At 49.9% G+C, this 57,671-nt stretch carries 50 protein-coding genes and 1 pseudogene (1 of these 51 running past the window's edge); 33 read left to right on the top strand and 18 right to left on the bottom strand.

Annotation, left to right across the window (positions count from 1 at the left end; translation table 11 throughout):
- The 8 genes from HRH59_RS19475 to HRH59_RS12175 form a co-directional block, all read left to right on the top strand.
- On the top strand, window positions 1-613 hold the 3' end of the coding sequence (locus HRH59_RS19475; RefSeq protein ID WP_173501549.1) for a S8 family serine peptidase. The gene continues 2,489 nt to the left of window position 1, outside the view; only the last 613 of its 3,102 coding nucleotides appear in the window; its start codon lies beyond the left edge, outside the window; it ends in the stop codon at window positions 611-613.
- 133 nt (window positions 614-746) lie between these two features.
- The gene (locus HRH59_RS12205) at window positions 747-1,415 is read left to right on the top strand and encodes a GGDEF domain-containing protein (protein WP_173501548.1); all 669 of its coding nucleotides are present in this window, start codon (window positions 747-749) and stop codon (window positions 1,413-1,415) included.
- A gap of 117 nt (window positions 1,416-1,532) precedes the next feature.
- Window positions 1,533-2,564, top strand: a complete 1,032-nt coding sequence (locus tag HRH59_RS12200; protein WP_173501547.1) for a substrate-binding domain-containing protein — start codon at window positions 1,533-1,535, stop codon at window positions 2,562-2,564.
- Window positions 2,565-2,698: 134 nt separating this feature from the next.
- Entirely contained in the window at window positions 2,699-4,078 is a 1,380-nt protein-coding gene (gene pstC / locus HRH59_RS12195; RefSeq protein WP_173501546.1) for a phosphate ABC transporter permease subunit PstC, read from the top strand.
- Window positions 4,079-4,081: 3 nt separating this feature from the next.
- On the top strand, window positions 4,082-5,452 hold the full coding sequence (pstA, locus tag HRH59_RS12190; RefSeq protein WP_173501545.1) for a phosphate ABC transporter permease PstA: 1,371 nt from the start codon (window positions 4,082-4,084) through the stop codon (window positions 5,450-5,452).
- A 59-nt stretch (window positions 5,453-5,511) separates the two neighbouring features.
- Complete coding sequence (gene pstB / locus HRH59_RS12185) at window positions 5,512-6,282, top strand: phosphate ABC transporter ATP-binding protein PstB (protein WP_173501544.1); 771 nt, start codon at window positions 5,512-5,514, stop codon at window positions 6,280-6,282.
- Window positions 6,283-6,337: 55 nt separating this feature from the next.
- Window positions 6,338-7,063, top strand: a complete 726-nt coding sequence (gene phoU, locus HRH59_RS12180) for a phosphate signaling complex protein PhoU (protein WP_173501543.1) — start codon at window positions 6,338-6,340, stop codon at window positions 7,061-7,063.
- 261 nt (window positions 7,064-7,324) lie between these two features.
- A complete protein-coding gene (locus HRH59_RS12175; protein ID WP_173501542.1) occupies window positions 7,325-8,227 on the top strand; it encodes a porin in 903 nt (300 codons plus the stop codon).
- Between the two features lie 92 nt (window positions 8,228-8,319).
- Here the strand turns inward: HRH59_RS12175 and HRH59_RS12170 are convergent, their stop codons facing one another.
- The 6 genes from HRH59_RS12170 to HRH59_RS12145 are packed head-to-tail and all read right to left on the bottom strand — an operon-like array spanning window position 8,320 to window position 13,494.
- Window positions 8,320-9,630 (bottom strand): tetratricopeptide repeat protein, encoded by a 1,311-nt coding sequence (locus tag HRH59_RS12170; RefSeq protein WP_173501541.1) that lies wholly within the window; start codon window positions 9,628-9,630, stop codon window positions 8,320-8,322.
- Between the two features lie 11 nt (window positions 9,631-9,641).
- Window positions 9,642-10,295, bottom strand: coding sequence for an energy transducer TonB (locus HRH59_RS12165; RefSeq protein WP_218573509.1), 654 nt, complete (start codon window positions 10,293-10,295; stop codon window positions 9,642-9,644).
- A gap of 53 nt (window positions 10,296-10,348) precedes the next feature.
- Window positions 10,349-10,753 carry an ExbD/TolR family protein gene (locus tag HRH59_RS12160; protein WP_173501540.1) on the bottom strand — a complete coding sequence of 135 codons (405 nt, stop codon included), beginning with the start codon at window positions 10,751-10,753 and terminating at the stop codon, window positions 10,349-10,351.
- Between the two features lie 59 nt (window positions 10,754-10,812).
- Complete coding sequence (locus tag HRH59_RS12155) at window positions 10,813-11,331, bottom strand: MotA/TolQ/ExbB proton channel family protein (RefSeq protein ID WP_173501539.1); 519 nt, start codon at window positions 11,329-11,331, stop codon at window positions 10,813-10,815.
- A 5-nt stretch (window positions 11,332-11,336) separates the two neighbouring features.
- Window positions 11,337-12,710, bottom strand: coding sequence for a MotA/TolQ/ExbB proton channel family protein (locus HRH59_RS12150; protein WP_173501538.1), 1,374 nt, complete (start codon window positions 12,708-12,710; stop codon window positions 11,337-11,339).
- A gap of 13 nt (window positions 12,711-12,723) precedes the next feature.
- A complete protein-coding gene (locus HRH59_RS12145; RefSeq protein WP_173501537.1) occupies window positions 12,724-13,494 on the bottom strand; it encodes a DUF3450 domain-containing protein in 771 nt (256 codons plus the stop codon).
- 243 nt (window positions 13,495-13,737) lie between these two features.
- On the opposite strand from HRH59_RS12145, the gene HRH59_RS12140 reads away from it, so the two are divergent.
- From HRH59_RS12140 to HRH59_RS12115, 6 genes are all read left to right on the top strand, one after another.
- Complete coding sequence (locus HRH59_RS12140; RefSeq protein WP_173501536.1) at window positions 13,738-15,318, top strand: hypothetical protein; 1,581 nt, start codon at window positions 13,738-13,740, stop codon at window positions 15,316-15,318.
- A gap of 84 nt (window positions 15,319-15,402) precedes the next feature.
- Window positions 15,403-18,060: a TonB-dependent receptor plug domain-containing protein gene (locus HRH59_RS12135; RefSeq protein ID WP_218573508.1), complete on the top strand. Its 2,658-nt coding sequence runs from the start codon at window positions 15,403-15,405 to the stop codon at window positions 18,058-18,060.
- A gap of 240 nt (window positions 18,061-18,300) precedes the next feature.
- A complete protein-coding gene (gene phoB, locus HRH59_RS12130) occupies window positions 18,301-18,987 on the top strand; it encodes a phosphate regulon transcriptional regulator PhoB (RefSeq protein WP_173501534.1) in 687 nt (228 codons plus the stop codon).
- 17 nt (window positions 18,988-19,004) lie between these two features.
- Window positions 19,005-20,345: a phosphate regulon sensor histidine kinase PhoR gene (gene phoR / locus HRH59_RS12125; RefSeq protein ID WP_173501533.1), complete on the top strand. Its 1,341-nt coding sequence runs from the start codon at window positions 19,005-19,007 to the stop codon at window positions 20,343-20,345.
- 111 nt (window positions 20,346-20,456) lie between these two features.
- Window positions 20,457-21,221 (top strand): substrate-binding periplasmic protein, encoded by a 765-nt coding sequence (locus HRH59_RS12120; protein WP_173501532.1) that lies wholly within the window; start codon window positions 20,457-20,459, stop codon window positions 21,219-21,221.
- 101 nt (window positions 21,222-21,322) lie between these two features.
- Window positions 21,323-21,838, top strand: coding sequence for a M23 family metallopeptidase (locus tag HRH59_RS12115; protein WP_173501531.1), 516 nt, complete (start codon window positions 21,323-21,325; stop codon window positions 21,836-21,838).
- Between the two features lie 67 nt (window positions 21,839-21,905).
- On the opposite strand, the gene HRH59_RS12110 is transcribed toward HRH59_RS12115, so the two are convergent.
- Window positions 21,906-22,484 carry a DNA-3-methyladenine glycosylase I gene (locus HRH59_RS12110; protein ID WP_173501530.1) on the bottom strand — a complete coding sequence of 193 codons (579 nt, stop codon included), beginning with the start codon at window positions 22,482-22,484 and terminating at the stop codon, window positions 21,906-21,908.
- A 4-nt stretch (window positions 22,485-22,488) separates the two neighbouring features.
- Entirely contained in the window at window positions 22,489-23,802 is a 1,314-nt protein-coding gene (locus tag HRH59_RS12105) for an amidohydrolase (RefSeq protein ID WP_173501529.1), read from the bottom strand.
- Window positions 23,803-23,968: 166 nt separating this feature from the next.
- On the opposite strand from HRH59_RS12105, the gene HRH59_RS12100 reads away from it, so the two are divergent.
- Complete coding sequence (locus tag HRH59_RS12100) at window positions 23,969-24,730, top strand: MBL fold metallo-hydrolase (RefSeq protein WP_173501528.1); 762 nt, start codon at window positions 23,969-23,971, stop codon at window positions 24,728-24,730.
- Window positions 24,731-24,763: 33 nt separating this feature from the next.
- Here the strand turns inward: HRH59_RS12100 and HRH59_RS12095 are convergent, their stop codons facing one another.
- From HRH59_RS12095 to HRH59_RS12075, 5 genes are all read right to left on the bottom strand, one after another.
- The gene (locus HRH59_RS12095) at window positions 24,764-25,579 is read right to left on the bottom strand and encodes a class I SAM-dependent methyltransferase (RefSeq protein ID WP_173501527.1); all 816 of its coding nucleotides are present in this window, start codon (window positions 25,577-25,579) and stop codon (window positions 24,764-24,766) included.
- A 224-nt stretch (window positions 25,580-25,803) separates the two neighbouring features.
- Entirely contained in the window at window positions 25,804-27,288 is a 1,485-nt protein-coding gene (locus tag HRH59_RS12090; protein ID WP_173501526.1) for a SulP family inorganic anion transporter, read from the bottom strand.
- 74 nt (window positions 27,289-27,362) lie between these two features.
- Complete coding sequence (locus HRH59_RS12085) at window positions 27,363-28,901, bottom strand: Ppx/GppA phosphatase family protein (RefSeq protein ID WP_218573507.1); 1,539 nt, start codon at window positions 28,899-28,901, stop codon at window positions 27,363-27,365.
- Complete coding sequence (gene ppk1, locus HRH59_RS12080) at window positions 28,901-31,015, bottom strand: polyphosphate kinase 1 (protein ID WP_173501525.1); 2,115 nt, start codon at window positions 31,013-31,015, stop codon at window positions 28,901-28,903. The genes HRH59_RS12085 and ppk1 overlap by 1 nt, the downstream gene beginning before the upstream one ends.
- Before the next feature lie 108 nt (window positions 31,016-31,123).
- Window positions 31,124-31,630 (bottom strand): glycine cleavage system protein R, encoded by a 507-nt coding sequence (locus HRH59_RS12075; protein WP_173501524.1) that lies wholly within the window; start codon window positions 31,628-31,630, stop codon window positions 31,124-31,126.
- A 326-nt stretch (window positions 31,631-31,956) separates the two neighbouring features.
- Between HRH59_RS12075 and phoU (HRH59_RS12070) the strand changes: the two genes are divergently transcribed.
- The 3 genes from phoU (HRH59_RS12070) to HRH59_RS12060 all read left to right on the top strand — a co-directional run bounded on the left by phoU (HRH59_RS12070) (window position 31,957) and on the right by HRH59_RS12060 (window position 34,783).
- Window positions 31,957-32,667, top strand: a complete 711-nt coding sequence (phoU, locus tag HRH59_RS12070; RefSeq protein WP_331460176.1) for a phosphate signaling complex protein PhoU — start codon at window positions 31,957-31,959, stop codon at window positions 32,665-32,667.
- A 151-nt stretch (window positions 32,668-32,818) separates the two neighbouring features.
- Window positions 32,819-33,496: a TIGR00153 family protein gene (locus HRH59_RS12065; RefSeq protein WP_173501522.1), complete on the top strand. Its 678-nt coding sequence runs from the start codon at window positions 32,819-32,821 to the stop codon at window positions 33,494-33,496.
- An 18-nt stretch (window positions 33,497-33,514) separates the two neighbouring features.
- Window positions 33,515-34,783: an inorganic phosphate transporter gene (locus HRH59_RS12060; protein ID WP_173501521.1), complete on the top strand. Its 1,269-nt coding sequence runs from the start codon at window positions 33,515-33,517 to the stop codon at window positions 34,781-34,783.
- An 82-nt stretch (window positions 34,784-34,865) separates the two neighbouring features.
- Here HRH59_RS12060 and HRH59_RS12055 read toward each other — a convergent pair whose 3' ends face one another.
- Entirely contained in the window at window positions 34,866-37,124 is a 2,259-nt protein-coding gene (locus tag HRH59_RS12055) for a S8 family serine peptidase (protein ID WP_173501520.1), read from the bottom strand.
- A 383-nt stretch (window positions 37,125-37,507) separates the two neighbouring features.
- On the opposite strand from HRH59_RS12055, the gene HRH59_RS12050 reads away from it, so the two are divergent.
- The 8 genes from HRH59_RS12050 to HRH59_RS12015 all read left to right on the top strand — a co-directional run bounded on the left by HRH59_RS12050 (window position 37,508) and on the right by HRH59_RS12015 (window position 45,494).
- Window positions 37,508-38,416 (top strand): hydrogen peroxide-inducible genes activator, encoded by a 909-nt coding sequence (locus tag HRH59_RS12050; protein ID WP_173501519.1) that lies wholly within the window; start codon window positions 37,508-37,510, stop codon window positions 38,414-38,416.
- 75 nt (window positions 38,417-38,491) lie between these two features.
- Window positions 38,492-39,517, top strand: a complete 1,026-nt coding sequence (gene queA, locus HRH59_RS12045) for a tRNA preQ1(34) S-adenosylmethionine ribosyltransferase-isomerase QueA (protein ID WP_173501518.1) — start codon at window positions 38,492-38,494, stop codon at window positions 39,515-39,517.
- A gap of 308 nt (window positions 39,518-39,825) precedes the next feature.
- Entirely contained in the window at window positions 39,826-40,968 is a 1,143-nt protein-coding gene (tgt, locus tag HRH59_RS12040; RefSeq protein ID WP_173501517.1) for a tRNA guanosine(34) transglycosylase Tgt, read from the top strand.
- A 20-nt stretch (window positions 40,969-40,988) separates the two neighbouring features.
- Window positions 40,989-41,327, top strand: a complete 339-nt coding sequence (gene yajC / locus HRH59_RS12035; RefSeq protein WP_173501516.1) for a preprotein translocase subunit YajC — start codon at window positions 40,989-40,991, stop codon at window positions 41,325-41,327.
- 21 nt (window positions 41,328-41,348) lie between these two features.
- Window positions 41,349-43,202, top strand: a complete 1,854-nt coding sequence (gene secD / locus HRH59_RS12030) for a protein translocase subunit SecD (RefSeq protein ID WP_173501515.1) — start codon at window positions 41,349-41,351, stop codon at window positions 43,200-43,202.
- A 10-nt stretch (window positions 43,203-43,212) separates the two neighbouring features.
- On the top strand, window positions 43,213-44,160 hold the full coding sequence (secF, locus tag HRH59_RS12025; RefSeq protein ID WP_173501514.1) for a protein translocase subunit SecF: 948 nt from the start codon (window positions 43,213-43,215) through the stop codon (window positions 44,158-44,160).
- Window positions 44,161-44,241: 81 nt separating this feature from the next.
- On the top strand, window positions 44,242-44,619 hold the full coding sequence (locus tag HRH59_RS12020) for a rhodanese-like domain-containing protein (RefSeq protein WP_173501513.1): 378 nt from the start codon (window positions 44,242-44,244) through the stop codon (window positions 44,617-44,619).
- A gap of 11 nt (window positions 44,620-44,630) precedes the next feature.
- Window positions 44,631-45,494, top strand: a complete 864-nt coding sequence (locus HRH59_RS12015; protein ID WP_173501512.1) for a TraB/GumN family protein — start codon at window positions 44,631-44,633, stop codon at window positions 45,492-45,494.
- Window positions 45,495-45,662: 168 nt separating this feature from the next.
- Here the strand turns inward: HRH59_RS12015 and suhB are convergent, their stop codons facing one another.
- The gene (gene suhB / locus HRH59_RS12010) at window positions 45,663-46,466 is read right to left on the bottom strand and encodes an inositol-1-monophosphatase (RefSeq protein WP_173501511.1); all 804 of its coding nucleotides are present in this window, start codon (window positions 46,464-46,466) and stop codon (window positions 45,663-45,665) included.
- Window positions 46,467-46,727: 261 nt separating this feature from the next.
- On the opposite strand from suhB, the gene HRH59_RS12005 reads away from it, so the two are divergent.
- Together HRH59_RS12005 and traT are read left to right on the top strand one after the other, a co-directional pair.
- Window positions 46,728-47,462: a complement resistance protein TraT gene (locus HRH59_RS12005; protein WP_173501510.1), complete on the top strand. Its 735-nt coding sequence runs from the start codon at window positions 46,728-46,730 to the stop codon at window positions 47,460-47,462.
- A complete protein-coding gene (traT, locus tag HRH59_RS12000; protein WP_173501509.1) occupies window positions 47,463-48,281 on the top strand; it encodes a complement resistance protein TraT in 819 nt (272 codons plus the stop codon).
- 16 nt (window positions 48,282-48,297) lie between these two features.
- Here the strand turns inward: traT and HRH59_RS11995 are convergent, their stop codons facing one another.
- On the bottom strand, window positions 48,298-49,038 hold the full coding sequence (locus HRH59_RS11995; protein WP_173501508.1) for a ferredoxin--NADP reductase: 741 nt from the start codon (window positions 49,036-49,038) through the stop codon (window positions 48,298-48,300).
- 100 nt (window positions 49,039-49,138) lie between these two features.
- Between HRH59_RS11995 and HRH59_RS11990 the strand changes: the two genes are divergently transcribed.
- The 3 genes from HRH59_RS11990 (at window position 49,139) to HRH59_RS11980 (ending at window position 53,971) form a co-directional block, all read left to right on the top strand.
- Complete coding sequence (locus tag HRH59_RS11990; RefSeq protein WP_231702485.1) at window positions 49,139-52,438, top strand: nSTAND1 domain-containing NTPase; 3,300 nt, start codon at window positions 49,139-49,141, stop codon at window positions 52,436-52,438.
- Between the two features lie 24 nt (window positions 52,439-52,462).
- Window positions 52,463-52,837, top strand: a complete 375-nt coding sequence (locus tag HRH59_RS11985) for a DP-EP family protein (RefSeq protein ID WP_173501507.1) — start codon at window positions 52,463-52,465, stop codon at window positions 52,835-52,837.
- Window positions 52,838-53,002: 165 nt separating this feature from the next.
- Entirely contained in the window at window positions 53,003-53,971 is a 969-nt protein-coding gene (locus HRH59_RS11980) for a sensor domain-containing diguanylate cyclase (protein ID WP_173501506.1), read from the top strand.
- A gap of 73 nt (window positions 53,972-54,044) precedes the next feature.
- On the opposite strand, the gene HRH59_RS11975 is transcribed toward HRH59_RS11980, so the two are convergent.
- Window positions 54,045-54,848, bottom strand: coding sequence for a sulfite exporter TauE/SafE family protein (locus HRH59_RS11975; RefSeq protein WP_173501505.1), 804 nt, complete (start codon window positions 54,846-54,848; stop codon window positions 54,045-54,047).
- A 261-nt stretch (window positions 54,849-55,109) separates the two neighbouring features.
- Window positions 55,110-56,450 (bottom strand): annotated as a pseudogene (locus HRH59_RS11970) (amidohydrolase family protein).
- Between the two features lie 194 nt (window positions 56,451-56,644).
- Here HRH59_RS11970 and HRH59_RS11965 point away from each other — a divergent pair.
- Complete coding sequence (locus HRH59_RS11965; protein WP_173501504.1) at window positions 56,645-57,127, top strand: SixA phosphatase family protein; 483 nt, start codon at window positions 56,645-56,647, stop codon at window positions 57,125-57,127.
- Window positions 57,128-57,213: 86 nt separating this feature from the next.
- Window positions 57,214-57,609: a gamma-glutamylcyclotransferase family protein gene (locus tag HRH59_RS11960; protein WP_173501503.1), complete on the top strand. Its 396-nt coding sequence runs from the start codon at window positions 57,214-57,216 to the stop codon at window positions 57,607-57,609.
- The last annotated feature ends 62 nt before the right edge of the window (window positions 57,610-57,671 follow it).

Below are 57,671 nucleotides of genomic sequence, written 5' to 3'. Positions count from 1 at the left end.
CAGCTTCCCGGTAACCATGAACTACAGCGGTTTAACCAGCACCACTATGTTGGGCTTGACTGCACCCTTTGGTTCTTCCGGCGTGGTAGCACAAGATGCCGACAGTACTTTTGTGTTTAATGAGCCGGGTTTGGGCTTCCATACGTTCCTGGTACCGGAAGGCACCCGCATGGTGCGTTTCAGCCTGTATGAAGAACTGGCTGATGTGCCGGGTGCCGATCTGGATATGTTTGTTTATCGTTGTATTGCTCTGTCTTGCTCTGCGGTAGGTTCTTCTGCTAATGAGGGTGGTTATGAGGAGGTAAGCTTACGCGACCCTGCGCCGGCAGCCAATGGTGCAGCCGGTGACTTCTATCTGGTGTTTGTACATGGCTATTCGCTGTTTGGTGCGGAGCAAGCCAACTACACTATGCCGGTTTGGGTGGTGAACGCCAATGAAGGTAACAGTCGTGTCGCTGCAAGTATGCGGGCCATAACAGGCCGCGCAAACAACGTGACGGTGATTACTACCGGTCTTACTGCCAGTCCGTTTCCTTACCTGGGTGTGATGTCGTTTAAAGATGCCGATGGTAACGAACAAGCCAGCAGTTTGCTGGAGATTACTGCCAACTAACAGCTGGAGTGCACTGAATAGCCCGGTATTTATGCCGGGCTTTTTTTCAGGAAAAGTGAAAGCTTTACGCTGGAACAAGCTGACCTATACTGAATAGGTTAGCGGATAATAGCTGAAACACAGGGATTCAGTTGTGGGCAACGTAATAGTCGTATCACTGATATTTTTGTTTTGTGTCGTTATGGCACTATTGGCTTTTGTGGTATTAAGATTTCGCCGTATGGCTGCTGCTTTGCGTGCTGAAATTGTCCGCCATGCTGATACGGAACAACAATTGGTATTACGTAACCAGGAGTTGTTGCAGTTAGCCAGTACTGACTTGCTTACCGGCCTCGCAAACCGTCGCGCCATTATGCAGCAGGCTATGGTAGAGATCCGCCGTGCCAACCGGTATCAAAAAGATTTAGCCGTACTGATGTTGGACATCGACCATTTTAAACAAATCAACGATCAGTATGGCCATGCTGCCGGTGACAAAGTACTGACTGAATTTGCTGAGGTATGCCGGCAAAGCATCCGTGACACCGATTTAGCCGGGCGCTATGGCGGTGAAGAGTTCTTTATCTTACTGCCGGAGATTGATTTAAAAACCGCTATTTTATCTGCCGAGCGTATCCGCATGACAGTGGCTGCGCATCCTTTCGCTTTACGCGACAGTACGGTGCTTAGCATTACCTGTAGTTTGGGTATTGCGATGTATCTGCCGGACCGTGATGATTTAGACAAGTTATTGTTGCGTGCCGACCAGGCGTTGTATCAGGCCAAGCATCAGGGGCGCAACCGCTGTTGCGTGCAGCATTAGGCTTGGCTAACCGATAGTTTTATAAGAAAATCTGAAAATAGTTTCCTCTGTCATATTACTGCAATAAAAATGCAGCAAACTAATACCATACACACTTCGGACAACCGGGAACATGATATGAAACTGAATAAATTCTCCAGCTTGTTACTGGCGGCAACCGTCGCTTTAACCGCATCAGCAACAGCGCAGGCACAAAGCCGTGACACTATCCAAATCGCCGGGTCTTCTACCGTGCTGCCGTTTTCTGCAGTAGTTGCAGAAGAGTTTGGCAATAACTTTGCTCAGTTCCGCACTCCGGTAGTGGGCTCAGGTGGCTCGTCAGGCGGTTTACGCCAATTTTGTCAGGGCGTAGGTGCTAATACTATTGATGTGGCCAATTCATCGCGCAAAATGCGCCCGAATGAAGTAGAAGCCTGTAAAGCCAATGGTGTAAAAGAGATTATTGAAGTAAAAATCGGCTATGACGGCATTGTTTTCGCGTCACGTGTTGATGCTGCAGTATTCAAGTTAGAGCCGAAGCATGTGTTCCTGGCGCAGGCAGCACAAGTGGCACAGAACGGTAAAATGGTTGCTAACCCTTATACCCGTTGGAATCAAATAGATAAAACCTTACCGGACCAGGAAATTTTGCTGGCGATTCCGGGCTCTAATCACGGTACCCGCGAAGTGTATGAAGAGAAAGTGGTGGTGCCCGGATGCCAGACATTGGCCGAAGTAAAAGCCATGGACAAAGATGCTGCGCATAAATTTTGTACCGCTATGCGTACCGACGGCCGGGTAGTAGAAATTGCCGGCGATTACACTGAAACCCTGGCACGTTTGCAAGCGCAAAAAGACGCGGTAGGTGTATTTGGTTTAAGTTTCTTTGAAGCTAACCGTGACCGTATCAAAGTAGCTACCGTATCTGGTGTAGAGCCTAACCTGGATACTATTATCTCCGGCGAGTATCCGGTATCACGTCCGCTGTATATCTATGTTAAAGGCGCGCATATCGGTGTCATTCCCGGGTTACAGGAATATGCTCAGTTCCATGTCAGCGAAGGTATGTCAGGCTTTGGCAGCGTGCTGGAAAGCGCTGGTTTAATTCCGCTGTCTGACGATGAACGCGCAGAAATTATGCAAAACATCCGGCAGAAAAAGTCGCTATAATCTCTCTGCTGCATTTAAGAGAACCTGTAACGGGTTCTCTTTTTTGCTTTTCGGATGTCATAAAACTGAAATAAAAGCCGCTTACACTGCGCACCTTAGTTAAGCATTACGTGTAAGCTGTTTACGGAGCGACCATGAGTAACCTTTCGTTAATTGTCGTGCTGCTGATCTTGCTGGCATTGGGCTACCAACTCGGAATGACCCGCAGCCGCAAAGTAGCAACAGTTAACCCCGATTTGCGCATGCATTCCAGGCCACATCACTATGGCATGATGGTGGGATTGTGGGCTGTGTTGCCGGCATTTTTTATTCTGCTGTTGTGGTTGTGGCTGGCACCGGCGGTCATTAATTCTATGATGCTGGCACAATTGCCGGTGGATGTCGCGACCTTGACGGCTGATGAGGTCCGTGTCATGTCGCAGCGTATCGGTAATTTAGCCGGTAACTTCGGCGTGGTGGCAGATGCAGAGGCCTGGGAGTTGGCCGCTGCTGAGCATTTGCGGCAGCTTAAAACCAACAGTGCGTTAGTACTTACAGCATTAATGGCAGTAATAGCCGCAGCAGGTATGTTGTACAGCCTGCTGCGCATTACGCCACGGTTAAAAGCCCGGCATCAGGTTGAGCGTGTTGTTAAAGCCCTGCTGGTGCTATGTTCTACCGTGGCTATTTTGACTACCATCGGCATAGTGCTGTCGATGGTCGGCGAAACGATGAAGTTCTTCAGTTATATTCCGCCGACAGAGTTTTTCTTTGGTACTACCTGGAATCCGCGCTTTTCTACTGTTGGCGTGGGAGAGCAGGGAAGCTTCGGTTTGGTGCCGTTGTTAGCCGGTACCGCAATGATCGCCGGTATCGCTATGCTGGTGGCTATTCCGCTGGGGCTGATGGTGGCAATTTATCTGGCGGAGTATGCGCCTATGAAGCTGCGCAATACCGCCAAGCCTGTGATTGAAGTGTTGGCCGGTATTCCTACCATAGTGTACGGTTTCTTTGCGTTGGTAACGGTAGGCCCGTTTTTGCGCGATTTAGGTGCGGCTATCGGGTTGGATATCAATGCCACTTCGGCATTAACAGCCGGCGTGGTCATGGGCATTATGATTATCCCGTTTATCTCGTCGTTATCAGATGACATTATCACTCAGGTGCCAAAATCTATGCGGGACGGCTCGCTGGGGTTAGGTGCAACCAAGTCTGAAACTATCTTAAAAGTGGTGCTGCCGGCAGCATTGCCGGGTATTGTTGGTGCTGTGTTGCTGGCAGCAAGCCGTGCCATTGGCGAAACCATGATAGTGGTGTTGGCAGCTGGTAACAGTCCCGCGTTAACTGCTAACCCGTTCGAAGCCGTGTCCACTGTAACGGTAACCATCGTCAATCAGCTAACCGGTGACAATGATTTTTCCAGCCCGCAATCGCTGGTTGCCTTTGCGCTGGGCTTAACGCTGTTCGTTATTACCTTGCTGCTCAATGTGATGGCACTGGTGATCGTGCGTAAATACCGTGAACAATACGAGTAAGTTATGACCATTATTGCAGAGAACCCGATTAAAGCTGTAGCGGCTCCGAGCCAGGTGCAGCAAAAAGTCATTGCGTCGCTTGCTAAACGCCATCGGACAGAAAATTTGTTTCGCCGGTTGGGCTTAACCGCGGTGCTAATCAGTCTTGGTTTAGTAGCGGTGTTGTTTATCAATATTTTTTCCAAAGGGCTACCGGCATTTTGGCAATCGGCTATTACGCTGGAGATTTATTTTGATCCGGCGATCATTAAAATTCCGCCGATGCCACAGCAGCGTGTCGACGAGTCCGATAACGATTTTCGCCAGCGGCATATTGAATGGCAAACCGAAATTGGCTTTGTTAACTTTAACCGGCTGATCACCGACAGCTTGCAAAAAGTGCTGCCGGATGCCGGCAAGCACCGGCGCGACCTGGCGCGGGTGGTGACCTCCGGCGAGCGCTTTGCGCTGCGTGATATGGTAGTGGCAGATCCGTCAATTATTGGCCAAACCCGCACGCTGCATCTGTTAACAGATGCCAATATCGATGTTTGGTTAAAAGGCAATATTGACCGCAGTCTGCCGGATGCACAGCAGCAGCTTAGCCCGAAAATGCGTGAATGGGTAGATAAGCTTGCTGCTGATGGCGTTATCCAAAACCGTTTCAGTCTGGCACTGTTTATGAACCCGGACTCGCGCAGCTCTTTGGCATCTGCTGGTTTGGCCGGTGCTTTTATGGGCTCGTTCTATATGATGCTGGTGGTTATTTTACTGGCCGTGCCGATGGGCGTAGCCGCTGCTATTTATTTGGAAGAGTTTGCGCCGCGCAATAGAATCACCGACCTGGTGGAGGTAAACATTAACAACCTGGCGGCGGTGCCTTCAATAGTGTTTGGTTTATTGGGGGCTTCGGTGTTAATCGGCTGGTTTAACCTGCCAATGTCGGCACCGATTGTCGGCGGTCTCGTGTTATCACTGATGACATTACCCACGGTAATTATTGCTACCCGCTCCACACTTAAAGCAATACCGCCGTCTATTCGCCAGGCGGCACTTGGGCTGGGCGCATCGAAAATGCAGGCTATTTTCCATCATGTGTTACCACTGGCTATTCCGGGTATTTTAACAGGGGCTATTTTAGGTGTGGCCCAGGCATTGGGTGAAACGGCGCCGCTGTTATTAATTGGTATGAAGTCTTTTGTTGCTTCTATACCGGCTTCACCGTTTGAACAGGCCAGTGCGTTACCGGTACAAATTTACCTGTGGCAGGGCAATGAGCTGCGTAATTTCTTTGAGGCCCGCACTTCAGCCGCCATTATTGTGTTGTTGCTGATGATGATTAGCTTAAATGGTCTGGCCATTTGGCTGCGGAAAAAATATGAAAAGCGCTGGTAACATAGCTGGTTAGTTACGCTGCGCTTAACAGAGTTAATTTTAAAGTAACGGATAAACAAATGAGTAATTCAGCTCCGGTAAAAATCAGTGCTACAGATGTAAAGGTGTTCTACGGCGACAATCAGGCGCTGCATGGCATCAGCATGGATGTGTATCAGAACGAGGTGATCTCCTTTATCGGCCCGTCTGGCTGCGGTAAGTCAACCTTTTTACGCTGTATGAACCGGATGAACGACACCATAGAGCATTGTCGGGTAACCGGTAGTATTTTGCTGGATGGCCGTGATATTCACGAGCCGGCATTAGATGTGGTGCAGTTGCGGGCTCAGGTAGGTATGGTGTTCCAAAAGCCGAACCCGTTTCCGAAGTCGATTTACGAAAATATTGCTTACGGGCCGAAATTGCATGGCCTGGCCGAGCGCAAAGCCGATCTGGACGATATCGTTGAATCCAGCTTGCGCCGCGCCGGTTTATGGAATGAAGTAAAAGATCGGCTGGACCAACCCGGCACCGGTTTATCCGGTGGCCAGCAGCAACGTTTGTGCATTGCCCGCAGCATAGCGGTAAGCCCGGAAGTGATCCTGATGGATGAACCGTGCTCAGCACTGGATCCTATCGCCACTTCTATTATTGAAGAGCTGATTGACGAACTGAAGCAAAACTTCACTATCGTTATTGTTACGCACAATATGCAACAAGCCGCCAGGGTGTCTGATCGCACGGCCTTTTTCCATCTGGGTAATCTTATTGAAATCGGCAATACCAATGATGTATTTACCAACCCGCAGCAAAAGCGGACCGAAGACTATATTACCGGGCGTTACGGCTAACAGCGATTAAGTGATTAAAGGGCTGTGGTGAGAACTAATTCAGGAGAGCGGCATTATGCCAAATAACAAAATCGGCGGCCATTATTCACAGGCCTATGATGAAGAGTTACAGCAAGCCGTAGAACGCTTAATGCAAATGGCACAGTTGGCGCAGCAGCAGCTTACCGATGCGTTAACAGCCTTTACCTCGGCTGATGTTGCACTGGCGCAACAGGTAAAAGACTTTGACCGGCGCGTGAACAACTTTGAAGTTGATATTGACGAGCACTGCCTGGATATATTGGCGCGGCGCCAGCCGGCAGCCAGTGATTTACGCTTGGTATTGGCCGTGCTGAAAAGTATTAATGATGTTGAACGTATTGGCGATTTAGCCAAGCGCATTGCCAAAGCCTTGTTAAAGGAAGAGGCGGACAGCCGGCCGGCAACTTCGCAACTGGACGCCCTGGCAGAAATGGGGCAAAAGGTGCTGCAAATGTTGCAGCGTGCCCTTGCTGCTTTTGAGCAAATAGACGCCCAAGCGGCATTGGCGGTATTACGTGAAGATAAAGCCATTGATGATGATTATGCCCGTATTTTACAGCACAGTCTCAGCAGCATGATGGACGATGCAAAGCAAATCAGCGTCAGTATGCAGATTTCTCAGGTTGCTAAAGCGCTGGAGCGGGTAGGCGATCACAGTCGTAATATCTGCGAACATGCTATTTTCCTCAGCTTAGGCCGCAATGTTTCGCATCTTAGCGATGAAGAGTTACAGCAGGTTGTTGATAAAAAGCGTCGTTAATCACTGCATTTTTGCAAAAAAGGAGCTGCGGCTCCTTTTTTTATGCATTTTATCGGCTAATTACTGGCTATCCTGCTAATTTAACAGATACTTTTGCTAAGCAAGCTGTATATTTCTGCTAAGGTCATAAAAGTATCATTTCAAAGTCATAAATTTGCCTTATTGTCATTTTACTGTCATGAAATGGTCATAATATGGCGTTGTCATAAATCACGGACTGTTAGCAGTAGTAACGGGCCGGTAATAACTCAGGTGCGAAAAATGAAAAAAACAACGGTAATGTTAGTGATGGCGATGGCTGGTGTTGCAACAGTGCAGGCTGAGCCGGTAAAGCTTTACGGCCAGCTGAATGTGTCCGCGCAGTCCGGCGATGAGGGAGAGGGGCGTTTCTCGGAGTTAAAAAGTAACAGCTCCCGTTTTGGTTTGAAAGGTGACTATGCGTTGGAAGACGGTCTGACCCTGGTGTACCAATTAGAATGGGGCGTAAATGTGTCTGACAGCAGTAGCAGCAATGTTACTGCGCGTAATCAGTATATTGGCCTGGCAGGTAACTTTGGTGAGGTGCGTTTAGGCCGGCATGATACAGCGACTAAAATGTCACAAGGCAAGATTGATCAGTTTAATGATTTTGAGGCCGATGTGGGTGGTTTATGGGAAGCTGAAGTACGGGCGAATAACTCCATCAGTTATTTTACGCCAAGCTATAACGGCTTTGGCGCGCAGCTGACCTATATTCTGGAAGACTCGGTAGATGCTGAAGACGCGGTTTCTGCCGCACTGTTTTACGGCGATGACAACCTCAAGGACAGCAATATTTTTCTCTCTGTTGCGTTTGACTCAGAGGTAAACGGTTATGACAGTGTTCGTGTAAACGGGCAAACTAAAGTGGCCGGCGTTAAACTGGGTGCTATGTTGCAGCGCCAGGAAGATATTATCACCGGGTTGGAACAGGATGGTTGGTTGTTAAGTGGTGCTTATCCGCTGGGTAAAACTGAGCTGAAAGCCCAGTACCAAACGCTGGAAGATGATAAAGCAATCAGCTTAGGGTTAGATTATAAAGCGGGTAAAGATACTACTTTATTTGCCTGGTACAGCAGTTTTAACCTGGATACGCCAACACCGGATCGCGATTATCTGGCGGTTGGTATCAAGCATAAGTTTTAATTAAGCAAAGGCTTTAATCTGCAATATAAAACGCCGGCTGAACACCGGCGTTTTGTATTACAAGTTACTTTGTAAAGCGTTAATCAGTGTTGTTAAGACAGTTCGGTTTGTAGTATTTCAAAGTTAACTTTTTCTGCTTTCACGTATTTTTCCCATTGCAGAGCTATACGCTTAGTGTTGTCAAACTTCTCGGCCTTGGCTAATTCGACTAGTGCGTCATTAAAGCGCTGCTTATTGAAATAGGCCATCCCTAATACCAAATGTGACATGCCCTGGTTACGAAGCCCACCTTTTTGCAAGGCCGCTGTGGCCGCTGCAATGGCTTTATCGTACGCTTCCATATTCAGGTACATTTGGCCAAGTTGGGCTTCAAGTTCACCATCATCAGACAAGCTTGCGGCTGAAATTAACAGGGGAATAGCCTTGTCGTCATGTTTTGCCAGCGACCAGCAGCTTGCGGTAAATTTCAGGTTACGCAGGTTGCGCTCAAGTACGCCTGCCTGCATTGCCTCTTCCATCACACGCGCTCCTTTTACCGGAACCTGATGGTAGTAATACAACTGAGCCAGGTTAAATACGTCGGAAGCAGAGGTGATATAACCCTGCTGGTATGCTGCTTCAAGAATTGCCAGTTGCTTTTTCTCTTCGCCCAATTCACCGTACATGCCAGCCAGTTGTATCCAGTATTGGCCGGCGTTATAGTGCCGAACCATCTTAACCAGTACGTCTTTTACTTTCTCAGGTTGTTTAAGCTCAAAATACACTGCGCGTTGCAGCACATACCAGTTTTCATCTGGCACCTTGCCTTGTTTTTCAACCATCTCAACTGCTTGATTGATAAAGCCGGCAGCACGCTGATAATCCTTTTGCTGGTACATGGCCTGAGCTTTAATAAGGTGATTATTGGCAGGGATCTCACCAGTATTCAATGCTTCCCAGCGCTCCAGAACGCTCAGCGTCTTAGCATAATTGCCCTGCATCATATGCAGCTGAGCTAAGCTAAACAACGTCGAAAGCTCGAACGATTCAGGAATAGGCTGCTGTTCTACCACCTTTTCAAAGGCGGTAATGGCGTTGCCATATTGTTCAGTATTGTAATAGGTAAAGCCGTAGAAGTTGTACAACATGGCCAACTCATAGCTATTCATCGAGCTGGCTTTATCCTTAACGTTGTCTAAGGCCGCCAGGGCTTCGCTTGTTTTCCCGCTATCGGCCAGCGCTTGTGCCCTGGCCAACTGCTCATACACTTTAGCGCGTAAAGCCGGTGTGCGGCGGGTTTTGCGTTCGTCTTGTTGCTGTTGTGCTTGTACCTGGCCCAGCGGGCTGATAACGGGTAGCAGATAGCTACTTGTTGCCAACAGGGTAAACACGACCACTTGACTGATTGTTTTTTTTACAAACATGTGATTCCACCTCAACCGTCAATTTGAAAGGTTATGCGGTTTTGTACGCCCGCGACTTCAGCTGCTTCGCCGTTTACCACTCTTGGCTTATATTTGAACTTCAGGGCGGCATCCATCGCGGCCTGTTCAAATATCCCTTCAGGGTTAGCTTCCACTACGACAGGGTCACGTACTGTCCCTGCCTTGGTTACGGTGAATTCAACAATAACGTAGCCTTCAATGCCTCGCTGTAACGCACGCCGTGGGTATACAGGGGCAACTTTAACAATAGGCAGATACTCACCGTCGCCGCCTTCTAATGCCAATCCACCGGATAGTTTGACGTCACTGCCGATATCTGCGGAGAAATCCATACCAAAGCCAGACTCTGCGTTAGGTGCCGGAGAGTCCATTTGCGGTTGCTGCATTTGTGGTGGCGGCTCTTCCGGTTTCGGCGGCTTCTTGGGTTTACGATCTTTTTTCTCTACCTGTTCTTCCTGTTTAATCCGAACAAAGTCGAGTACAGAACCTACCGGAGGGTCAGTCAGGGCGCTGCCGCCACTTTTAATCAGGGACTGCATTAAGAAAAACAAACCCAGAGTAACTAAGCCTGACAACACCAGGGCTAAGACTATTCTACCTAGCATCGAAACGCCGCCAGGCGCGGTAATCGTTGCATTAGCCATGCTTAACTCCTGCTTGAAATATAACGGTCTGGCTGAGAATTCGCTGCACCGGTTTACTCCTGCGTTGCAATAGATACGTCAAATACGCCAGCCGCTCTGGATGCATCCATCACCTTAATCAGGGTGTCTGTGGTGGCTTTTCTATCGGCCTGGATCACGACACTGCCCTGCGGATTTTCGGCATACAGGCGTTCAATATTGGCCTGTACGGCACGTTCATCAATACGGCGCTTGTTAATCCAAATCTCATTTTTGTCACTGATAGCGATAAGAATATTGGCGCGGTCTTTTTTCACTGCGGTAGCGGCTTCAGGGCGGTTTACGTCTATACCGGCCTCTTTAACAAAAGACGCAGTGACAATAAAAAAGATCAACATGATAAAAACCACATCTAACATTGGTGTCAGGTCTATAGTGATTTCTTCTTCGTCTACCAGGTTCTGAAAATGCTGTTTCATAAATATCTCTTACTCTGTGGGGCGGAATTAAGCCGCCAAATCTGTTAACCCCGGCTCACTTAGTGATCCATAGTCATCGCATCTTCAATATGCATTTTTTCGGTCTTGCTGATCCGGGCCAGCCAGGTAGACGCAAATACCCCTGACAGAGCACCGACCATGCCAGCCATGGTTGGGATAGTCGCTTTAGACACCCCGGACGCCATAGAGCGGGCATTGCCGGAGCCGGAAATAGCCATTACATCAAACACTTCTATCATACCGGTTACGGTACCCATCAGGCCCAGCAGCGGACATAGCGCGACTAAAGCCTGAATGACCGGAATTGAGCCATTGAGCTTAAGGCTTACCCGCGAGATCATGGCCTGGCGAATTTGCCCGGCATACCAGGATGAGCGGTCTTGCCTGGCTTCCCAAGCCGAAATAGTCTGGTTCTTAAATTGCTTGTGCCAGATAAAGACATACAGGGCACGTTCCAGAATAAGCAACCACATGATAAAAATCAGCAGACCAATAACCAGCAGAACCTGGCCACCTGTCTCGGTAAAATCACGTACGGCCTCGAATATCTCGAACATGGCAATTAGCTCCGTTCAGCACGTTCAGCAATAACGCCTGAAGCTTGTTCCTGAAGAATAAATACGATGTTCTTACTGCGGGTATTCAGCATGGCGTATAGCAACGTCATCGGAATAGCGACTACCAGGCCCAGCACAGTTGTCATTAAGGCGGTAGAAATACCGCCTGCCATCAGTTTCGGGTCGCCGGTACCAAACAGAGTAATGGCCTGGAAGGTGTTTATCATGCCGGTTACCGTGCCCAACAATCCCATCAGCGGTGCCACGACAGAGACTATTTTTATCATGGTCAGGTTGCGGCTTAGCTTCGGCACTTCACCTAAAATGGCTTCGGTTAATTTCAGTTCCAGTGTTTCAGTATCAACATTCGGGAATTCTTCACGTACTTGCAGAATACGGCCCAGTGGGTTGTCTTTGCTGGGTTGCTGGTTTTTCAGTTGGCGGTCTACTTTAGTTTTAATCAGCGTCAGGCTAACTAAACGCTCCAGCGCCAGCAGCAAGCCCACGGCCCCTACCACTAAAATGATGTAACCAACCAAGCCGCCTTGTTCAATACGTTCTTGAAAGTTTGGCGCTTGCACCAGTAAGCCCAAAATAGAACCCCCGGTAGGATCAAGGCCGAATTCGACTAATTCACCGCTGGCAGCAGCCTGCAAATTCGCTGCGCTCTCGCCGTAACGGCCGGCAGGCTGACGTGTCAGTTCTGCCACGGTGCCGGTTATCGGATTCATATCCAGATATTTACCGTCAGCTACCAAGGCAAAAGAACCTACCCGAACCACTTCTTTATTGACCTTATTACCACCGGCTTCGACCACATCGGTGTTAAACCTGGTCACCTTGCCGGATTCTGTCATCTCGCGCTGAATTTCAAACCAGACACGTTCAATTTCTTCAATAGACGCCAGTTTTGAGTTTGACCCCATAGACTGCGCCAATTCATCCAAAAATTGTACGCGGCCGGGAAGTTGCGCAGAAACTACCGAGTTCTGGAATTTACCCTTAGTATCGCCAGACACTTGTTGCAACACGCCGAACAGCTCTTTCAGCGAGCCTAAACGGGTTGTTAATGCTTCATTTAAATTGGCCAACTTAATTTCATGCTCCTGAAACTGACGTTCCAGGCTTTCACTGGTGCTAAGCTCGGCATTACGCTTATTGATTGAATCTCTAAGCATCTGATCTTGCTCAGCCACCTTGGCGATGAATTCACTTTCACGACGCTGGTTATCTTTATTCTGAGCTATCTTGCCTTGCTCCAGTTGTTTTAATAACTGATCCAGATCAAGGGCTTTGTCATTGGCATTTTGTGCCATAGCACCGGCTGCGACTAAAGAGGCAAACAAAGCTGTGGTAAGAACTTTTACAATTGATTTCATCACTTCTACTCTCTTAGTCGGTAAGGGCTACTGGCAGCGATAGCAAATCAGGTGCAAGCTGCTTCTTCGCCATACGCAGGCCTTTTGTCACTTGTGTGCGATAGCTGGCAGGCAGTACTTCCCACTGGCGGCTTTGTTTGTTCCAAAGGCCTTGCTGACTGGCATCACGGGTTTGATAAATTAGCGCTGTCCGGCCAACGCGTAAAAAGTCTACATCGCGTTCCTGGCCGTCAACGTTATGCAGGCCGCTGTATGCTTCCAAGGTACGGCCATAGTCCATTTCAATTTGGTAGGCTTCCATTACACGGCGGAACTTCTCGGAAGGGGCCACATCTGCACGCTCCATCAGACTTTCCAGTTCGGCTAAGCGTTTACTGCGTTCTTCCGGTAAAAAAGGGACGTCCAGCGAGACAAACTGTTTTAAACCTTCAATCATACGCAGCATTAACGGCGTGATCTGGCGTTCAATTACGCTTACTTCATCAATCGCTTTATTCAAATCAGCGACTTCTTGCAGCTGGTTGTTAAGTTGCTTGCGTAACTGAGCGTTATAAACCACCAAGCCGTCAATTTCTTTATTGGTAGCTTTAAACCGCTGCAACTTAGTATCGAGTTGGTCAGTTATTGTATTGATTTTTTCCTGCGAAGCGGCAGCTGATTTATTTATTTCGGCTGCCTCTTTCACCGCAGGTTCCAAATACTTGTCTTCTTGTGCTGCGGATGGCATCGCTGCTGCCAAAGAGGAGGCAAGCACGGCCAGCGGAAGTAGTTTTAAACGCCTCATACTGATAAGCCCTGATTAATAAAGACCAACGGAATACTGATCTTTGAAAAATTGGGTCACAGTTTAGTGGTTTTTAATGACAGTTTTATTACGGCTTTAGCACTGTCGCGGCGACCACATTGAAGAGGATTGAATAGTTCCATGAAGTTTTTGTGACGACATCTTGCTGTAATAAAAGTGTCACCCGGTCTCGCTAGTCTTTGTGCGGCTAACTAACTCACAATTAAAATTTCGGAGACCTCAATGGAACTCAAAAGCATATTTAAGGTATCAGCAGTTGCCCTGGCTTTGGTATTAGTCGGTTGTGGCGGAGATATCAATATCACCCCAACAGTTAACGACAACAGTACTGTCACTAATCCACCAACAAATGGCGGAGACAACGGCGGTGACGAGAATCCTTGCGGCTCTTATGAATCAGGCAGCGATACTGTCCAGGGTACATTTGACAGCAGTAACAACATTTGTTCTTACACTGCTAACTTCGTCAGCGCAGCTAAGCCGCTGACCACCGATGTGACGTTAGAGGCAGACATTGTGCATTACTTCAGTAGTACACTGTCGGTTGGCCAGGACTGTAATACCACACAAGGTTGCACTATCGAAGCAGACGGCCCTACGCTGACTGTTGAAGCCGGCGCTACTGTCGTTTTTGATAATCCTGCATCGCGGGTACAGATTAACCGCGGCGCGAATATCGAAGCAGTTGGTACTCTGGCCAAGCCTATTACCTTTACTTCTGCCAACACTATAGAGGCACTTGACTCTGTAGGTGCCGGTCCTTCTCCGCAAGATTGGGGCGGTGTCATTATCAATGGTTTTGGTATTACTGATCAATGTTCGGATGCTGAACGTGCTGCCGGCAGCTGTAATGCCGAGAGTGAAGGGGCATCTTCTTTCTACGGTGGTAACAACAATGAAGACGACAGCGGTACGCTGCGGTTCGTTAAAATTGACTATGCTGGCGGTCTACCGGCTGGTGCTGACGTTGGTAACGACCTGAACTCGCTGTTTTTAAACTCAGTAGGTTCTGGTACTGAAATCGACTACATAAGTATTTATGCCGGGTACGACGATGGTGTCGAATTATTTGGTGGTGCAGTTAACCTGAAACACGTCGTAGTTACTGATACCCAGGACGATAGCCTGGATATCGACGCGGGTTGGCAGGGTAAGGTTCAGTATCTGTTAATTAAACACGGCACTGTTGTAAACGCAGCAGGCGAAACGCTGAACATGGGTAACGGTGGTTTCGAAGCCGATGGTCGTAAAGGCTCTTCAACTGCAGAGGCACCGGCGTCTGCCCCGCACATTGCTAACGTTACAGTGATCACTACTGATGAATTGTCGGCCCGCGACGGTGACCCTTCCATTGCTATGAAGTTAGACGATTTTATCAACGCGACGTTCTACAACATGGTGTTGAAGCAGACTTCAGGTACGCAGTCTTGGTGCGTTAACTATTCTGGTGACGCTGCCGACGAAATCGTAACAGACCGTACAGCAGTTAAAACGTCTGTTGCTGCCTGTGCCTTGCTGGCCGAGGTTGGTAAAGAGGCTGTTGCAACTGCCAGTGGCAGTACCACTGTTACCGGATGGTTTACTAATGATGGCGTGAGTGAAGTGGTAAACGGTTCTGACACCGTACTGGCAAACAATGGTTTTTCAACCTCTGCTGATGTGACCATTACACCAACGGATATGACAACTGTTGACAGCTTCTTTGAAGCAACAGACTTTATCGGTGCGGTGTCACCCAGCGACACTTCTTCAGATTGGTACAAGTGGGCCAAAGCCGCGTTTGATAACGCAAACGACGAATAACCAATTTGACCAGAGATAAATAGGCGCTTGGTGGCGCCTATTTTTCCATTAAAGTGTGGGAAAAAAATGATGATTCGATTCAGAATGAATAGAATTTCAATGGCCGTGGGGGCTTGTCTGTTGTCCGGCGCTGTGTTGGCCCAGTCACAGGAAGATACCACCATTGAAGAGGTTGTTGCCACAGGTACACGTTTGCAAGGTACTGCCACTGCGGTCATTGAAGAACGTAAAAACCAGGCGTTTGTTGCCGATATTCTTGGTGCTGAGCAAATTTCCCGTACCGGAGACTCAGATGCTGCAGCCGCACTGCGGCGGGTAACCGGGCTTACTCTGGTAGATGGTAAATTTATTTATGTACGTGGTCTGGGTGAGCGCTACTCCAGTGCCAGGCTAAATGGTGCCAGCATCCCAAGTCCGGATTTAACCCGTAATGTTATTCCGCTGGATATTTTTCCATCCAGCGTAATTGAGAGCCTGTCGGTGCAAAAGGCATTTTCTCCGAATATGCCGGCAGCATTCGGTGGCGGTAATGTAGATATCCGCACCAAGTCACTGCCAACTGAATTTACTGCCGGAATTCAGCTGGGGGTGGAAGCCGACTCGAATAATTCTGATGGTTTTACTTATGAGGGTAACCACAGCGGTACACCTTCAGCATTGCGCGATGCCATAGTACATTACCGTGGTGATTTTTCATTACGCAATATCATTGAACGCGACGGTCTGGTTACTAACGAATCAGGTACTGCTGCCGGGAAAGCCACAGCCATTAATGACGGTTTGTTAAAATCTCTGCCGCGCAATATGTCGCTCAAAGAGGAATCGCCGAACCCAAATTACTCTGTACAAGCTTATATAGGTAACAGTGTTGACGAAAAATGGCTGGGCGGTACTGTCGGCTTTTTAGCGTCAGTAGCTTATGATAATAAATGGAATTATACCGACCGTCGCAATGCTGTGGTCAGTGCCAATTTAACTGAAAATTGCTCACAGTCGCTGGAAACTGCAGACGATGTCGCCGTCAGCTGCTTTGACAGTATGGTGGATTCGCAGGTAACCACGGAGAATGAGCGCCTTAACGGGTTGTTCACAGTGGGCTACCGGCTGGACACGCACAATGTCAGCTATACCAAAATTTATATTGAAGATAATGAAGACGAGTCTGAAATTTCAATTTCACAAAACCCGTCACAAAACATCACCATTGCTGCTGATGGTGTCGCAGACTATTCGCAGAGCTTTACCTATGAAGAGCGCAAACTGGAGGTAGATCAGTTCCGCGGTCAGCATACTTTTCTGGACTACATGGGTGTGGGCGTAGACTGGCACTATACTCAGTCAGAAGCCACGACGGATATCCCGCTGCAAGCTACTTTTAACTTCAGTAACCGGTATGATGCTGATAGCAATTACCTGAATACCAGTGTCAATGGTGGTAATGGACAGGTTGAGTATGATTACGTCGACATGGACGATCATATGAAAAACTGGGGCGGAAATATTACTCTGCCCATTACAGCAGGACGCTTTGAAATTGAACTCAAAGGTGGCTGGGACTTTATCGACAGGGCCCGCTACTACACCACGTCGAGCTTCTTTGTAAATAACAGCGGTTCAGCCATTAGTGTAACAGCTAATGAAGCCGATTTATTACAGTTGCCATCCTACCTGAACGATAGCTTTATTGCTGAGCAAAGCCTGCTGGCGGTGTTTAACGAACCGGATGCACCTGAAGCTGACGACTACTTAGCAGCCCAGAAAACCGATGCGGCCTACGGCGCCTTTGATGTTATTTTTGATAACACCTGGCGGGTAAGCGGCGGTTTACGCTATGAAGCCTTTAAGCAAGTTGCACTTGAAACCTCAAGCCTGATTTTTACGCCTGAAGATCAGGATGTTTTCTTCAATCCTGACAATATTAAGGCCAGAACCATCGATACTGATGACTTGTTCCCGGCGTTAAGCTTTACCTATATCGGCGGTGATGACTATCAGGTACGGTTTGGCTACGGCGAAACAGTCGTAAGGCCGGATTTACGTGAAGTGGTGCCGGTAGGTTACTTTGACCCTCTGACTGATATCCGTACTACGGGTAATACTCAATTGGTGTCCAGTAGCCTGAAGAACTACGACTTGCGGTATGAGCTTTATGGCGAAATGGGTAACAACCTGGCGTTATCTTTGTTCTACAAAGATATTACTAACCCCATTGAAACCATACTGCGGGTTGGCGATTCCAGCTATACCGCTGGTTTTACCAATGGTACGCAAGCCGAATTGTATGGTCTTGAAGCTGAATGGTTGTATGACCTGAGTTGGGCTATAGATGGCTTCTTTACATCCGGTAACATTACCTTAAGTGATTCTGAAGTGGAAATCGCCGCTTCTGACGCGGGTAGTTTAACCAACACCAGCAAACGCATGAACGGCCACTCTAAGTACGTAACCAACTTCCAGCTGGGTTATGACTCGGCAAATGGCGATCATAGTGCGTCACTGATATATAATGTGTTTGGTGAGCGGATCATAGCATCCGGTATTAATGGACGTGAAGATGCTTATGAGCAACCCTTCCATTCATTAGATATGGTGTATTCGTACTATCTGGACTTTAACAGCACGATTAAGTTGCGGGTGCGCAACTTGTTGGGTGAAGACCAGCAAGTTAGCCAGGATGGTGTAACGGTACGAAGTCGTACTGTGGGTACTACCTTCCAGCTAAGTTTTAAGTATGATTTTTAAATATACTCAGGGTTGGCTCCAGCCTTAGTAACTACAAACCCCGGCCTTAAAAGCCGGGGTTTTATTTTAACGCGACTTTCCTTCGCGCAGCAGAAATTTAGGGCGCATTTCCATGTTTTATCGCCCTGCTAAATGATATTTTCATAAAAATGTCATAATTTGCAGTGATACTGTTAATGTTAATAAAAGTAAACAGTTAACCAATACGGCCTGGGGCCGCTATTTAATGTGGTGATAACAATGGCAAGAAAGATCCTGGTGGTGGAAGATGAAGCCCCGATCCGTGATATGTTGTGTTTTGTACTGGAACAAAATGGTTATCAGGCGACGACAGCTGAAGATTATGATTCAGCTATTAATGCCCTGGTAGAGCCCTACCCGGATTTAGTGCTGCTGGATTGGATGTTGCCCGGCGGCAGCGGCATTCAGATCGCTAAAAAAATGAAGCAACATGAGCTGACCCGCAATATTCCGATCATTATGATCACCGCCCGTGGCGAGGAAGAAGACAAAGTACGCGGGCTGGAAGTTGGCGCCGACGACTATGTTACCAAGCCGTTTTCACCGAAAGAGCTGATGGCACGCATTAAAGCGGTGATCCGTCGCGTAGCGCCGACCAGCCTGGATGAAGTTATCGAAGTGCAGGGCTTAAAACTGGACCCGGTGTCGCACCGTGTTATGGCAGAGGAGCAGGCGCTGGACATGGGGCCAACTGAATTTCGTTTACTGCATTTCTTTATGACCCACCCGGAGCGGGTGTACAGCCGCGAGCAGTTACTCGACCACGTATGGGGCACTAATGTGTATGTGGAAGACCGTACTGTTGATGTGCATATCCGCCGTTTACGCAAGGCGATTTCTATCGCCGGCCATGATAGATTAGTACAAACTGTGCGGGGCTCCGGCTACCGTTTCTCTGCCAAGTAAGGTTATCAAGCGCCGCTATGCGTCAGCTGTTATCAAAAAGGAAGGTGTATACCAGACTCTTCCTTTTTTACTGTTTTATTGCTCTGGTTGGCCTGATCTCGAACAGCTTGCTGCTGGCACTGCTGATATTCACTATTGCGCTGTTGCTATGGCATTACCATCATTTGTTTTTAATGGACAAATGGCTGTGGCGTGACCGTAAGTTATCGCCGCCAATCAGTGAAGGTATATGGGGCCACTTATTCGAAGGTATTTACTATTTACAGCGGCGTGACCGGCGTAAAAGGCGCGAACTGCGCAACGTAGTGCGGCGTTTCCGTGACGGCGCAGAAGCCCTGCCTGAAGCGGTAGTGGTAATGCACCGCGACTGGAGCATTATCTGGAGCAACAAGCTGGCGCAAATTTTGGTGGGGCTGCACTGGCCGGGCGATGAAGGGCAGCGGCTGGATAACCTGATCCGTCATCCTGATTTCCTGCAGTATCTTAAAACAGCTAAATTTGAGCTGCCGATAGAGCTGCCCTCGCCGGTAAACGATCAGCTTACGCTGGAGTTTAATATTATGGCGTATGGCGTAGAGCAGTATTTGCTGATTGTACGCGACATTACCCAGTTAAAGCAGTTAGAGCAAATTCGCAAAGACTTTGTCGCCAACGTCTCGCACGAGCTGCGCACTCCGCTTACTGTACTGCAGGGTTACCTGGAAGTGATGGACGACGAACACTTGCCGGATAAAGCCATGTGGAAAAAAGCCCACAATGTAATGCTGGACCAAACCAAACGGATGGATGCGCTGGTGCAGCAACTGCTGACATTATCGCGTATTGAAGCCTCAGCGCGGGTGCAGTTTGACGATGAGGTGGACGTACCGGCTATGCTGGCGCAACTGGAGCAGGAGGCGCAAACCGTTAACCGCGATAAGCAGCATAAGCTGGTGTTCGATATCGACCCGCAGTTGACTGTCACCGGAGTAACCGAAGAGCTGCGCAGTGCTTTTTCAAACCTGGTGATCAACGCCATTAAGTACACGCAAAATGGCGGTGATATTTATGTCAGTTGGCAGCGGCAACACTTAAAAGCAGTATTTTCTGTCAATGATAACGGTCCGGGCATAGCGCCACAGCATGTAAAACGCTTAACCGAGCGCTTTTACCGTGTAGACGAAGCCCGCGCCCGTAATACCGGTGGCACCGGGCTGGGTCTGGCTATTGTTAAACATGTGCTGTCGCGGCATAACAGCCGGCTGATGATCTTCAGTGAGCCTGGCAAAGGCAGCAGTTTCTCCTTTACCCTGCCACCTGAATTGGTGCATGGCAACAATGCGGATATAAAAAAGAAGCGTAACAGTAAACCGGTTTAGCCGCAGTCTGCCGCCAATAAAACCATTGTCACAATTTGGCCCTATAGTTATAGTCTGTAGCTAAGTAAGCGATTACATAAATAAGCCATGGAATTGGCAAGGCCTGAAAACATGAACAACGTACTGAAAACGCTGGTATTGCTGTTGGCTTTGGCCGGCAGCGCTATAGGCTGCGCAGAGCCGGCGCCAACTATTAATGTGGGTATTTACTATCCGCAAGTGCCGCCTTACATGTACAAGTCTGACACGACCAACACAGTACGCGGTGTTATTCCCGAATTGCTCAATCAGTTTTTCTCGGCCAACCATATTCATGTCAATTACATTGAAGACAACCGCCAGCGTGCCGAGCTTAAGTTGTATGACGGCGAAATAGGTATGATGGTGCTGGCCGAGAAATGGAGCAAGCATCCGGAAAAAGCGCTGTACAGCAGCGCAGTAATAACCCACCGTGATTTTATCTACACTATGCAACCGCAAAAGTTACAGGCACTCGATGCCTTGAAAAACAGCACTATTTGTTTGCGCCGGCATTATGTTTACACCGGCCTGACGGAGGCGTTAGACAGTGGCAGGTTGCTGCGGCTGGATACAGATAGTGAGTTTGACCAAATGAATATGCTGGTTAACGGCCGCTGTGATTTTGCCTACCTAAACGAGCACGTCGCCCAGTGGTTAAAACTGCACCAGTTTGCTGATGCCGAGCTATACCGCTCGGATTACGTGGTGGACGAAACCGGTATGACACTGGCGTTATCATTGCAGTGGCAGTCGTTGCTGCCTAAGCTAAATATCTTTTTGCAGCAAGCGAAAGAGTCCGGCCTGACGGAAACTTTGTTACAGCAACATATTAATGGTTCCGTCGCCAGCCAATAAGCAAGGCAGACAGTAACTGCGTGGGATCAATCTGCAGTAAAGTAGCTTTGTCAGCGGCCACGTTAATTGCCGGTTAACTTACGCTGCTTTATATCTGTGTTATGAAAATAAAACGCTATTTACTGCTATTACCGGCGCTGTTACTGATAGCCGGCTTTGCAATGCCTGAGCGGATCAGTATGCCTGTAGCCGGCGCTGTTCAGCGCGACTGGCACCCCGATTCTTTCTGGTATGAACCCTGGGGCAGCTCTGGTGTGCACAAAGGTATCGATATTTTCGCTCACAAGGGTACTGCCGTAACCAGCACTACAACCGGCATAGTGTTATATCAGGGCGAAATTGCCAAGGGCGGTAAGGTAGTATTGGTGCTGGGGCCGAAATGGCGGCTGCATTATTTCTCTCACCTTAACAACATAAATGTCACCGGTTTTACGGCGGTAAGGTCGGGTGAGGTTATTGGGTCAGTAGGCGACAGCGGCAATGCCAAAGGAAAGCCGCCACATTTACATTATTCTATCGTCAGGCTAATTCCCGCGCCCCTGGCGATAGACGGTAGCAGCCAGGGTTATAAAAAGATGTTTTATATTGACCCCGGTAATTATCTGGTTGGCAAATAACAGTAAGCAGTTTCAGCATTAGTGTTTATTTATAACGGTAGCCATTTACAGCATGTCGACGTACTTACTATAGTGCTGCGACGACCTGGTGCCGGAAGCAATCCACATGATGATCATTCACCATACCGCAAGCCTGCATATGGGCGTAAATAATGGTTGAGCCGACAAATTTAAAGCCGCGCTTTTTTAAGTCTTTGCTAAAGGCGTCAGACTCGGGGCTGGTAGCGCGGTAATCTTCAGGCCCGGCTATGCTGTTTTGCTGCGGTTTACCGCCGACAAACTGCCATTGATAGTCACTGAAGCTGCCAAACTCGGCTTGCACCTCCAGAAAACGTGCCGCGTTGTTAATCGCGGCCGCCACTTTTAAGCGGTTACGGATAATGCCGGGGTTTTGCAGTAATTCTGCCGCTTTAGCCTCGTCAAAAGCCGCCACTTTCACCGGGTCAAAGTTAGCAAAGGCTTCGCGATAGCTGTCGCGTTTTTTCAGTACCGTGTACCAACTCAGGCCGGCCTGAGCTGCTTCTAAGGTTAAAAACTCAAACAGCTTGTTATCGTCATACACCGGCACGCCCCATTCGGTGTCATGGTAGGCGACATAGTCGGGTTTGGTTAAGTCGACCCAGTGGCAGCGGCACGGTGTATTCATCTGCTTAGTCCTTTTGTGCCGGCGCGGGTGCCTGCGCCAGATAATCCAATGCCAGGCCGGTTAATGCCCGTACGCCGTTAACTAAAGCGTCTTCATTAACATCAAACATCGGTGAGTGGTTAGGCGGTACTTCGCTTAACGGTTTGCCTGCAGGTGAAATGCCGAGAAAGAAAAACACCCCGGGAATTTGCTGCTGGTAAAACGAGAAGTCTTCGGCGCCGGTAATCGGTTTTATCGGTGCTACGCCTTTATCGCCTGCGGCCCACTTAAGGCTTGGCATCGCCCAGTCGGTCAGCGCCGGGTCATTCCAGGTAACGGCGGCAAAGTTATGCACATGAAAATCGGCTTCGGCGCCGCTGGCTTTGGCAATATGCTCGCTGGTGTGTGCCATGCGGGCAATTAAATCTTCGCGCATTTCGCTGTCAAAGGTGCGAATGGTGCCTTCCAGTTTTACGTCATCCGGAATAATGTTCCAGCGAATACCACCATGCACCTGACCAAACGATACCACCGCCGGCGCTTTGGTGACATCAATCTGCCGTGCCGGTATCAGGTTTATAGCGTTAATCAGCTGACCGGTAACGTTTATCGGGTCGATACCGCGCCACGGGCTGGAGCCATGCACCTGCTTACCTTTAACGGTTATTTGAAAGCTGTCGGCCGCAGCCATAATACCTTCGGTTTTCACCTGCAGCTGACCGGGTTCGCCGGGCCAAACATGCAGGCCAAAAATAGCTGATGGGGTAGGGTTGGCAAATAAGCCTTCGGCCAGCATCATTTTTGCGCCGCCTTCTTCGCCGGCCGGTGGGCCTTCTTCTGCGGGCTGAAATACAAACATAATAGTACCGGTAATATCGGCGCGTTGTTTGGCCAGCACTTCGGCTGCACCCATCAACATAGCAACATGCGCATCGTGGCCGCAGGCGTGCATTACACCGGTTTGCTGGCCGTTAAACTCACTAACTACTTTTGACGCAAAGGCTAAACCGGTTTGCTCGGTGACCGGCAGCGCATCCATATCGGCGCGCAGTGCTACCACCGGGCCGGGTTTGCCGCCTGTTAAAATACCGACCACGCCGGTATGGGCGATGCCGGTGCGCACTTCCAGCCCGAGTTTTTTCAAATGCGCTGCTACCTTAGCTGCGGTGCGCACTTCGCGGTTCGACAATTCGGGGTGCTGGTGAATATCACGGCGCCAGCTAATCACTTTGGGCATAACCTGCTCAATTTGCTTACTGAGCTCTGGCCGTGACTCGGCCAGTGCGTCGGGCGTGCATAACAGTGGCAATAAAGTCAGGCTTAATAGTGACCAGCGCATAGGAACTCCATCATTTTTCTATAGTGTTACTACCTTAAGCGCTGCGCCGGTAAAAGCCAAGAGCTGATGTTAAATCGGCAGTTTATGCGTAAATTGCTGCTGGTAAAGTGGCCTGAGCTTAGGTAATGTCGGACCAGTTGCAAACGCTGAGGCCAAACACACCCTAATGCAATTACATATTCTCAAGGGCTATATACAGAACATTTATCTGGTGCAGGATACGGCCGGCTTATTGCTGCTGGATGGCTGTAGCCGGGCAGATATTGCCACAGTATGTGAGTATATTCAGCAGCAATTAGGTATGCCGTTAACGGCGCTTAAACTGATTATGGTGACGCATATGCACCCGGACCACGCCGGCGGGGCGCATAAACTCAGGCGCTTAACCGGTGCCCGCATTGCCTGCCACCCCAAAGCGCCACGCTGGTATTCGGGCTTGCTTGGCCGCACAGCGCATATAATCGATGTTAGCTTAACCTGGTGGGTAGCCAACCGTTTGGGTAAACCAAAGCGGCATATCTGGTACACGCCGATATTAAAACCCGATCTGTTACTGCAAGATGAGCAATACTTGCCCGATTTCCCTGACTGGCAGGTGCTTTATACGCCGGGCCATACTGACCATGATTTGTCGTTGTGGCATGTACCTACTAAGCAGCTGTATATTGCCGATTTAATCGTGTCGGTTAAAAAGCGGCTGGTACCGCCTTATCCGGTGTGTCACCCGAATCAATATAAGCAATCATTGCAGCGGGTTAACCGCCTTGAACCCAGTCAGCTGTATTTTGCTCATCTGCCACCGCGAGACGGCGGCAGTATTAACTTTGAAGCCATTTTGGCCCAGGCTCCGACGTTGCCGAAAAATCACTGGCACTCAATGCGCAACCGCATTGCACATGCGCTGGGCCGGCAAAGCCGCTCGCATTGAAGTACGATTAGGTTCACCGTCGGTTAGCTGTGGTTAGTTGGCTGGTTTTCTGAACTTCAATACCATCTGGTTTACTTCGCCAATGGCAATATACCTGGCTTTATCTTTTTCACCGCCGGCCAGGGTGGGAGGTAAAGACCAGATCCCCGCCGGGTGGTCGGCGCTATCTTGCGGGTTAAGCAGCATATCGCTGCGCGCTTCAAAGCTAAAACCGGCTTGTTTGGCCAGATCTAACCATAACTGCTCCGGCACATAACCTGACTCTTTCCAGTTTGTATCCAGCAAGTGATCCGGTAAGCGCGGTGCCACTACGCCCAGCACGCCACCGGGTTTAAGCGCCCGATAAAAGTTGGCTAAAGCATGTTTTAATGAGGTTTCGCCGTCAAAGATATAAAATTGATTGCGGATAGACAGCACCACATCAGCACTGGCTGGCGGTGCAATATCGATACCGGCCAGTGGGGCAAACTCAGTTACAGTGACATTTTTATACACAGGGTGTGCTGCCAGTTTGGCGCTATAGTCTGCGCGGCCTTTTTGCATATAGTCAGCGGGCAATAAGCTGAACTTATCAGAGAAATGCGCGGCATACAGCTTGCCTTGTTCCGCCAACAGCGGTGCCAATACTTCGGTGTACCAGCCTGACCCCGGCCATATTTCCACCACGGTACTTTGTGGTGTTACCTCGAAAAATGTTAGCGTTTGCTCAGGCTTGCGTGCAGTATCGCGCAGTTTATTGGCGTCGGTGCGGGCTTCATGTTGCAACGCCTGGCTAATATCCGCGCGGGCAATAAAGCAAGCGCTGCTTGCCAGTAGTAACAAACTTACATTCAAGAGTTTAGTGAGCATCAGCAGATCCTGTAGTGGTGCGTATTTATTCGGGAAGTGGTTAGAAGGTAACCCTAAAATTCTGTTTTTAAAAGTGATTTAACGGGTTAATCCGCTGACGTTTGTATTGATTAGCCATATTGATAAGGCGGCACTGCCACAACATTAAGTGTGGCAGCTTTGTACAAATGGTACTTTTGCTGATGGCTAAACAAAAAGCCCGGCGAGTGCCGGGCTTGGTAACCTTAATGTCCCATTAACTTTTCGACATCGGGCCGGTTGTGAATAGCAAATTTATCCACCAGGGTCGCGCTGGCTTCGTTCAGGCCAAGTAGTTCTACTTCGGTACCTTCGCGGCGGAATTTAATCATCACCTTATCCAGCGAGCTGATGGCGGTAATATCCCAAAAATGCGCTTTGCTGACATCAATGGTGACTTTTTCTACTGCGTCTTTAAAGTCAAAAGCAGCAACAAACTGTTCGCCGGAGCTGAAAAACACCTGGCCAACCACGTTATAAGTGCGCTGGTGGCCATCTTTTGACAAGCTGGAGCCGATATATAAAATTTGGCCAACTTTATTGGCAAAAAACAGTGCGCTTAACAGCACGCCGACTAGTACGCCGTAGGCGAGGTTATGGGTAAATACCACCACGATAACAGTGGCAATCATTACCACAGAGGAGCTTTTCGGATTTTTGCTGAGATCTTTTACCGATGACCAGCTAAAGGTGCCGATAGATACCATAATCATTACCGCCACCAGTGCGGCCATTGGGATCATACCCACCCAGTTGTCGAGAAATACCACCATCACCAGCAACAATGAACCGGCCAATAAGGCGGATAGCCGCGTACGGCCACCGGATTTAACGTTGATAACTGACTGGCCAATCATGGCGCAGCCGGCCATACCGCCAATTAAACCTGAACCAATGTTCGCCACACCCTGGCCAACGCATTCGCGGTTTTTATTGCTGCTGGTATCGGTTAAATCATCGACGATAGTCGCGGTCATCAAGGATTCTAAAATACCCACTACTGCCAGTGCTAATGCATAAGGGAAGATAATTTGCAGTGTTGCAAAGTTTAGCGGCACGTCCGGCCAGAGGAAAATCGGCAGACTGTCCGGCAACTCGCCCATATCGGCTACAGTGCGGATATCCAGCTTGAAATACACGGCGATGGCCGTCAGCGCCACGATACACACCAGCGGCGAAGGGATTTTTTTCGTCACATACGGAAACAGATAAATAATCGCCAGGCCCAATGCTGTCATACCGTACACAGTAACGCTGCCATAGGTGCCGCTTAATTCCGGCAGTTGCGCCATAAAAATCAGGATGGCTAAGGCATTGACAAAGCCGGTCACCACAGAGCGCGAGACAAAGCGCATTAAATCGCCCAGTTTAAACAGGCCAAACACAATTTGAATTACGCCGGTGAGTAAGGTGGCAGCGAGCAGATATTCCAGACCATGCTGTTTCACCAGAGTGATCATCAACAGCGCCATAGCGCCGGTGGCGGCGGATATCATGCCCGGTCTGGCACCGGCAAAGGAGATAATGACACATATGGCGAAAGAGGCGTACAGGCCGACTTTAGGGTCTACACCGGCAATAATCGAAAAGGCAATGGCCTCAGGAATAAGCGCAAGTGCTACGACAATGGCTGATAACACATCACCCCGAACGTTAGACAGCCAGTTTTGTTTAATTGATGTGATTAGCATTGGTTGAAATATCGTCAGCTAAAAAGGGCGCGCAGTATACCGGTATAAGGCCTGTATTGCCAGACGATAAGCCGTCAGGCCGGTACAACGTCTGTTAAACCCGGACAGTCGAGCACAAAGGCGATTTTTTTCAGCGCCTTTTGTTCCTGCAGTAAATCGGCCGCCAGCAGGCTTTGTTTGCTTAACCAGTCGGTTGATAAATCCAGTTGCAGCGCCTGCATATCGGCAATAACACTAAACTGTGGCAAAAAATCATCGCGGCGTTTTTGGTTTAACAGCACGGCTAAACGCAGCAATACTAACAGATGTACTACCTGCGACAGTTGGTACAGGCTAAAGGCCGGCATTTCTTCCAGCCGGATTTTACGCCGGTGAAAGCGTACCAGGGTAGCAATAAGCTGCTGCTGCTCCTGGTTAAAGCCCGGCAAGTTAGCACTTTGCAGAATATACGCCGAGTGCTTTTGCACCCCGGACGAGTTAATGTGCAGGCCAACCTCGTATAGCGTGGCAGCCCAACCCAGCAACATGGCGTCTTCATCAGTTAAGTGCCATTTGCTGCGCACCTGGCTAAATAACATCAACGCGGTATCACTTACCCTTGCCGCTTGCGCCATATCAACATCATAGCGCCGTTGCATACTGGCTACGCTGTGCTCGCGGATATCCAGATGCTGCAGCCGGTCGCTCATTTCGTACAGTACGCCTTCACGCAGCGCGGCATCAATATAGATAAGTTGGTCTATTTGCAGTAGCTGAAAGGCGGCAATTAAAATAGCCAGACCGGAGCAAATCAATAACTTGCGATCATCGGTTAAACCGGGCAAGTCCAGCTGATAGCTGTTTTCCTGCTCGATTAAATGCTGTTTTAACGCCAGCAGATGTTCCAATTCCAGTGCATTATGGCTCAGGCCCATGCCGGTAATAATATCGCGGATGGTTTTTACTGTGCCAGAGGTGCCAACGGCTTGTTGCCAACCGGCGGCTTTAAAGCTGCTGACAATAGGTTCCAGCTCTTGTTCAGCCTGCAAAATGGCACGGTTAAAGCGCTTTTCGCTGATGCGGCCTTGCGGGAAGTGCTGCAGCGCATAGCTGACACAACCCATATTACGGCTGCTTAGCCGCAGTGGCTGTAAGCCCTCGCCAATGGCAAATTCGGTGCTGCCACCGCCAATATCCAGCACCAGCCGCCGACCACTGAAGTGCTCAAAATGTGCCACCCCCTGGTAAATAAAGCGCGCTTCTTCCTGGCCGGAGATCACTTCTATCGGAAACGGGAATACGGCTTTAGCGCGGCGTAAAAAGGTGGCGGAATTGCGCGCGCGGCGCAGGGTGTAAGTGGCAATAACCCGCACCGAGTGCGGTGCAAACGGCGTTAGGGTATCGGCAAACTGCGCCAATACCGTTAAACCACGCTCTATGGCTTCTTCACTTAACACCAGTTGCTCGTTTAAACCTTCGGCCAGCTGCACTTTTTGTTTTTCGCGGTGCAGCAGCTGAATGTCACCGTCTACTACCCGGGCGATAACCATATGGAAGGAGTTTGAGCCCAGGTCAACCGCAGCCATATAGGCTTGGTTGTCCGGGCGCTCTGGTGCAGGTGAAATATCGTTCATTAAGTCTCGGCGTCGTTGTGCAGCCCCTGCTGACGGGCGAAATAATCGTAGATCTGTTGCTGTGAACGGATGCTGCGTTTATTGCCGCGTTTTACATAGGCGTTGCTTTGTCTGGCATCAATAATACGTGCCTTTACATTGTCCCGCCACTGAATATCCAGCGTATCTAATATTTGCTGCTTTAAACGTATATCGTAAATAGGTACGCCTACCTCCACCCGTTGGTCGATATTACGTGTCATCCAGTCGGCTGAAGACAGGTATAAATCGGTCTCGCCGCCGTTATGGAACACGTAAACCCGCGCGTGCTCTAAAAAACGGTCCAGCACCGAAATCACTTTAATATTCTGGCTTTTGCCGGCAAGCCCGGGCACCAGTGAGCACATACCGCGCACTATAATACGAATTTTCACTCCGGCCTGGCTGGCACGGTACAGCTGGTTAACAATTTCCTGATCAACCAGGTTATTCACCTTAAGGAAAATTTCAGCTTTGCGGCCGCTGATAGCAAAATCGGTTTCGCGCTGGATCAGTGCCAGTAAACGCGGCCGGCTCCAGGTAGGGGAAACGATCAAATGGTTAAACTGATACGGCCGGTAGCTGTATTCAATAAACTCAAACACCTGATCAATTTCAGCGGTAATTTCCTGATGGCAGGTAAACAGGCTCATATCGGTATAAATACGCGCGGTTTTTTCGTTAAAGTTACCGGTACCTATATGGCCATAGTGCACCGGTTTGCCTTTTTCCAGCCGGCTGATCAGGCACAACTTGGAGTGAATTTTCAGCGTGGTTAAGCCAAACACCACCTGAATGCCGGCTTCGGTCATTTTACGTGCCCAGTTGATGTTGTTCTCTTCATCAAAACGCGCTTTCAGCTCTACTACCACGGTAACTTTTTTGCCGTTGCGCACCGCATCCAACAAGGAGTGGATCACGCGCGAATGTTTCGCCACGCGGTACATGGTCATTTTAATGTGGGTAACTTTGGGGTCGAACGATGCCTGGCGTACCCATTCGGTAAAGTAACCAAAATTGTGGTACGGGTAATACAACAAAATATCACCGGCACGAATGGCATCAAAGCTGGTAGTGTGTTGCTCAAAGTCAGGGCTTTTCAGCGGCGGCATGGCCGGAAACTCCAGGCTTTGATGGCCGATATTAGGAAAGCCGATAAAGTCTTTAAAGTTGCGGTAGCGGCTGCCCGGGATCAGCGAGTCTACCGAGCTGGTACCCAGTTGTTTACTCAGCACTTTGAGCATTTGCTCCGGCATTGCCGCATCGTATACCAGCCGCACCGGCTCGGATTTTAAGCGTTGGCGAATACCCTTCGACATTTTATCAATCAGGCTTTGGTCCAGGGTGTCACTGATATTGTATTCGGCGTCGCGCGTTAGTTTTAATGAATAAGCCTGAATATGATCAAACTCGAAGAAACCGGCGAATAAGTCGGCAGCGCAGTGCACTATCACATCGTCCAGCAGTAATATTTGCCTGCGGTAGTGGCCGTTTTTCTTGCGGGTATTCAAATGCAGCGGCAATTCGATAAAGCGCGACAGCTCGTTGGTCGGTACCTGCACTATGGCGTATTGCGGCTTGCCGCTGCCGGTCATTTCCACCATCAGGTAGGTGGTATTGTCTTCCAGTGCTTTGGGCAGGCTGACTTCTTCGCCGGATAAAATCATCGGTGATATGTGTTTTATCACCTCATCGCGAAAGTAGCTTTTAACCCAGCCGGATTGCAGCTCGCCCAGCTTAAAGTTGTCGATAAGCTCGATATTGTGTTTACGCAGCTCCAGCTGAATATCCAGATAAATGGCATTAAAGCGAGCGCCCAGTTGCAGTACCTGCTGCTGAATTTCCTGCAGCAGCTCTTCGGCATCTTCCTGTTCATCTGATTGATATTTTTTCAGTAAAATGCGCCGCTTAACATCAGCTACCCGGACGCGGAAAAACTCATCCATATTATTGGAATAGATACCGAGAAAGCGTAAGCGCTCTATCGGCGGGTTGCGCTCATCTGCCGCTTCCTGCAACACGCGGCCGTTAAAGGCTAACCAGCTGAGTTCACGCGGGTAGGTGGGGAATTCCAGAGTAGTATCTGTATGTTGCATGGTCCAGCTCCTGACTACGACTGGGCTTACTCTATGGCATTTTTATGACAAAATGGTGAAAGCCGCGGCCGGCGCAACAAAATGCTGCTACCGGCAGCGTATTTTGGGTTAATGTTCGGTTTCTACATCCACTACAATATCAGTGGCAATAGCTTCCAGAGCTTTAACCACTTCATCACGGCTGACACTGGCTGGTAATTCCACAGTAGCAATAGCGTTAAATAGCGGCACTCCCCAGTTCGGTGCGCTTTGTTTGTTGCTTTCAAAATGCACTATATTGGTACCTTTGTGTTTAATCACCGAGGAAAGTTCACGCACTATGCCAGGCCGGTCATTGCCGGTAATAACAAATTTCAGGTGTTGCTGCGCATTTAAGCTGGCGGCGATGCCGTGCTGAATTTTAATGTCTAAATCGGTAATTTGCTCAAGTGCTGCGGTCAGCGCCGGCAAATCCTGTTCGGCTACTTCTACTTGCAAAATGCCGGCAAAGTAACCGGCCAAATGGCTGAGGTTACTGGCCATCCAGTTGCCGTTGTGCTCGCTGACTACAGTGGCCAGTTTTTCGACTAAACCAGCTTTATCTTTACCTATTAATGTAAGTACTAACTGCTTCATTCAATTTATTCCTGTCATACCTGAAGTAAAAGTAACAGCGGACATTAATGCCACAGCCGGCTAAAAGGTTATTAACACTAGCAGAGTGTAGCTGTTGCCGAAAAGTTTTAAAATGTACCGTTAACATTAATTGTAAATTTAATGGCTTAGCCAATAGTCATTGCCGGCTGAATTTTGCCCAGTGTAAGCACAGCAACAAAAATTTAGCCCTTGTTAGTGGCCACTGCGCTGGTATGACGCCCGGCTTTCTGCCTATACTTAGCGCATCAGAACCGGCCTGTGCCGGTAGCTCGTATCAGCAGACAGCCAACGAAACGGAGCCGGCAGTGGATAAGCTCAATTTAAGTAAACATATTTCCAGTTCTTTTAACGAAGAAATTAACGAAGTGCGCAATCATGTGATGGCGATGGGCGGCTTGATTGAGCAACAGTTAAATAATGCACTGATGGCGATAGCCAATGCCGATGCTGAACTGGCTCAGTTGGTTATCGATACCGATTTAAAAGTAAATGACTGGGAGCTGCAAATTGATAAAGAGTGCACCAGCATTATTGTTAAACGCCAACCGGCGGCCAGTGATTTACGCTTAATAATGGCTATCATGAAAACCATCGCCGATTTAGAGCGCATAGGCGATGAAACCCGGCGTATTGCCCGGGTGGCGCTGGAGTCGTTTAACAGTGAGCAGCAGGATTTATTGGTAAATCTCGACAATTTAGGCCGCCATGTCGGCCAGATGCTGCATGATGTGTTAGATGCGTTCGCCCGTATGGATGTGGAAACCGCGCTGTTAGTGCATAAAGAAGATAAGAAAGTTGACCGCGAGTATGAAGCCATTACGCGGCAATTAATGACTTACATGATTGAAGATCCGCGCTCTATTCCTAAGGTAATGAACGTGCTGTGGTCGGCCCGTTCGCTGGAGCGAATCGGCGATCGTTGTAAGAATTTGGCCGAATACATTATTTTCTTTGTTAAAGGCAAGGTAGTACGTCATAGCAGTGCCGAGCAGCTGGAGCAGGAAGCACGTAGCTGATTTGGCGGTATTTTTTTATAGCTTACGCACGCCCTGACCAGGCTTTTGTTCAGGGCGTTTTCATTTAGCATTCATTTTTCGTTTTTCATGCGCTTTGAATGCCGTTACAATGCGCGCCGACTGTCGTCAAACCAACTTACGGGGTCAGGCTATGCCAGCTAGTACTTTTTTATCCGTGTTTGCCAAATCACCGATTAAACCGATAGAAGAACATATTCGCAAGGTGCATCAGGCCAGCGAGTTGTTGCTACCGTTTTTCGATGCGGTGTATCAACAAAATTGGCAACTTGCGGCAGATGTCCGTAAAAATATCGTCGCGTTGGAAAAAGAAGCCGACAAATTAAAACGTGAAATCCGTATCAACCTGCCGCGTGGCCTGTTTTTGCCGGTCGACCGCACCGATATTCTGGAGCTGGTTTCGCAGCAAGACAAAATCGCTAATAAAACTAAAGATATTACCGGCCGTGTGTTGGGGCGCGAGTTGTTGATCCCGCAGAACCTGCAGGCAGATTTTAAAACTTATGTGCAACGCTGTATTGACGCTACTGCGTTAGCCAGTGAAGTGATTAATGAACTGGACGAACTGCTGGAAACCGGTTTCCGTGGTCGTGAAGTTGACCTGGTGATCAAGATGGTAGAACAACTGGATACCATCGAAGGTGACACCGATGAAATGCAGATTAAATTGCGTAAAGCCTTACGTTTGGCAGAACAAGAACTTAACCCGATAGATGTGATGTTTTTATACCGCACACTGGAGTGGGTTGGTGACCTGGCCGATGTAGCGCTTAAGGTTGGTTCACGTCTCGAAATTATGCTCGCCCGTTAATTTTAAAAGGTTTCCCTGATGGATATTCTACAATCATACGGTTTAATTCTGGTTATTATCGCCGCCGTATTCGGTTTTATGATGGCCTATGGTGTCGGTGCAAATGATGTTGCCAATGCTATGGGTACCTCAGTTGGTTCTAAAGCGCTGACGATTAAACAAGCCATTTTTATTGCCGCTATATTTGAATTTGCCGGTGCTTACTTAGCCGGCGGCTCGGTTACCTCTACCATTCGCGGCGGTATTACCGATGCGTCTTTCTTTGTCGATGCGCCGGAGCTGATGGTGTACGGCATGATAGCGGCATTGTTGGCGGCAGCAACCTGGCTAATCGTGGCGTCTTACTTTGGCTGGCCGGTATCTACTACGCATTCTATTGTTGGTGCCATTATCGGTTTTGCTGCAGTGGGCGTAGGTATGGACGCCGTGCACTGGGACAAAGTCGGCGGTATTGTCGGTAGCTGGGTGGTGACGCCGATGTTGGCTGGCGTGCTGGCTTATATGTTCTTTATGAGTGCGCAGAAATTAATTTTTGATACCGATGCACCACTGGCCAATGCGAAAAAGTATGTGCCGTTTTATATGGCCTTTGCAGCCTTTATGATGACTTTGGTTACTGTACAAAAAGGCTTAAAACACATTGGTTTACACCTGACCACTGCAGACGGTTATTATATTTCTATCGCCATTGCGGTGGTTATCGGCGCCATTGGTAAAGTGGTGATCAGTAAGTTGAAGTTTGACCCTGCGGCCGATAAGAAAATGCAGTTTAATAATGTTGAGCGTATCTTCGGTGTGTTAATGATCACTACTGCTTGTTGTATGGCCTTTGCCCACGGTTCAAACGATGTGGCCAACGCCATTGGGCCTTTGGCCGCGGTGGTGAGTGTGGTGAGCAGTGGTGGAGAGATTGCCAGTAAAGCTCAGTTAGCCTGGTGGATATTACCCTTAGGTGGCATTGGTATTGTAATCGGCCTGGCCACTTTGGGCGCGCGGGTTATTCAGACTGTTGGTACGGCTATTACGCATTTAACGCCAAGCCGTGGCTTTGCTGCTGAATTGTCTGCTGCTTCCACTGTGGTTATTGCCTCCGGCGCCGGTTTGCCTATCTCTACCACACAAACCCTGGTAGGTGCGGTATTAGGTGTTGGTCTGGCCCGCGGTATAGCTGCACTGAATTTAGGTGTCGTGCGCAACATCTTTATCTCGTGGATCATTACCTTGCCGGTAGGTGCCGGGTTGGCAATTATATTCTTCTATATTCTTAAAGCCATTTTCAGCGTCTGATAACGCTACAAGGTTAAAAGCAAAAAAAGCCCTCGGTTAACGAGGGCTTTTTTATAGTTTGCTGTTAGTGCTTAAATACGGCTTACGGCTGGTATTCGCTTACCAGGGTTAAGCCGCTTACAGCGCGGAAGGCATATAGTGACAGATGCCAAACACCAGCTTGAGGGTTGTTAATAACGCAGGTTTCGCTGTTACCGTTTTTATTCGGCCGGCAATCATAGTTGGCGCTGGTAGGCTGGCTGCCATGCTTGATGTATAAGTCAGCGTCACCGCGGCCACCGCTGATCTCAACGGTTAACTGCGCCATACCTTCCGGTACCTCCAGCGTGTAATGTTGCCAGGCACGGCGGGCTATAGTGATATCGGTAATGGTTTCACCACCGGCATCCGGTAAGTCCGGTGCGGTAAAACTGCCGGTCAGGTTCACTTCAGCAAAGTCGGTATAACCGATTAACTTGACATAGTAAGTGCCTGCCTGCACCGGGTCGATAGCACAGCTTTCATCATTACCAAACTCATAAGGCCGGCAATCCCAGTCTGATGCGCTTGGCTCAGCGCCAAACTTGACATACATATCCGCATCACCGCTACCGCCATTCATTACAAACGACAGGTCGCTGGCGCCGGCCGGCACAGCTAAGCTGTACAGCAGTTCTTCACCACCGCTACCGGCGATGCCGGACATGGTTTCACCGTTGCTTAGTTCTGTTGTTGTTGGCGGCGGTGGCGGCTCAATATCATCACCTTCACAGCCAAATTCGGCCAGATAATCTACTGCAGCTTTGGTTTGCACTAAACCGTGGCCGTAAGAGGTATCGCGGCCCGGTGCACCCAGGTCTGTTGCGGTGGCCGCTAAGGCACTGCGAATTTGTGCATTGCTGCAATCCGGGTAGTGGCTCCATACCAGCGCCGCTACGCCGGCAACATGCGGAGAGGCCATAGAGGTACCATCCATCAGGCCATAATTGGCTGCACCGGCAAACAGGCTGGCATCGCTGCCCAATTGTGCCAGTAACAGCTGGCCATCTTCCTGCGATAAGCTGACTGCAGCAATGGTGGTAGTAGGGGCGTCACCTAAAGTGCCGCTAAAGTTACCCGGTTCATTGTTATAGATAATGGCGCCAATACCGCCGCCGGCCTGACAAGATTCAACTTTCAGGCCAAAAGCCACTTCACCGCGTTCAATTAAACAAATCTTGTCGGCAACGTCTGTACAGGTTTCCAAACCTAAACCACAACCGGCCAACTCTGCGGTGAAATCTGCCGTACCGGAGCCCGTCATCGGGTTTACGCTATAAGCAGTGGCATTGACCGTTAAGGTGGCGTCCAGTGCAGTGCCGGTTGGGTAGGTTGAGCGTACCGCTACACCCGGGCCTGCCAGCTCTACCTGAGTATTACGCTGCGAGAAATCAGCGTGGGTTTGAGTGTCATCTACGGCGGCAACCGATACTACAGAATCATAAGATGCCGGGTAAGATAATGCCGTGTTACCGTCGTTACCGGCAGCAGCGATCAGCAGTACGCCGGCGTCATAGGCGGCTTGCATGGCATTACTTTCGGTGATGTTAGAACCGGCACCACCCAGACTCATATTAATTACCGTAGAGCCATTTTGCACACAGGTATCAACCGCTTGCGCCAAAGTAGAGGAGTAGCCCCAACCATCGTCATTAAACACTTTAACAATATGCAGTTTTACATTACCGTTGGGCAACACACCCACAACGCCAACGTCGTTGTTCAATGCCGCAATAGTACCGGCTACGTGGGTGCCATGCGGGCCGCCGGCGTCAAACCAGTTACCGGTGCCAATGTCATTAGTGCCGCTGATATTGGCATCGTTAAAATCTTCATGCGGTAAACCCAGGCCTGAATCGATAACACAAACTGTTTGGTTCGAGGCAAACTGGTCGCTGACCAGGTCTGCCTGCACCATGGTATAGCCGTAAGGTACTTGTTGCGACATGGGAAAACGCGGTAAATCACGCTCAACATATTCTACCGTCGGATCGGCCTTTAAGGCTTTAACCGTGTCAGGGCTAAGCTCTGCTGCAATAGCGTTACGCTTGGCCAATACATGGTGAATACGTGCGCCCTGACGGCTTAAACGTTCGCTGTTACCGGCCAATGCTGATAACGAAACGTCTTTTGCCACCTTACTGCGGCTTAACAGCGGATCTTTGCTAAGATTACTGTCTTTATATTTAACAATATAGCGCTCGCTGGCGGCTTGCTCAGCGGCTAAGCGCACAGCGTCTGCCGGGGCGGCTATAGCGCTGCTGACGGCAGCCGCTAAGATGCTGACACCAGCCAATAATAATGTGTTATGTGTTCCGGACATGTTCACCCTCCAGGTGATTGTTATAGTTTTCAGATGCATACCCGATACAGCGCGGACCGCATAACTCGCAAGCGGGAGGTCATTTAATTAAATGAAATGTCTACAGCAACAGCCTGCAAGTGCTGAAAGAGGGACGCAGAGTAGCAGGCCTAAAACAATTCAGTTATTACGCTATAACAAAAGAAATTTTTATTCAAACTTCAATTTACATAAATATGTGCTCTGGCGGCTAACTTATTGAAATTATATTTACTATTTATTATCAGTTGTAATTTTAGGGCCAGCTTGCTGCGCAGTGGCTGCCACTTGCATCGCTATAGATTCAGGCGTAGAGTTTAACCACTTATATTGGCTGTTAAGTCTTTTTTTAATCGGAATTAGTAATGAAACGTTTGCCCAGTATTAAACAGTTGCAGTATGTGCTGGCGCTGCACGAGCATCAGCACTTTGGTCGTGCTGCTGATGCCTGCTATATCGGTCAGTCTACGCTAAGTGCTGCTATTGCCAATTTAGAAGAAACCATGCAGGCGCAGCTGTTAGAGCGGGATCACAAAACCTTTATTTTTACGGCGCTGGGGGAAGATGTCGTACGCCAGGCGCGGCACATTATTGAACAATGCGAAGAGCTGACCGAGTTTGCCAAGTGCCAGGGCAAACCGATGACCGGGCCGTTCCGCTTGGGCTGTATACCGACTATTGCACCCTTTGTGCTCAGTGAAGTTATGACACTGTGCCGCGAGCGGTACCCCGATTTACAGCTGTTGTTGCGTGAAGATACCTCAGAGAATTCATTGCATGGCCTGGCTGAAGGCCGGCTGGATATGGTGTTACTGGCGTTGCCCTATGAAACCGGTGCTTTTCATACCGAAGTACTGGCGCAGGATGCGTTTAAACTGGTGCTGCACCAGGATTGGTTGGACAGGGGCTTTAATAAAGATATCAGCCAATGGCCGGACGAAAGCATCTTTTTACTGGAGCGCGAGCATTGTTTAACCAACCATGCGGTAAAGGCCTGCGAGCTGGAAGACAGCCGTAAAGTAAACCCGTTTTTTGCCACCAGTCTGCATACGCTAACCCAGATGGTAAACAATAAGCTGGGCGTTACTTTTATGCCGCAAATGGCGATTAACAGTGGTGTACTGGATGGCACCGGCCTGATAGCGCAAGCCCCCGGTAATGCTGCTGCCTACCGCGATATTGGTGTGGCCTGGCGCCCCACGTCCACCAAAGCGCGCAGCTACCGGCTAATGGCTGATTTGATCACTGAAGTGTTACAACAAAAGTGCCGTTAAAGCCCTTGTTCTGCTAAAATGCCGGCTGTTTTTTTACAGCCGTGCCCTCTGGTCGGTAAAGCCAAGGAATCTCCAATGCAAGTTAAAGACTTTTCATTCGAACTGCCCGGGCAGCTTATTGCCCGTTTTCCCAAAGCCGAGCGTTCATCCAGCCGTTTGCTGGCGATGGATAAACACAGCGGCGAGTTACAACATCATATTTTTAAAGATTTAGCCGGGTTTTTACAGCCCGGGGATTTGCTGGTATTTAACAATACCAAGGTAATACCGGCGCGCTTGTTCGGCCAAAAAGCCTCCGGTGGCAAAGTGGAGGTGCTGGTAGAGCGCATGCTGGATAATAAGCGTTTTCTGGCGCATGTTCGTGCCAGCAAATCACCAAAGCCAGGTACGGTATTAGTGCTGGAAAACAGTGCACAAGTGCGGATGAATCAGCGCCACGACGAACTGTTTGAGCTCGAAGTACTTAGCGACGAGCCGGTGTTGGCGATGCTGGAACGCCTGGGCCATATGCCGCTGCCGCCTTATATTGACCGTCCGGATAACGAAGAAGATAAAGCGCGTTATCAAACGGTGTATAACGAAAAGCCGGGTGCGGTAGCCGCGCCCACCGCAGGTTTGCACTTTGACCAGCCGCTGTTAGATAAGCTGAAAAATAAAGGTGTGGAGTTTGCTTATATTACGCTGCACGTTGGTGCCGGCACGTTTCAACCGGTGCGGGTGGATAACGTGCTGGAGCATAAAATGCACGCCGAATACATTGAAGTGCCGCAAAATGTGGTAGATGCAATTGCAGCATGCAAAGCGCGCGGTAACCGCGTGGTAGCGGTGGGCACTACGTCGGTACGTTCACTGGAATCGGCTGCACAACAGGGCGGCGGCAAGCTGGTGGCTTATAACGGCGATACGCAGATTTTTATCTATCCTGGTTATGAGTTTAAGGTGATTGATGCACTGATCACTAATTTTCACTTGCCGGAATCTACGTTGATTATGCTGGTATCAGCCTTCAGCAGCCGCGAAAATGTAATAAATGCCTACAAAACGGCGGTTGCAGAACAATACCGGTTTTACTCCTACGGCGATGCGATGTTTATTCGTTAACGTTGCAAAAGCTGGCTGAGTCCGGAGGCCTGAATAGGTTTAGCTCGCCGCCAGCAGAGCGGGGGCCGGGTGTTCTTATGCAGCAGCGGCAGGGATGCCGCGGAGGCTGAGACAGCACAGGGATGTGCTGTTGAAGGCGGCGAAATAAGAATTTCCCGGCACCTGCAGTTGCACAACAACACCCTGCCATAGCCTTGATAGTCAGCTGAGGCACCATCCGCTTTGTTCAGCTTAGCTTCTGTCACTTAAGCTGCTATAATCGGCGGCGCAAAAAAGCCGGACTGTTTCTCCGGCGTATGAGGATAGTAATGAAATTTGAATTAGATACTACAGATGGCAAGGCCCGCCGCGGCCGGCTGATTTTTGAGCGTGGCGTGGTAGAAACGCCGGCTTTTATGCCGGTTGGCACCTACGGCACGGTAAAAGGCATGACACCGGAAGAGCTGGACGCTACCGGGGCACAAATTTGCCTTGGTAACACTTTTCACTTAATGCTGCGCCCGGGCACTGAGATCATCAAAAAGCACGGTGACCTGCACGACTTTATGCACTGGCACAAGCCTATTTTGACCGACTCCGGCGGTTTCCAGGTATTCAGCCTGGGCGAGTTGCGTAAAATTACTGAAGAAGGTGTTAAATTTCGCTCACCATTAAACGGCGAGCGCATTATGTTAACGCCGGAACGCTCAATGGAAGTGCAGCGCGATTTAGGCTCGGATATCGTAATGATTTTCGACGAATGCACGCCGTACCCTGCCACCGAGCAGGAAGCGAAAAAGTCTATGGAAATGTCATTGCGCTGGGCTAAACGCAGCAAAGAAGCGCATGGCGATAACCCGGCGGCATTGTTTGGTATTATTCAGGGCGGTATGTACCCGAACCTGCGCGATGTGTCGCTGAATGGTTTGGAAGATATTGGCTTTGATGGTTATGCCATTGGTGGTTTGTCGGTCGGTGAGCCTAAAGCCGATATGATCCGCATTTTAAACCACACTACCGGCCAAATGCCGGCGCATAAGCCGCGTTATTTAATGGGCGTGGGCAAGCCGGAAGATATCGTTGAGGCCGTGCGTCGTGGCATTGATATGTTCGATTGTGTTATGCCGACCCGTAATGCGCGTAATGGTCATTTGTTTGTCAGCACAGGTGTGGTAAAAATCCGCAACGCCAAATACAAAGATGATATTGGCCCGTTAGACGCAGAATGCGACTGTTACACTTGTAAAAATTATTCCCGTGCATATCTACACCATTTGGACCGTTGTAATGAAATTCAGGGTGCCAGATTAAATACCATGCACAATTTGCATCACTATCAGAAATTGATGCAAGGATTGCGCGCGGCTATTGCCGCTGGTAACCTGGAGCAGTTTGTCGAACAATTTTATGCAAAACGTGGCCTGCCGGTTCCGGCATTGCACGCGGTTGATACCAATACAGAACAACATTAATCACAATTAAGGGGACACAAATGAGTTTATTAATCAGCAACGCCTATGCCGACGTAGCCAGCCAGCCAGCCCAAGGCGGCGGTTGGGATCTTATTATTATGTTGGTGGCGTTTGGTTTGATCTTCTACTTCCTGATCTACCGTCCGCAAGCCAAGCGCGTTAAAGATCACCGTAATCTGATGTCTGCACTGGGTAAAGGCGATGAAGTATTAACTCAGGGTGGCCTGGTTGGCCGCATCAGCAAAATTGCTGAAGATAAAGATTTCGTGGTTATTGCCCTGAATGACAGCACTGAAGTGACAGTGCAAAAAGCGGCGATCAGCGCTGTACTGCCAAAAGGCACGCTGAAATCTCTGTAAGGCAGAAGAAAGGATAAACAGGTGTTAAATCAAAACCCCGTTTGGCGCTACTTTTTGGTGCTCGGCATGTTATTGCTGGCTCTGGTGTATGCCTTGCCAAATTTATACCCGGAAGACCCGGCGCTGAATATCAGCGCCACCCGTGGCGGTACTGTAGCGGAGCAAACCCGTGAGCAGCTGGAGCAAAGCTTCAGTGCAGCCGGTATAGCGGCAAAATCGGTGGTGTTAGAGAACGGCCAGTTGCTGGCACGCTTTAACAGCACTGAAGATCAGCTGCAGGCGCGCGAAATTGCCAGCCAGCAATTGGGTGCTAACTACATTACGGCGCTTAATCTGGCACCGGCAACGCCGGATTGGCTGGCGGCAATCGGTGCTTCACCGATGAAGCTCGGCCTGGACTTACGTGGTGGTGTGCACTTTTTGATGGCCGTCGATATGAAAGCGGCGCTGGATAAAAACCTGAACGATATGGTGCAAACCTTTCGGGCAGACTTGCGTGAGGATAAAATCCGTTACCGCAGTATTCAGGCAGACACGGCCAGCGGCCAGGTGCAGGTATTGCTGCGCTCGGCAGAAGATGTGGTTGCAACCGAGGCCGCGTTAAAAAAGCGTGACCGTGAGCTGGTATTCAGCCCCGGCAGCGATGACTTAACGTTGCTGGTCAGCATCAGTGAAATTCGCTTAAAAGAAATTCGTGAATACGCACTGGAGCAAAACATCACTATTATCCGTAACCGGGTCAATGAAATTGGTGTTGCTGAACCATTAGTGCAACGTCAGGGCGCAGACCGCATTGTAGTGCAACTGCCTGGTGTACAAGACACCGCTACCGCGAAAGAAATCCTTGGTGCTACCGCATCACTGGAGTTTCGTCTGGTAGATGAAGAGGGCGATTTAGCCGCAGCCTTAGAAGGCCGTGTACCGTTAAATGCAGAGCTGTATTACACCCGCGATGGCCGTCCGGTATTGCTGGAAAAACGCATTATGCTAACCGGAGAACACATTACCGGCGCTAATTCAGCGTTTGATGAATACAGCCGGCCGCAGGTTAGTATTAAGCTGGATGCCAAAGGCGGCAATATGTTATCTGCGGCTACGCGCGATGCCATTGGCCGGCGTATGGCGTCGGTGTTTATTGAATATAAACCCGGCACCGAGCTTGGTCCGGATGGTAACCCTGTGCTGATTAAACAGCAGGAAGTGATAAATGACGCCACCATCCAGGCACGTTTAGGCCGTGATTTCCGCATTACCGGTATCGACTCACCGGGTGAAGCGCAAAACCTGGCCACCTTGCTGCGTGCCGGTGCCTTAATTGCACCTATTCAGATTATTGAAGAGCGCACCATAGGCCCAAGCCTGGGTAAAGAGAACATCGAGCTTGGTACCACGGCTATCTTCTGGGGTATGATTTGTGTGCTGGTCTTTATGGTGATTTACTACAAAGCCTTTGGCTTGGTGGCTAACCTGGCGCTGGTAGCCAACCTGGTGTTAATTGTTGGCGTCATGTCGATGATCCCGGGCGCAACCCTTACCTTACCCGGTATGGCCGGTATCGTATTAACTGTTGGTATGGCGGTTGATGCTAACGTGCTGATATTTGAGCGCATCCGCGAGGAATTAGCCGACGGGCGTTCTGTGCAGCAAGCGATCCACCATGGCTACGACCGTGCCTTTGCTACTATTGCCGACTCTAATATTACTACCTTATTAGTGGCGTTAATTCTGTTCGGTATCGGTACCGGGCCGGTAAAAGGCTTTGCAGTAACCCTGGCCATTGGTATTTTAACGTCAATATTCACCGCCGTTGTCGGTACCCGTTTATTGGTTAATTTGTTCTGGGGTGGCCGCCGCGTGCAGTCGCTGCCAATATAAGGGGCATGCAATGAGAATATTTTCCTTTAGCCAGCCGCTGAATTTTATGCGGTTAAAATGGCCGGCTATAGTGCTGTCTACTTTGTTGATCTTAGGCTCGTTGTTTTCCTTTGCGACTAAAGGCATCAACTGGGGCCTGGATTTTACCGGTGGTACCGTAATCGAAGTGGGCTTTGCCCAGCCTGCGAATTTACCGGCCGTAAGGCAAACCCTGACAGACGCCGGTTATGGCGATGCCGTAGTGCAGTTGTTTGGCACCAGCCGTGATGTGTTAATCCGCATTCCGCTGCGCACCGATGTTGACCAGTCAGCATTGGGCGACAGTGTTATAAAGGCACTTAACGCGGCAGAAACTGAGCCGGTTACCATGCGCCGTATCGAGTTTGTTGGTCCAAGCGTAGGTGAAGAGTTAAAAGAAGATGGCGGCCTGGCGATGCTGGTGGCGCTGATCGGTATTTTGCTTTACGTTACCATGCGCTTTGAATGGCGTTTATCGGTGGGCGCTGTAATGGCCTTGTTCCACGACGTGACGCTAACCATGGGCTTGTTTTCGGTGTTGCAGTTAGAGTTTGATTTAACTGTGCTGGCGGCGATATTAGCGCTGATAGGTTATTCGATTAACGACACCATAGTGGTATTCGACCGTATTCGTGAAAGTTTTCGCAAACTGCGTGATACCAGCGTGGATGACACTATTAACGACGCCATTACCTCAACCCTGAACCGCACCGTAATCACCTCGTTAACTACAGTGTTAGTGTTGGTGGTGTTGTTTTATATGGGCGGGGCGTTAATTCATGGTTTTGCTACGGCGTTATTGTTTGGTATTGCCATTGGTACTTACTCTTCTATCTATGTCGCCAGTGCGATAGCAGAAATTCTCGGCATCAGCCGCGAAGATATGCTGCCGCCACCGCCGGTAGAAAAAGAAGGTGAAAATACCGACGCCTTGCTGTAAATCAGTAGCTAAAGATGCTAAAAATGCCGGTCACTGACCGGCATTTTTGTTTTTTGCGCCGCCATATTAGGGAGCAACAGTATGAGCAAACAACACGCACCGGGTTTTATTGCCCTGGTAGAACAAGCCAAAGCGCAGATTAACGAAATTGGCATCACTGAGTTGCTGCAGCACAACCAGCCTTATGTGTTGCTGGACATCCGCGAGGACCATGAATGGGCCGCCGGCCATTTGCCTGAGGCGATGCATTTGGGCAAAGGTATTATCGAACGTGATATTGAGCAAACGGTAGCTGATAAAAAGCAAAAGCTGGTGTTGTACTGCGGCGGCGGTTACCGCTCAGCGTTATCGGCGCAAACGCTGCAGCAGATGGGCTATCAAAATGTGTTTAGTTTAGCCGGTGGTTATCGGGAGTGGTGTGAACGTAAGCTACCGGTAGAAGTACCGGCCGGTAAATGAGGATGTTATCAATGTGGTTAAAAACAGGGCTTTACGCCGCGGCGCTATGGTTTACCTTAGGTGTGCAGGCACAAACCTCGGTATGGCAGGTTAGCAAAGCTGAGCAAACATTATATATCGCCGGTACAGTGCATTTGTTACCGCCACAGCAGTTTCCATTGCCGGCGGAATTTGCCACGGCTTACCGGCAAGCCGATACGCTGGTTTTTGAAACCGATGTGCGCGAGTTGGAAACGCCGCAGGGCATGCAACTGCTGATGCAGCAGGCGATGTACAAAGATGGCCGTAAGCTCAATGGCGTATTATCGGCAGCAACCTATAAGCAGTTACAGCAATATGCCAATACCCAGGGCGTCGATTTGGCGCCGTTGAACGGCTTTAAGCCGGATTTTGTGTTGTTAACCTTAATGCAGGTTGCGTTGCAAAAGGCCGGCATGGCCGGTGAGGGCGTCGATATGTATTTCCTCAAACAAGCGCTGGCTGATAATAAGCCATTGCTGTTTCTGGAAACGGTAGAACAGCAGCTGGGTATGCTGCTGAACATATCCGCCAACAATGAAGATGCCTTCGTGCAGCAAAATTTGGCGCAGTTGTCGGAGTTAGAAACAGAGTTAAATAAAATTATTGCCGCCTGGCGCAGTGGTGATACCGGCGCTATGGCAGAGTTGGCGATGGCCTTTACCGATACGCCGGAAGGTAAGCAGTTTTACGAGGCGTTACTGGTGCAGCGCAATAAAAACTGGCTGCCACAAATACAGCAAATGCTGGCCACGCCGGAAGTAGAGCTGGTATTAGTCGGGGCTTTGCATCTGGCGGGTGAGAGTAATGTACTGCAATTGCTGCGGGAGCAAGGCTATAACATCACGCAGTTATAGCTTTGCTTATAGCCCGGAACCCCGATGCGCAGCCGGCGGGGGCCACCGTCAGGTTACAACACCCGCTGTGCTCGCCACAGCAACTCACAAGCCATCCCTGGCTTGTTCAGACACTCTGTGGCTGCGCATCGGGGTTCTAACCTGTGCTGTCGCGGTGTTACACCGGACTTAGCGTGACAGGGTTTCGGTCAGGTGCGGACGAATACCTTTAAGCATGCCGGCCAGCACTTTCGGGCTGGCGGCAACAATGTTGCCACTGCGCAGTTGGTTATTACCACCAACAAAATCACACACCAGGCCACCGGCCTCGCGCACGATTAGCTCGCCTGCGGCGATATCCCACGGCTTTAAACCAATTTCAAAGAAACCATCAAAGCGGCCGGCAGCCACATAGGCTAAATCCAGCGCGGCAGAACCGGTGCGGCGGATGTCCGCGGCGTCGGTCAGTAAAGACGCTAACATCGCGCTGTGTGCCGGTAAGTGAGTTTTGTTTTTAAACGGGAAACCGGTAGCTAAAATAGTGCCCTGCATATCAGGCAGGTTGGTGACACGAATACGGGTACCGTTTAACTGGGCACCACGGCCACGGGATGCGGTAAACAGCTCGCCGCGCAGTGGATCAAAGATCACTGCCTGGTCTAACTTACCCTGATGTTTTAACGCGATAGACACCGCAAAGTGCGGAATGCCTTTAATAAAGTTGGTGGTACCGTCCAGTGGGTCAATGATCCATTGAAACTCACTGTCGTTATTACCGTAATCACCATGCTCTTCGCCGACGATACCGTGGGTCGGGAACGATTTTTGTAACACCTGAACAATAGCTTGTTCGGCTTCTCTGTCGACATTGGTGACAAAGTCGTTAGTGCCTTTTTGTACTTTCTGTACCATATCTAACTGGCCACAGGCACGAGCGATCACGTTACCGGCGCTGCGGGCAGCGCGAACCGCGATGTTTAACATCGGATGCATAGCAATTACCTTATTTTGAAAAGAGCTGTGTAAATTTCGGTCAAAAGAGCGGCGCACATTGTAACGGCTGGCACGCAAAAGTAAAGGTAAAACCACTGCCGCCAGGTAATTTCAGCTGTTTATGTTTGCTTACAATGCCGTATTCAGCTGGTGTAAGTTTTAGTATAAACTCAGGTTAATTATTCAGATATGATTCAGCCCGGCGCGCCTACATTGAATGAGCGCTTAAGTGTCGTGAGATCAGCACAGAGGATACCCAAGATGAAAACCCTGTTAATCAGCTCAGTGGCCGTTGTCAGCTTAGTATTAGGCGGTTGCGGCGCGGTGCACACTGCCGTAGCCAAACGTAATTTAGACGTACAAACCAAAATGAGCAGCTCTATTTTTCTTGACCCGGTAGAGCCGGAGCAGCGCACGGTGTTTGTTGATATCCGCAATACCTCCGATAAACCGGAATTTGATTTAAAACCTCAGGTTATTCAAAGCCTGCAGGCGCGCGGCTACCAGGTTATTGATAGTCCGTCACGGGCAAACTATTGGCTGCAGGCCAATGTATTACAGGTTGGCCGCAGTAATGCGCGTGCTACCAACGGTGCGCTGGCGGCAGGCCCGGGCATTGCAGGTGGTGCGGTATCAGGTTATGCCATTCACCGTGCTACCGGCGGCAGCTCGGGTGGTGGTGGCGCAATTGGTGCCGTAGTTGGTGGTGCTGTAGTGGGAACCGTGGTTGATGCGATGGTAGAAGATGTGTACTACAGCGTGATTACCGATATTCAGATTATGGAACGCTTTGATGGCACCGTGCGCGAAAGCTCAGAGCATCAGCTGATCCAGGGCGACAGTGGCAGCACTACTTCCAGTTATCAGCGCCAGAGTGATATGCGCAAATATCAAACCCGCGTAGTCAGCTTTGCCAATCAGGCTAACTTAAAGTGGCCGGAAGCCGAGCCGGAGCTGACCCAAGGCATGGTGCGGGCGCTGGCCGGTTTATTCTAAATGCGTATAGCTTTCCTGCTGCTGGCGGTATGGCTGCTGTCGGCTTGTACTGCAGTACATACCTCGGTGGCAAAGCGCAACCTGGATGTACAAACGCGCATGAGCCAAACAGTGTATCTGGATCCGGTGGAGCCGGAGCAGCGCACCATTTTTCTCGATATTCGCCAAACTGCAGCAGAGTACCAATTACCGCTGGGCGACGATGTGCGCAACTTTATGCTGACTCGTGGTTATCAGCTGGTAGATTCGCCTATTAACGCGCAGTACTGGTTACAGGTGAATGTGCGTACGGTATTAAAAGAACGGCCGGATAAAGTGCTGGCCGACGAGTACGGCATGACCGCAGACGAAGTACAGCAGTTGCTGGATCCGGGTATGGCACCACCGCCACCAGCGGAAACACCGCAGCAGCGTAATGACCGCTATAACCGCAATGCCGCGGTATTTGTGGATACCTCTGTCGGCACCAATATCGACGGCAAAGACATTGCCCGCGCTTTAGTGGTGTTGGCTGCCTTTGCCGGCGCCGAGTACATCGGTAACCAGTTGGTGCAGGACAAATACTACACCATGCTGACCGATATTCAGATTGCCGAGCGCATCGCACCGGACTCCGCGCAAAAAGTGCAGGAATACAGCGAGCATCAGCTACGCCAGGGCGACAGTGGTGCTTTTGAGCAGTTATGGCAACGTGATACTGATATGCGTAAGTATCAGGTAAAAGTGGTCAGCTTCGCTAATAAGGCTAACCTTAGCTGGCAAGATGCCGAGCAACCACTGCACCAGGGGCTGCTGCGCTCCTTGGCCGGCATTTTTTAGCCTGCACAGTTCAATACTACCAATACTGCTCTACGGTAATATTGCCGGGCTCGCGGCGCAGGTTTTTCTTTAAGCCCATACTTTCCAGCATCGCTTTGGTATCTTTAATCATTTCGGGGTTGCCGCATAGCATGACCTGCGAGCGGTTGGTAAGTGGTTGCTTACATATTGCTTGCAGCTCGCCGCTTTGTATCAGCTGCGGCAGGCGTTGCTGCGGTACGCCGGTCATCGGCTCACGGGTTACTATGGGTTGGTAGTGCAGTTGGCCCGGGTATTGATGCTGATACTGCTGAATAAGCTCGCGGTAGGCCAAATCGGCGATAGTGCGCACACTGTGCACCAATACGATATGTTTAAAACGCTGCCACAGGTTATGCGTGCCCAGCATAGATAAATAGGGCCCGATACCGGTGCCGCTGGAGATCAGCCACAGGTTGTCGCCGTCGGGTACTTCATCCAGTACAAAAAAGCCGGAAGCCGGCTGGCTTATTTCCAGCGTATCGCCCATTTTCAGCTGTTGCAGCAGCGGTGACAGTTTGCCGCCGGCCACAGTACTGACTAAAAATTCCTGCTCGCTACTTCCCGGGCTGTTCACCAGCGAATAGGCACGCTGCACACGGCCGTCCGGCGTATTCAGCCCCAGCCGGACAAATTGCCCGGCGGTAAATTCAAAGGCGGGTGTTTGCAGTTTAATGCTGAACAAATTGGCATGCCAATGCAGGTTGTCGGTTACTGTACCGCTAAGCCATTGCGCCATAATTGGTTTCCTTAAATCTGCTCTGGCTCAAGCCTGGCAAAGTTGCCGCGATATTCAAGCCGTATTGTTGCAGTTGTTAAAAGTAAAAGGGGCTAAACTAATGCCCGACAGCATGTTATGTTGTGCAACAAACCAACAATTACAAGTAGCTATGAGCGACACTTTCTTCTTTGCTGACTGGCAGGTAGACCCTGCCGCCAACAGCCTGCGCCGCGGCAAGCAGCTTATTCAGCTCGAGCCCAAAGCCATGGATGTACTGCTGTTGCTGTGCCGTCACGCCGGCGAGGTGCTTAGCAGCGATGATATTGTGCGTGAATGCTGGCCGGATACCGACACCGGTGATAACCCGCTGCATAAAACCATCACCCAGCTGCGCAAGGCGCTGGGCGATAACGCTACTAATCCGGTTTATATTGAAACCATCCGTAAGCGCGGTTACCGCACCCTGGCTGAAGTGCGCTTTCCGCTGGGACAACAGCAAAGTGTGCAGGCGCAAAGCTGGCAGCAGGGCTCGCCGTTTCCGGGCTTACAGGCTTACGATGCGCGCTATGCCAGCGTATTTTTTGGCCGCGGTATCCAAATAAACACCTTACTTAGCCGCATCGCGCAACAAATTAAATATGGCCGCGATTGTTGTTTGTTGCTTGGCCCCAGCGGCAGCGGTAAATCTTCATTAATAAATGCCGGTGTTATGCCTAACCTGATGCAGCAGGGCGGCTATAACGGTGTTGAGGTGTTGTCATTCAGCAGTCTGGACTTGGCCGATGTGGCCGCCGGACAATTGCTCACCGATTTAGCCGGCAGCATGCTGGATTGGGAACTTAATGAACAGCCGGTATTTGCCGGCGACAGCGCGCAAAGCCTGGCGGCACTGTTGGCAACAGATCCACAACAGGTGATGCAGCGTTGCCTGCAGCAATTGCCGAAAAACGCGCAGACCAAGCAGCGTTTTGCCTTGTTTGTCGATCGCTTAGAGGTGCTGTTGTCGTCGCCGTTGTTCAGTGCACAGCAACGCACAGACTTTGTTGCGCTGTTGGAGCAACTGGCCACCAGCGGCGCGGTATTGGTGTTAAGCGCATGCCGCAACGAGTTTTATCCACTGCTGGTCGATTACCCCAGCCTGATCGCCGGTAAAGCCAAAGGCGCGCACTTTGATTTGGCCGCGCCGGGCCGCGCCGATTTGCTGCAAATGATCCGCCTGCCGGCGCTGGCTGCCGGGCTGAGTTTTGATACCGACCCCGCTACCGCCATGGGACTGGATGAAATGCTCTGCACTGAAGCGGCCAGTAACCCCGATGCCTTGCCGATGTTGCAATACACGCTGCAGCAGTTGTATTTACAGCGCAGCGCCGATAACAAGCTGCTGTTGCCGGTGTATAAAGCGCTGGGCGGTATAGAGGGCGCTATAGGTAAAAATGCTGAGCAGGCTATTAAAGGCTTAAGCAAAGTCGAGCAAGACAGCCTGCCGCGGGTGTTATCAATGCTGGTAACCCTGCGCGAGGACGAAAAAAGCATTACCAGCCGCAGCGGCCGCGTGCAACAGCTGCAAACTGACGCTGAGCGCACTCTGGTGCAAACCATGGTAGAGCAACGCTTGTTTGTGTCGCACCTGCAAAATGGCGAGCCGTGCTTTAGTATCGCGCACGAAGCATTACTTCGGCGCTGGCCGCGCGCCACCGCCTGGATTAGCGAACACCATGACAGCTTAAGCGTAAAAAGCCGGTTGCAGCATTTAACCCAGCGCTGGCTGGCCGAGCAACAAAACAGCGCCTATTTACTGGCCGACGGCAAACCGCTGCAGGAGGCGCAAACCCTGCTGGCGAACAGCTTGTTTTCGCTGGAAGCCGACGAGCGGCGTTTTATTCAGGTTTCTGCCAATAAAGCCGGGCTTAAGCGCTGGACGCGGCGCGGTACCATTGCCTTGTTGTGTCTGCTTACCTTTACCGCTGTCAGCATGAGTTTCAGAAGTTTTAACGCAGAACAGCAAGCACAGCAAAAACGGCTGGCAGCAGAAAACCTGCTCGGTTTTATGGTCGGTGAATTTGCCGACAAATTGCGCAGCATCGGCCGGATGGATTTACTCGACGGTATCAGCAATAAAGCGCTGGAGTACTTTAGTGATTTCTCTTCCGCCAATGACCACTTAAGTGCAGAAGCGCGGTTAAAACACGGCCAAACCTTAGAAGCCATGGGCGAAGTGGCCTATTCACGCGGCAAAATGGATGAAGCCACCGCCGCCTTGCAAGCTGCCAGAACCAAGCTGTTATCGGTATTAGCCGAACAGCCGGATAATCTGGAATTATTAAAAACCCTCGGCGCTAACGCCTTTTGGCTCGGGCAAATACAATACGACGCCAGCAACTGGCAGGCGGTGCAGCCTGAATTTGAACTGTATTATCACTACAGCGAGCGCATGTATCAGCTGGCGCCGGACGATTTAGACGCCATTATGGAGCTATCCTACGCGACTAATTCATTAGGCTCGCTGGCGATGGAACTGCAGCAGTTTGATGTTGCAAGAAAGAATTTTGAAGAGTCGTTGCGGCTTAAATTGTTAGCGGCAAATCAACAGTCGGATAATGGGCAGCTAATCGCGGACATTGCTGATACCCGCTCTTGGTTGGCCAGTGCAGCTTTAGCTGAAGGGAATGTGCATTTAGCAATTAAAATTCATCAGGAATTGCTGGCTGAGTTGGTAAATATTAAAACAAAGCCGGAACCTTATTTGCTCGATATTTTGTCGAATAGCTACCAAAAACTTGCTGAGCTACTGATTCATCAAGGAAAAACAGTAAAAGCCCAAACTGTGTTTGCACAAGCAGACCGTGCTTTATCTCAAGCAATTGAGCAAGACCCTGAAAACAGCAGGTGGCTGAGAAATAAACATTTTCTTGATTACCAAAAGTTTAATATCAACCCTGGTTCAAGTGCCGCGCAGATTGAGCATAACCTTACTTTATTAACTGAGACATTAAATGCTCAAAAAAAGGTGCTTTCAAACACCAATATTAAAGATATAAAGGCAAGGCTTTGGCTCTCGACCGCAAAGCAACTCCAGGATATCGGTCAATTTGGGCTCAGTAAGAAATACGTCGATTTAGCTAGCGCTGCTTTCACTGGACTTACTGAACAGTACACACAAAACCATAATTACAGTGCCGCTTTAGCAGATAGTCAACTACTGCAAGCTAAAGCTTTGACGGCTGCCACCAAGCTCGATGCAGCGATAATTGTTTGTAATAAAGTCAAAGACCGTTTATCTGTAATCACAAGAAAAGATAAAGACCCGCGTTACAGCATTACTTATGCCAAGGCGCTGGATTGTCTGGGTGAGCTGGAAAGCTACCCTGAACTTATGACTATGCTGCAGCAAAACGGCATAGTAAATATTCGTTTTTAACCCCCAACCATAAGGAAATACGTTATGCCTTTAACTCAAGCTGCCAGCTTAATTCAGGTTATTATCAATCTGGAAAATGGTGAACCGGTATTTAGTTACCAAACTACCGGTGGCCAACCGTTACCCAACGGGGATGTTACCGTAACAGAAGCCGGTACTATTACTTATCAACTGGTGGACAATACCGGTAAAGGCCTGCGTTTTATTGGCGTCGGTTTTGTAACACCGTTTGACGGCATTATCGATGCTATTACCGTCAGTAGCGATGGCCAATTAGTGCAAATGCTGGATATGGACCGTAGCGCCGGTACCACCAAATTCCAGTTTGTGCTGACCAATACCACGAATACTTTGATGGTATTAAGCCCGGACCCGCAAGTTAAAAATGATCCAAAGTAATTTGAGGTTTATGGTTTGAAGTAATTCTGCTAATAAATAAAGCCCCGCAAGGGGCTTTTTAGTCTTTTAAAATCAAGTGATTAAATCAGAAGGTTGTCGGAAGGTTGTCGCAATTAGTAAAAGCTAAAGTTGGCAGCAGTTAAGCCACTTGAGCGAGATAACCTGATGAGCACATCACAACGCAAAACCAACCTGCAACCGTTGGCATTAAATGACGACAGCCTGTGGGCAGAGGATGGCGATATATCAGCCGGCATCGACCTCGGTGGTTTTATCCAGTATCTGGCTGAAGCGGTGCTGATTGTCAGCCCGGATGGTGTAATTGAATGCGCTAACGCCAAAGCGGCTTTATTGCTGAACTGCGTTGGCCAGCCGCTGATTGGCCGTAAGTGGCCGGAGTTTTTAGTTAAGCGTTGCCAACAGCAGTACGACGGCTTAGTAAAAATGGTAGCCAAACGTATTTTATCGCTGCAGGCCGGGCCGACGGAAATGGCGCTGCGCTGCGCCGACAACGCGATAAAGGATATTGAGCTGTCGGTATCGTTTTTACCGGACCCGGAACCGCGGTTGGTGCTGGTAATGCGTGATTTAACGTACTATAAAGCTGAATGTGAGCAACTGCGCCTGCAGGCCTCTACCGATGCGTTAACCGGGCTTGCGAACCGGCGCGGTTTTGACGAGCAGCTGCAACAACAATGGCAGCAATGCACCGATGCCCGCCGGCCGCTTAGCGTGGTGATTATCGATATCGACTTTTTTAAACAGTTTAACGACCGGTACGGCCATATTCAGGGTGATGCTTGTTTGCGCAAAGTAGCCGGTGCGATAGTGCAGGCAATGCCGGTCGATGCCAAGATGGCCGCTCGCTACGGCGGCGAAGAATTTGCGCTTATTCTGCCGAACCACAATGAAATTAAAGCGCTGCAGGTAGCACGCGACGTGCAGCAGGCGGTGCGGCAGTTACAGTTTACCGACGCCGGGTTACCTGCTTCACTTAGTGTCTCGGTAAGCCAGGGCGTGGCGACAGAAATTAACGGCCAGTACCGCACCAGTATGGCGCTGTTATGCGCGGCCGATACCGCGCTGTACCGCGCCAAGTCTGACGGCCGCGATTGCATTAATACCAGCAGCTGAGTGCCTGCGTATTGCATCGGGCCGTGTCAACTGCCGGGTAAACATCTGTAACAGAGTTGGCGGGCAGCTGGTTTTAGTTTGCCAGTAATGACGCCAGCATTTTTAAGCTCAGTAACAGCAGTAAAATGCCAAACAACCGCTTTAACGTCGCAACCGGCAGCTTATGCGCCAGCCTGGCACCAAGCGGTGCACAAATAAAACTGGCCACCGACATCAACACCACTGCCGGCAGATATACCAGGCCGACAATAAACGGCAGGTCGGCGCTGCTTTGGCTATTTAGCAGATAACCGGCGGTACCGGCAACTGAAATAGGTAAGCCGACTGCAGCAGAGGTGCCAATGGCTTTTTTAATGTCGATACTGCGCCAGCTAAGATAAGGCACGGTAAGTGAGCCGCCGCCGATAGACACCAGTGCCGAGATAGCGCCAATACCGGCACCCGCTGCAGCCAGTTCAGCTTTGCCGGCCTGCTTGCCGCCGGCGGTAGGGGTTTTGCCCCGTAGCATGGTAAAGGCAACATAACCCATAAACAGGGCAAAAAAGCCGGCCAGATACAGCGAGCTGATACGTGCCGCCAGAAAAGTGGCCGCAAAGGTACCCACTATTACACCGGGTGCCATTGCTTTCACAATCGGCCATAACACGCCCGCACGGGCATGATGTGCACGCATGCTCGACAGTGACGTCATTACTATGGTAGCCATAGAGGTACCAAGCGCCAGATGTACCACGGCATCGGCGCTTATGCCCTGCGCCAGGAAAATACCGGTAAGCAGCGGTACCATAATGCCGCCGCCGCCAATGCCCAGCAGGCCAGCCATCACCCCGGCAAAACTACCCAATGCTAAAAAAGCCAGTATCCACTCAATTGCCATCTTTGCTCTCCAACTAAAACTGGCTGCAACATACCCTGTATTAATTAAGCAGGCAAAAAAATCTCAACCGGTGCAGTCTGGCCGCAGCCCCGGAAGCGGCAATTATTATTTGTAGTCATAAATTTGTTTTGTCGTGGCAAAATCAGGCTAACGGCCGGTATTGCAGCAAGGCTGACGGCCGCGACTGTAGCAATGCCGGTAGTTAATTAACAATGCCCGGCTTAGCCGGGCATATGTTACCTCGCCGCAGGCTGCGGGGTGTCAGAGGGTGTTTTTGTAAATCTTGCCGTCCTTGATAATTAACTTCAGGCTTTGTTCCGGTGTGGCCAGCAAATTAATATTGGCCAGTGGATCGCCGTCTACCAGCAGTAAATCGGCCAATGCACCTTGCTCTACCACACCCAGTTTACCTTTGTAAGGGCTGCGCGGGCCGGATAATGCCAGCAGCCGGGCGTTAACATTAGTGGCCATTGTCAGCACTTCAAACGGCGTGTACCAGCGCGTCATTTTAACTAACTGCGCGCCCTGGTTGGCGGTTAGTTTGGCATTAAACAGCGAATCGGTGCCCCAGGCTGTTTTTAATTTATATTTTTTTGCCAGCGCAATGGCGTTTTCTGTGCCCTGTGTCATCAGTAATTGTTTGGCGCGGTTTTCTGAGCCCTCAGGGTGGGGATTGGCAAACTCATCATCTAAAAATGGCTGAATGCTAAGCCAGGTGCCGGTTTTGGCCATCAGCTTTGCTGTGGGCTCGTCAATCATCTGGCCATGGTCTATTACCTTAACCCCGGCTTTAATGGCGGTTTGTATCGCCCGTGGCGTATAGGCATGCACGGTTACATAGGTACCCCAGTTTTCTGCTGCAGCAACTGCGGCTTTAAATTCGGCGTCGGTGTACTGGGTAACATCCAGCGGGTCAAAATTAGACGACACGCCACCACCGGCGGCCAGTTTTATTTGCGAAGCGCCCAACATCAGCTGTTCACGCGCCCGTCTTAATACTTCATCTGCACCGTCGGCAATGGCGGCGCCGCCGGCAATTTCGGAGTAATGCAATTTATCTGATGCAGCCCGTGGCAATTCATGTAACTGGCGCTAATCGCCGTGGCCACTGGTTTGCGAGATCATCGCGCCGGAGGGCCAAATTCGCGGCCCGATAATTAAACCATCGTCTATACCGCGTTTGATACTAAACACCGGCCCGGCCAGATCCCGCACACTGGTAAAGCCGCGCAGCAGCGCGTTTTTAGCTTCGCGTGCCGCCACCAGATTAACGTAACCTTCAGGCCCGTTTAAGGCCACATGCAGCGGTGTTGCTGTCATCATCATATGAAAATGCGCATCAATCAGCCCGGGCATTAAGGTGCGGCCACCGGCATCAATAACAAGGGTGCCGGCTGCTGTGGTAATGGGATCTGCGCTGATTTGCGCAATAAGGTTGCCGCTTAGCAGTACGTTAGAAGGCGCCGACAGTTTATTGTTTTTACCGTCAAAAATGCGCACATCGCGCAGCAGAATATCCTCTGCTGCAGCTTGCTGTGGCACAGCAGCAAACAGGCTGCTGAATAATATAAGCTGTACAATTATTTGGCGTAGTGGCTGCATTTAAGCCCTCCGTGTTTGGCTAAGATAAATTCGTGATGCTGTAGCAGATAACAACAGCGCTGCAGGTTGTCACTTAATGCAGTGTAGACGGCAAAACCGGCAGTGCTGCAGTATGTTTCAAGGTTTTTAATCTGTTGAGCTAACGAGCTTAATGTCATAAATTTGCCTTATCGCCGTGCTATAACTGCGCCGCTATGAATAAATACATCTATTTTTTACGCCATGCTACTGCAGAAGTTATCCGGCCGAATCAGCTGGATATAGATCGCTGCCTGGTAGAAAAAGGCCGGTTGCAGGCGCGTCGTGTGGCGGCTTTTATGCAGCGCCATGCTATTGCGCCCACGGCTGTATTCAGCAGCCCTTATCCAAGGGCGATGCAAACCGCTGCTATAGTGGCCAAAGAAGCCGCGCTTGGCGCGGTGCAGGAATACCCCTGGTTGGCGTTGGGTACCGCCAGCCGGGAGGCAAAAGCACAGTTGCAGCAACTGCTGCCCGACTTACCGCAGCACAGTTTGCTGGTAGGGCACGAGCCGGACTTTTCTGCTTTGATCAGCTTATTGCTGGGTAGCGAAACCGGCTTGCTTAATGTGCGCAAAGCGTCATTAAGTTGTGTTAGCTACTGCAGCGACACTCAGCAGGCGGAATTGCAATGGTCGGTACCGGCGCGCTTTATGTAGTGCCGGAGTCAACGCAGTGAGCCGGCTTGTGTTTATCGCGCCGGCACGGCACAGTAACCCTCAGGCAGTCCTCAGCTTATTCACCTATGTCAGATTTACTATTTGTTTACGGCACCCTGCGGCAGAACGCGAATCACCCGATGCAGCAACTACTGGCACAGCATAGCCGTTTTATTGCCATGGCGCGCTATCAGGCCAGGCTTTATCAGGTAGATTATTATCCCGGTGCAGTAGCATCCAAAAATGCAGCCGATCAGGTGGTAGGGGAGCTGTATCAGCTGACACAGCCGAATCTTTTGTTGCCCGCGCTGGATAACTACGAAGAGTGCGGCCCGGGCTTTGCGCAGCCGCAGGAATACCGGCGTGAACAACAAAACATCATGCTGGAGAATGGCGACAGTATTACTGCCTGGGTGTATGTGTATAACCGAGATACGGCAGGGCTGAGACAAATTCAAAGCGGCGATTTTTTTGCGCAATAACTGCGTCGTTAAAAAAAGGCCGCAAAAGCGTAATGCCGATCAGATAAGAATTTTTCAGATCG

Origin of the sequence: Rheinheimera lutimaris (assembly GCF_013283795.1) — a bacterium.
Taxonomy (GTDB): domain Bacteria; phylum Pseudomonadota; class Gammaproteobacteria; order Enterobacterales; family Alteromonadaceae; genus Alishewanella; species Alishewanella lutimaris.
This window is presented reverse-complemented; position numbering and strand designations above follow the sequence as displayed.

Bases quoted from the DNA above. Each gene is read 5' to 3' on its own strand.
- HRH59_RS12200 (WP_173501547.1), top strand. From the start codon at position 1,533: ATGAAACTGAATAAATTCTCCAGCTTGTTACTGGCGGCAACCGTCGCT.
- pstC (WP_173501546.1), top strand. From the start codon at position 2,699: ATGAGTAACCTTTCGTTAATTGTCGTGCTGCTGATCTTGCTGGCATTG.
- pstA (WP_173501545.1), top strand. From the start codon at position 4,082: ATGACCATTATTGCAGAGAACCCGATTAAAGCTGTAGCGGCTCCGAGC.
- pstB (WP_173501544.1), top strand. From the start codon at position 5,512: ATGAGTAATTCAGCTCCGGTAAAAATCAGTGCTACAGATGTAAAGGTG.
- phoU (WP_173501543.1), top strand. From the start codon at position 6,338: ATGCCAAATAACAAAATCGGCGGCCATTATTCACAGGCCTATGATGAA.
- HRH59_RS12175 (WP_173501542.1), top strand. From the start codon at position 7,325: ATGAAAAAAACAACGGTAATGTTAGTGATGGCGATGGCTGGTGTTGCA.
- HRH59_RS12170 (WP_173501541.1), bottom strand. From the start codon at position 9,630: ATGTTTGTAAAAAAAACAATCAGTCAAGTGGTCGTGTTTACCCTGTTG.
- HRH59_RS12165 (WP_218573509.1), bottom strand. From the start codon at position 10,295: ATGGCTAATGCAACGATTACCGCGCCTGGCGGCGTTTCGATGCTAGGT.
- HRH59_RS12160 (WP_173501540.1), bottom strand. From the start codon at position 10,753: ATGAAACAGCATTTTCAGAACCTGGTAGACGAAGAAGAAATCACTATA.
- HRH59_RS12155 (WP_173501539.1), bottom strand. From the start codon at position 11,331: ATGTTCGAGATATTCGAGGCCGTACGTGATTTTACCGAGACAGGTGGC.
- HRH59_RS12150 (WP_173501538.1), bottom strand. From the start codon at position 12,710: ATGAAATCAATTGTAAAAGTTCTTACCACAGCTTTGTTTGCCTCTTTA.
- HRH59_RS12145 (WP_173501537.1), bottom strand. From the start codon at position 13,494: ATGAGGCGTTTAAAACTACTTCCGCTGGCCGTGCTTGCCTCCTCTTTG.
- HRH59_RS12140 (WP_173501536.1), top strand. From the start codon at position 13,738: ATGGAACTCAAAAGCATATTTAAGGTATCAGCAGTTGCCCTGGCTTTG.
- HRH59_RS12135 (WP_218573508.1), top strand. From the start codon at position 15,403: ATGAATAGAATTTCAATGGCCGTGGGGGCTTGTCTGTTGTCCGGCGCT.
- phoB (WP_173501534.1), top strand. From the start codon at position 18,301: ATGGCAAGAAAGATCCTGGTGGTGGAAGATGAAGCCCCGATCCGTGAT.
- phoR (WP_173501533.1), top strand. From the start codon at position 19,005: ATGCGTCAGCTGTTATCAAAAAGGAAGGTGTATACCAGACTCTTCCTT.
- HRH59_RS12120 (WP_173501532.1), top strand. From the start codon at position 20,457: ATGAACAACGTACTGAAAACGCTGGTATTGCTGTTGGCTTTGGCCGGC.
- HRH59_RS12115 (WP_173501531.1), top strand. From the start codon at position 21,323: ATGAAAATAAAACGCTATTTACTGCTATTACCGGCGCTGTTACTGATA.
- HRH59_RS12110 (WP_173501530.1), bottom strand. From the start codon at position 22,484: ATGAATACACCGTGCCGCTGCCACTGGGTCGACTTAACCAAACCCGAC.
- HRH59_RS12105 (WP_173501529.1), bottom strand. From the start codon at position 23,802: ATGCGCTGGTCACTATTAAGCCTGACTTTATTGCCACTGTTATGCACG.
- HRH59_RS12100 (WP_173501528.1), top strand. From the start codon at position 23,969: ATGCAATTACATATTCTCAAGGGCTATATACAGAACATTTATCTGGTG.
- HRH59_RS12095 (WP_173501527.1), bottom strand. From the start codon at position 25,579: ATGCTCACTAAACTCTTGAATGTAAGTTTGTTACTACTGGCAAGCAGC.
- HRH59_RS12090 (WP_173501526.1), bottom strand. From the start codon at position 27,288: ATGCTAATCACATCAATTAAACAAAACTGGCTGTCTAACGTTCGGGGT.
- HRH59_RS12085 (WP_218573507.1), bottom strand. From the start codon at position 28,901: ATGAACGATATTTCACCTGCACCAGAGCGCCCGGACAACCAAGCCTAT.
- ppk1 (WP_173501525.1), bottom strand. From the start codon at position 31,015: ATGCAACATACAGATACTACTCTGGAATTCCCCACCTACCCGCGTGAA.
- HRH59_RS12075 (WP_173501524.1), bottom strand. From the start codon at position 31,630: ATGAAGCAGTTAGTACTTACATTAATAGGTAAAGATAAAGCTGGTTTA.
- HRH59_RS12065 (WP_173501522.1), top strand. From the start codon at position 32,819: ATGCCAGCTAGTACTTTTTTATCCGTGTTTGCCAAATCACCGATTAAA.
- HRH59_RS12060 (WP_173501521.1), top strand. From the start codon at position 33,515: ATGGATATTCTACAATCATACGGTTTAATTCTGGTTATTATCGCCGCC.
- HRH59_RS12055 (WP_173501520.1), bottom strand. From the start codon at position 37,124: ATGTCCGGAACACATAACACATTATTATTGGCTGGTGTCAGCATCTTA.
- HRH59_RS12050 (WP_173501519.1), top strand. From the start codon at position 37,508: ATGAAACGTTTGCCCAGTATTAAACAGTTGCAGTATGTGCTGGCGCTG.
- queA (WP_173501518.1), top strand. From the start codon at position 38,492: ATGCAAGTTAAAGACTTTTCATTCGAACTGCCCGGGCAGCTTATTGCC.
- tgt (WP_173501517.1), top strand. From the start codon at position 39,826: ATGAAATTTGAATTAGATACTACAGATGGCAAGGCCCGCCGCGGCCGG.
- yajC (WP_173501516.1), top strand. From the start codon at position 40,989: ATGAGTTTATTAATCAGCAACGCCTATGCCGACGTAGCCAGCCAGCCA.
- secF (WP_173501514.1), top strand. From the start codon at position 43,213: ATGAGAATATTTTCCTTTAGCCAGCCGCTGAATTTTATGCGGTTAAAA.
- HRH59_RS12020 (WP_173501513.1), top strand. From the start codon at position 44,242: ATGAGCAAACAACACGCACCGGGTTTTATTGCCCTGGTAGAACAAGCC.
- HRH59_RS12015 (WP_173501512.1), top strand. From the start codon at position 44,631: ATGTGGTTAAAAACAGGGCTTTACGCCGCGGCGCTATGGTTTACCTTA.
- suhB (WP_173501511.1), bottom strand. From the start codon at position 46,466: ATGCATCCGATGTTAAACATCGCGGTTCGCGCTGCCCGCAGCGCCGGT.
- HRH59_RS12005 (WP_173501510.1), top strand. From the start codon at position 46,728: ATGAAAACCCTGTTAATCAGCTCAGTGGCCGTTGTCAGCTTAGTATTA.
- traT (WP_173501509.1), top strand. From the start codon at position 47,463: ATGCGTATAGCTTTCCTGCTGCTGGCGGTATGGCTGCTGTCGGCTTGT.
- HRH59_RS11995 (WP_173501508.1), bottom strand. From the start codon at position 49,038: ATGGCGCAATGGCTTAGCGGTACAGTAACCGACAACCTGCATTGGCAT.
- HRH59_RS11990 (WP_231702485.1), top strand. From the start codon at position 49,139: ATGCCCGACAGCATGTTATGTTGTGCAACAAACCAACAATTACAAGTA.
- HRH59_RS11985 (WP_173501507.1), top strand. From the start codon at position 52,463: ATGCCTTTAACTCAAGCTGCCAGCTTAATTCAGGTTATTATCAATCTG.
- HRH59_RS11980 (WP_173501506.1), top strand. From the start codon at position 53,003: ATGAGCACATCACAACGCAAAACCAACCTGCAACCGTTGGCATTAAAT.
- HRH59_RS11975 (WP_173501505.1), bottom strand. From the start codon at position 54,848: ATGGCAATTGAGTGGATACTGGCTTTTTTAGCATTGGGTAGTTTTGCC.
- HRH59_RS11965 (WP_173501504.1), top strand. From the start codon at position 56,645: ATGAATAAATACATCTATTTTTTACGCCATGCTACTGCAGAAGTTATC.
- HRH59_RS11960 (WP_173501503.1), top strand. From the start codon at position 57,214: ATGTCAGATTTACTATTTGTTTACGGCACCCTGCGGCAGAACGCGAAT.